Consider the following 57671-nt stretch of genomic DNA (forward strand, 5'->3'; position numbering starts at 1 on the left):
GTGTGTCCGAGCATCCGGGTCTCGCCGACTCCGGTGAGGCCCTCGTCGGTGTGGACCTGGACGTAGGTCAGGTTCCGCCAGGGTGTTCCGACGACGTGTGTGGTGATTCCCGTGATCCGCACGGTGGTTGCTCCCGGTGTCGCTCGTATCGATCGGTTCGTGGAGGGTTGTTCGGAGTTGCGGGCGTTCGATATTTCGTCATGCGTTCGAAATGTTGGCGTGACCGTAATCAGCCACCCGGTGGGTGTCAATGGTTCGAGCGGGAGCATTGCCCGGTGAACGAGGTGGCGGCTAGCCTGTGTTCGTCATACCGGCCAGTGGCCGGAATATCGAACAGTGAGGGTGGGTGGACGGCCATGGGGCGCCTCGTACCGGCGGTGACCAGAGCATTCGACATTCTGGAGCTCTTCCTTCACGGCGACGCAACGCTCTCCGCCCCCGAGATCACCCGCAAGCTCCAACTGCCCCGGACGACCACCCACGAGCTGCTCACCACCCTGACGGCCCGCGCCTACCTGGCGACGGTCCCGGACCAGCCGGGCCGCTACCGCCTCGGTGTCCGCACGTACCAGCTCGGCAGCCGCTACGCCGAACAGCTCGACCTCGCCGCCGAGGGGCAGGCGGTGGCCCGCGAGGTCGCCGAGACCTGCGACGAGACCGTCCATGTCGCGATCCTGGAGGACATGGACGTCATCTACATCGCCAAGGTCGACTCCACCCACGCCGTACGCATGGTCTCGGCCGCCGGCCGCCGGCTCCCCGCGCACTGCACCTCCGTCGGCAAGATGCTCCTCGCCGCGCTCCCCGAGGCCGAGCTCGACGCCCGCCTCGCGGGCCGCGAGCTGGTCTCCATGACGCCCAACAGCATCACCGATCCCGAGGCCCTGCGCACCGCCCTCGCGGAGATCCGGGCGCGCGGCACCGCCACCGAGCACCGCGAGTCCAACCCGGACGTCAGCTGTGTCGCCGCGCCCGTACGGGACACCTCCGGCCGGGTCGTGGCGGCCCTGTCCGTCTCGGTCCCCGTCATCCGCTGGAGCGAGGAGCGCGAAGCGGAACTGGCCGAACTCGCCGCCAAGGGCGCCGCCGACCTCTCCCTCCGCCTCGGCCACCGCGGCGCGCGATGAAGGCCGGCGAGCGCGCGTCCGCGTCCGGTCCGGACCGGGGGCCCGCGATCGAGGTGGCGGTGCGCGAGTACGCCGAACTCGGCGAAGGACCCACCTGGGACCCGGCCGGCGCCCGGCTGATCTGGGTGGACATCCTCGGCTCGCGCCTGCACACGTACGAGCCGGACAGCGGCCGCCGCTCCGTCACCGGCGTCGGCGAGCACATCGGCGCCGCCAAGCCCCGGGCCGGTGGCGGACTCGTGGCCAACCTCAGGGACGGCATCGGTCTGTACGACGCCGACGGCGCCTTCTCCTGGCTGCACCACGACCCCGTCCCGGACCGGCGCGGCAACGACGCGGCCGTCGCACCCGACGGAAGCCTGTGGGCGGGCACCATGCGCTACGACGAGGCCCCCGGCGGCGGCCACCTGATCCGGGTCGGACCCGACGGCACGGTCACCCCGCTGATCGACGAGGTGGCCGTGAGCAACGGCATCGGCTGGAGCCCGGACGGCGAGGTCACGTACTACGTCGACAGTCCCACCCGGCGGGTGGACATCCTCCGCGTCGAGGACGGACACCTCGTCGAGCGCCGCGAGTTCGTCACCATCGACGCGGACGCCGGGTTCCCCGACGGGCTGACCGTGGACGCGGAGGGCTGCGTGTGGGTGGCGCTGTGGGACGGCGGACAGCTCCGCCGCTACACCCCGCGGGGCGAACTCGACCGGACCGTCCGGCTCCCCGTGCGCCGGCCGACCGCCTGCGCCTTCGGCGGCCCGCAGCTGCGCGACCTGTACGTCACGACCGCCCGCACGGGTCTCGCGGCCCCCGATCCGCTCGCCGGCGCACTGCTCGTCCTGCCGGACATCGGCCAGGGCCTGCCCTGCCCGGCCTTCGCGGGCTGAACCGCCCGCGGCGCCTCCCCGGCGCCGCGGGCCGGCCGCCTGGACAGCTCACTGAGCCGCCGCTTAGGGTCGGGCCCCAAGGAACGGGCATCCGCCCGGGAAGCCGGGACCTGCCGCGGAGAACTGAGTGGTCACCCTCGCCGATGTCGCCCGTCACGCCGGAGTGTCGGCCAGCACGGTCAGCTACGTCCTGAGCGGAAAGCGGTCCATCTCCGCCTCCACCCGCGAACGGGTCCAGCGCAGCATCGACGAGCTCGGCTACCGCCCGCACGCCGGCGCCCGAGCCCTCGCCAGCAGCCGGACCGGCATCCTGGCGCTGATGATGCCCCTGCGCACCGACCTCTATCTCCCGGTGATGCTGGAGATCGCCATGGCCGTCACCACCACGGCCCGCGCCCACGGCTACGACGTGCTCCTCCTCACCGGAGAGGAGGGCCCCGAAGCCGTACGCCGTGTCGAGGGCAGCGCCATCGCCGACGCGATGATCGTGATGGACGTCGGCCTCGACGATCCGAGGCTGCCCCAGCTGAAGCGGGCCGAGCGGCCGGCCGTACTCATCGGGATGCCGGGCGACACCACCGGACTCGACTGTGTCGACCTGGACTTCGAAGCCGCCGGCGCGCGGTGCGTCGACCACCTCGCGGACCTCGGCCACACCCAGATCGCGGTGCTCGGCGAGCCGCCCGCGGTCTACGCGCGGGGCACCGGCTTCGCGGAGCGCACCGTCACCGGACTGCGCGCCGCCGCGATGGAGCGGGAGACGGGCCTGCTGCACCGACCCGTCGAGGGGACCTACGCCGCCGTCTCCGCCACCCTCGGCCGGATCTTCGAGGAACGCCCCGCCACCAGCGCCCTCGTCGTCCAGAACGAGGCCGCCGTCGAACCCCTGCTCGCCGTACTGCGCCAGCGGGGACGCGCCGTGCCCGAGGACGTCTCCGTCGTCGCGATCTGCCCCGACCAGGTGGCCCGCCACGCCTCCGTCCCGCTGACCGCAGTCGGCGTCCCCGCCCAGGAGATGGGGCGACTCGCGGTCGAACGGCTCGTCGCCCGCCTCGGCGGACAGGCGCCCTCCGGGCCGCTGCTCATCGCCCCCGAACTGACCGTCCGTGAGAGCTCAGGGAGCCGGCGTGGTCACGGCGGCCGATGATCCCGCGACCGAGTTCCAGGCCTTCTTCGAGCGCCACTACGCCGAACTCGCCCGCCTCGCCCATCTGCTGACCGGTGACCGGGAGGGCGCCGACGACCTCGCGGCGGACGCCATGGTCGCCCTCTGGCACCGCTGGGACCGGGTCCGCGACGCGGACCACCCGGCCGCCTACGCCCGCGGTGTCGTCGCCAACCTCGTCCGCAGCCGGATCCGCGGCACCGTACGGGAACGCCGCCGCGTCGCCCTGTTCTGGGACCGGCGCTCCGAGTGGACGCGCGAGCCCGACGTCACCGTCGTCGTCGACGTCCAGTCCGCCCTGCGGGCGCTGCCGTTCCGCAAACGCGCCTGCGTGGTCCTGCGCCACGCCTTCGACCTCTCCGAGCGCGACACCGCCCTCGCCCTGGGCATCTCGGTCGGCACGGTCAAGAGCCAGACCTCCAAGGGCATGGCGGAGCTCCAACGTCTGCTCGGCACCGGCGCCGCCACCGAACTCGTCGGAGGAAAGAGCTGATGGACGAAGCCCAGGTGCGCCGGCGGCTGCGCGAAGCGGCCGACTCCCACCAGCCCGACCGCGCCCGCATCCACGCCCGTGTGGAGCGCGGTCTCATGACGCCGCCCCCGCGACGGACGATGCGCGGACCACGGCGCCCGCGGACGCTGTGGATGTCGGCGATCGCCGTCGCGGCGGCCGTCGCCGGCGTCCTCTCGCTCGGCGGCCTGGCCGCGACCACCCTGCACCGGGACCCCGCCCGGGTCGCCACGGCGCCGGCCGCGCACCCGCCCCTGCGGGCCGAGGGTTCGATCGACCCCGGCAGCAACCGCTGGTGGGCGCAGAACAACGTCGCCCTGACCGCGCACACCCCGCTGACCGCGCTCACCGTCGAACTGCGGATCGCCCGCACCCCCGGCGTCGCGAACACCGGCCACTGGCGCACCCGGCCCGCCGAGGACTTCACCGTCACCGTCCACGAGGAGGCGGCGCACCTCGTCTACAGGTGGGTGCTCAAGCCCGGCCGCACCGTCCCGCCGGGCCGCCATGTCTTCGCCGGCCAGTACAACCACGCGGAGGGCGCCCGCGACACCGGAACCGACACGTACACCATCACCGCCGTCGACACCTTCCGCGAACAGCGGACCGTACGGGGCGACTTCCGGCCCTCCCCCGGCTAGGGGGCGTCTTTCCGATCAGGCCGACGCACGAGCCGGCTCAGGTCTCCGCACCCGGCCTTGACCGAGGGGACCGCGGCAACGTAATTTCGAACGCACCGGCTCGCGAACTGTTGGAAGGAGGCGAAGTCGGATGTCGACCTTCTCCGACCTGCATCGCCTCGCCCACCAGGCCGCCTGGGTTCCGGGTCGTGTAGCACACGGCTGCTGAGCAGCCCCCCTTTTTCCGGAGTGCCCTCTTCACGCGGCCCCGGTCTCTTTTGATTTCTGTCACCGTCTGCGGCACGCCCTCGCGTGCTGGTTCGCGCAGTCGGGTTCTCGAGCTGCGCCAACGACAAGAGAAGGCTCCTGAAATGGCGATGAAGGCCATCAGATCGACCACGCACCGGCATGGGAATGTGCCATGGTAGCGGCGCGGATCACGGTCAACGGCAAAGAAGCACCGATCTCACCGGCCGCGCCCCACACCACGGCGCTGGACTTCCTGCGCGAGCGCGGCCTCACCGGCACCAAGGAGGGCTGCGCCGAGGGTGAATGCGGCGCCTGTTCGGTCCTCGTGGCACGCCCCGGGACGGACAAGCCCACCGACTGGGTGGCGGTCAACGCCTGCCTGGTCCCGGTCGCGGCGCTCGACGGTCAGGAGATCGTCACCTCCGAGGGGCTCGCCACCGCCGGCGAACCCGGCACACCTCCCACCCTGCACCCGGTGCAGGAGGAGATGGCCCTCCGCGGCGGCTCCCAATGCGGTTACTGCACACCGGGGTTCGTGTGCAGCATGGCCGCTGAGTACTACCGGCCCGACCGCTGTGCGCACGCGGGGGAGGGCGACGGCGCCGACCCCGAGCACGGCCCGAACGGTTTCGATCTGCACGCGCTGAGCGGAAACCTCTGCCGCTGCACCGGCTACCGCCCCATCCGCGACGCCGCGTTCGCCGTCGGCGCGCCCACCGAGGACGACCCCCTGGCGCGGCGTCGCGAGCAGTCCCCGCCCGAACCGGTCGCGACCGCCTACACCCAGGGAGACAGCGCGTTCCTGCGGCCCGGCACCCTCGTCGAAGCGCTGCGGCTGCTGCGCGAGAGGCCCGACGCGGTGGTGGTCGCCGGCAGCACCGACTGGGGCGTGGAGGTGAACATCCGCTCCCGCCGGGCGAGTTGTGTGGTCGCCGTCGACCGGCTGCCCGAACTGCGGGAGCTGCGTGCCGCATCCGACCACATCGAGATCGGCGCGGCGCTGACGCTCACCGAGATCGAACGCCGCCTCGACGGCAGCGTCCCGCTCCTTGCCGAGCTGTTCCCGCAGTTCGCCTCCCGCCTCATCCGCAACAGTGCCACCCTCGGCGGCAACCTGGGGACCGGCTCCCCCATCGGTGACAGCCCGCCGGTGCTGCTCGCGCTGGAGGCGTCGGTGGTGCTCGCCGACGCCGACGGCGAGCGCGAGATCCCGCTGGCGGACTACTTCACCGGCTACCGGCAGAGCGTGCGCCGCCCCGGCGAGCTGATCCGCTCGGTGCGCGTCCCGCTGCCGCTGTCACCGGTCGCGGCCTTCCACAAGATCGCCAAGCGGCGTTTCGACGACATCTCCAGCGTCGCGGTCGCCTTCGCGATCGACATCGAGGACGGGATCGTCCGCAAGGCACGCGTCGGCCTGGGCGGCGTGGCCGCCACCCCGATCCGCGCCCTCGCCGTCGAGGCGGCCCTGGAGGGCGCGCCGTGGGCGGCGCAGACCGTCGAGGCCGCGGCCCGGGTGCTGCGCGCCCAGGGCACGCCGATGAACGACCACCGCGCCAGCGCCGGCTATCGCTCCGCGATGCTCGGCCAGAGCCTGCGGAAGCTGTACGCGCGAACCACCGAGGCGGTGTCGTCATGAGCCAGTTGTCCCAGCGTCCCGAGAAGCCCGTCGTCGGCGTCTCCATGCCGCACGAGAGCGCCCACCTGCACGTCACCGGGGCCGCGCTCTACACCGACGACCTGGTCCAGCGCACCAAGGACGTCCTGCACGCCTACCCCGTCCAGGTCATGAAGGCCCACGGAAGGATCACCGCGCTGCGCGCCGAGCCCGCGCTCGCCGTGCCCGGTGTGGTCCGCGTGCTGACCGGTGCCGACGTGCCCGGCGTCAACGACGCCGGCATGAAGCACGACGAACCGCTCTTCCCCGACGAGGTCATGTTCCACGGCCACGCGGTGGCCTGGGTCCTCGGCGAGAGCCTGGAGGCGGCACGGCTCGGAGCGGCGGCCGTCGAGGTCGAACTCGAGGAACTGCCCTCCGTCATCACGCTGCGGGACGCGATCGCGGCCGGAAGCTTCCACGGCGCCCGGCCCGTGCTGCTGACCGGCGACGTGGACGCCGGCTTCGCCGACTCCGCGCACGTGTTCACCGGCGAGTTCCAGTTCTCCGACCAGGAGCACTTCTACCTCGAGACACACGCGGCGCTGGCCCATGTCGACGAGGCCGAGCAGGTGTTCGTCCAGAGCAGCACCCAGCATCCTTCGGAGACCCAGGAGATCGTCGCGCACGTCCTCGGCCTGCACAGCCACGAGGTGACGGTGCAGTGCCTGAGGATGGGCGGCGGCTTCGGCGGCAAGGAGATGCAGCCGCACGGGTTCGCGGCCGTCGCCGCGCTCGGCGCCAAGCTCACCGGACGGCCGGTTCGGGTGCGGCTCAACCGCACCCAGGATCTGACGATGTCCGGTAAACGGCACGGCTTCCACGCCACCTGGAAGATCGGCTTCGACGCCGACGGCCGTATCCAGGCCCTGGACGCCACCCTGACCGCGGACGGCGGCTGGAGCCTGGACCTGTCCGAGCCGGTGGTGGCCCGCGCCCTGTGCCACATCGACAACACCTACTGGATCCCCCACGCCCGCGTCGCCGGGCGCATCGCCAAGACCAACAAGGTCTCCAACACCGCCTTCCGCGGCTTCGGAGGACCGCAGGGCATGCTGGTGATCGAGGACATCATGGGCCGGTGCGCGCCGCTGCTCGGCCTCGACCCGGTGGAGCTGCGGGAGCGCAACTTCTACCGGCGGGGCCACTCCACGCCGTACGGCCAGCCCGTCCGTCAGCCCGAACGGATCGCCGCCGTCTGGCAGCGGGTGAAGGAGAACGCCGGCCTCGCCGACCGCGAGCGCGAGATCGCGGCCTTCAACGCCGCGCACCCGCACACCAAGCGGGCGCTCGCGCTCACCGGCATCAAGTTCGGCATCTCGTTCAACCTCACCGCCTTCAACCAGGGCGGCGCGCTGGTGCTGATCTACAAGGACGGCTCGGTCCTGATCAACCACGGCGGCACCGAGATGGGCCAGGGCCTGCACACCAAGATGCTCCAGGTGGCCGCGACCACGCTCGGCATCCCGCCGCACAAGGTACGGCTCGCCCCGACCCGTACCGACAAGGTGCCCAACACCTCGGCCACCGCCGCCAGCGCCGGAGCGGATCTCAACGGTGCGGCGGTGAAGAACGCCTGCGAGCAGCTGCGCGAGCGCCTCCTCCAGGTGGCGGCCACGCAGCTGGGCGCGAACGCCTCGGACGTGCGCATCGTCGAGGGCGTCGCGCGCGTGCTCGGCGCCGACAAGGAGCTGGCCTGGGACGACCTGGTGCGCACCGCGTACTTCCAGCGGGTGCAGCTGTCGGCGGCCGGCTTCTACCGGACCGAGGGGCTGCACTGGGACGCCAAGACGTTCCGGGGCTCGCCGTTCAAGTACTTCTCCCACGGCGCCGCCGCGGCCGAGGTGGAGGTGGACGGCTTCACCGGCGCCTACCGCATCCGGCGGGTCGACATCGTGCACGACGTGGGCGACAGCCTGTCCCCGATGATCGACATCGGTCAGGTCGAGGGCGGTTTCGTGCAGGGCGCGGGCTGGCTGACGCTCGAGGACATGCGCTGGGACGACGGAGACGGGCCGAACCGCGGCCGGCTGATGACCCAGGCGGCGAGCACCTACAAGCTGCCGAGCTTCTCGGAGATGCCCGAGGAGTTCCACGTCACTCTGCTGGAGAACGCCACCGAAGAGGGCGCGGTCTACGGATCGAAGGCGGTGGGGGAGCCTCCGCTGATGCTGGCGTTCTCGGTGCGGGAGGCGCTGCGGCAGGCCGCCGCGGCGTTCGGGCCCGCCGGAGTCAGCGTCGAACTCGCCTCCCCCGCGACACCCGAGGCGGTGTACTGGGCGATCGAAGCGGCCCGCGGCGGCGACGCGCGGGGGGACGGCGGCGCGATCACCACCCCCGCGAGCGCGCTGAGCCATGCCTGAGATGACCTGGGTCGCCGCGGTCGCGCGGTTGCGGGCCCGCCGGGAGACCGGTGTGCTCGTGACCGTCGCGACCGTGCGCGGCCACGCACCCCGCAAGGCCGGCGCCAAACTCGTCGTCGGGCGGACCGGGACCTGGGGCTCGATCGGCGGCGGCAACATCGAGGCCGTCGCGATCGACCGGGCCCGCGAGCTGATCGGCACGGCGGAGCCGGAGCCGGAGCTCATGGAGTTCGCCCTCAACGACAAGGTCACCGGCCGGCACGGCGTGCAGTGCTGCGGCGGAGCCGTCACCGTCCTGCTCGAACCGCTGCCCGTGGTCCCGGCGGTGGCCGTCTTCGGCGTCGGGCACGTCGGGCTGGAGCTGGCACGGATCCTGGCCCGCCACGACCTCGATCTGCACCTGGTCGACACCCGCCCCGACATGCTCACCGACGAACGGCTCGCCGTGCTCGCGGACGCGATGGCGCAGCTCCATGTGCACCACACACCGCTGCTTCCGGAGGAGGTGCTCGAGGACCTGGCGCCCGGCACCCACGTCCTGATCATGACTCATGACCACGCCGAGGACGCCGCGCTGTGCGACGCGGCCCTGCGCACCCCCGGTCTCGGCTCCATCGGACTGATCGGCTCGCCCGCGAAATGGGCGCGCTTCCGCACCCGCCTCGCCACCGAGGGCGGCCACGACGACGCCACGATCGACCGGATCAAGACCCCGATCGGCATCACCGGGATCACCGGCAAGGAACCCGCCGTGATCGCGGTGAGCGTCGCGGCGGACCTGCTCCGGACCTTCGAGCGGGACCGCCCCTGAGCAGCGCCGAAGGCGGTCGCCGCGGTCCGCGCACCCTCCGTTCAGCGGCGGGGGCTCCAGTCGCCGAGGTAGGTGGCCCTCGTCGCCGACCCCGCCTCGGCGGCGGTCAGCTGCGGCCGGTTCGCCGGGACCGTGGTCTCGGCCCCGGGACCGGTGTTGCGGTACTCGGCGAAGCGCTGGGCCTGCCACGGATGGGCGTCGCGCATGGTGGCGTACGGTGCCACGGCGTCGATCCCGGGGCCGAGCACACTGTCCCGTACCACCAGGGACGGCCACGCCGTCGGGTCCGAACTGGGCACCCAGGGCCGGGCCAGCTTGTAGTAGCCGTCCGGCGCCTCGCTCGTCACCCGGCAGTGCGACGCCAGGAAGCCGTACGGCTGCGCGCCCGCGGTCGACGGGGCGAAGACGAAGCCGTGCGGCGCGGACGCGAGGTCGGTGCGCAGCAGCGTCCGGAAGTGGCAGTGCTCGAAGACCGCGCGGGCCCGGCCGAAGACGAAGTCGACGTCACCCTCGACATGGCAGTGCGCGAAGTACTGGCGGGCGAGGGAGCCGAGGGACCGGGAGTCGGCGTAGAGCGTGTCCTGGTGGCCGAGGAACCGGCAGTGGAAGAAGGCGGACCGGTCGCCCTGGACCTTGAGCGCGACGGCCTGGGTGTCCTTGATCCCCGGGTGGTCGGCGCGCAGGAAGTCATTGGCGAAGGTGATCCACCGCGCCGTGAAGCCGTCCGCCTGGACGGTGGTGGTCGCCGAACCGCTGGTGCCGTACGTGCCGCCGCCGGGCTTGGGCGTGCCGCTGGCGTTGTCGTACACGACGACGACGTCACGCGGGTTCTCACTCGCCCCGATCCAGGTCATGCCGGTGCCCGCCACGCCGACGGCGACGGTTTCGCGGTACGTCCCGGGGGCGATGACCAGCGTCCGGCCGGCGCCGCTCGCGGCGGTCACCGCGGCCTGGACGGTGGTGTGGTCGCCGAGGCCGCCGGGGTGGACGTACAGGGTGCGGTCCGTGAGCCGTGCGGCGGGCGAACCGAACCTGCCGAACGGGCCGCGCGACCCGGAGGCGGCGGCCGCCGGGAAGGCGAGCGGGCCGGCGGCGAGCGCCGCGCCGGCGGCGGCGGTGAGCAGGCCACGGCGACTGAGTGGGGTCATGTCACAGCTCCTTCGTGGGAGGAGAGGGGGCAGAGGGGCGGGCCAGGACGCCGGGGGCGGCGGGCCGCCCCCGGCCTCCGGGTGAGGGTCAGCGCAGCCGGCCCGCCCCCGCCCCGTGGCCGACCAGAGCCGGCACGGCCCGGGGGACGTCGACCCGGTCGCGGAGCACCGGCGTCCAGCCGGCGTCGGCGCGCAGGATCTCGCCGGGGAACTCCGCGTTGTGGACGGCGAGCAGGTCGACCTGCCTGCCGTTGACGTGGTTGCCCGCCGTGGTGACCGGGGCGTCCTTCCACTTCTTCAGGATCTTCCCCGCGCCGACGCCCGCCGGAAGCGTGAACGCGTTCTTCTCGGCGACGAGCTGGGACTCCTGCCCGATGCCGAAGCTGTACGCGTACCCGGAGGCCGGCACCACGAAATGGTTGTTGTACGCGTCGACCTTGCCGAAGCGGACCCGCGGCGCGCGCTCCACCACGTTCTTGAAGAGGTTGTGGTGCAGGGTGACACGCAGCCTGCCGCGGTCGGTCGCCCCCGCGCTGTCGCTGTTGCCGATCATCAGGGTCTTGTCGTGGTCGGCGAAGACGTTCCAGGACGCGGTCACGAGGTCCGCGCCGCGCACGATGTCCAGTTCACCGTCGTGCTGCTGGTACAGCTCGCCGTAGTACCTCGGCAGCGAACTGTCCGGGTGCGCGCCGTCCGTGAACGTGTTGTGGTCGATCCAGACATGCGTCGAGCCGTACACGACCATGCTGTCGTACTCGGAGTTCCAGGCACCGGTCGCACCGTCCGTCGGGTCCCACTGCGGGAAGCAGTCGAGCGGGCTCTCCAGGGTCAGGTTGCGGATCACGACGTTGTCGACGCCCTGGATCCGCAGGCTGCCGCCGGTGATCCCGGCGTTCCGGCCGACGCCGATGATCGTGGTGTTGGCGGGGACGTACGCCTTGATGGCCTTGCCCTGCGCCGACGCGGAGGCCGCCCGCAGGTCCTCCTGAGGGCCGCTCACCTCCGTGTCGAGCCCCCAGACCGCGGGGTCGTAGTCCGCGAGGTACCGCGCGAAGTCGTAACCGGCGGCCTCGAAGGCCGAGCAGCCCGCGGCGGTCGCGTTCAGCGTCCCCTCGACCTTGACGATCCTCGGTCCGGTGCCCGGGACGGCGAGCGCCGTCCGGAACTCCTCCCAGGTGGTGACGGTGAAGACCCGGGAAGGAACCGCAGCCGCGCCGCCCGTCGTCCCGGTGCCCTCCGACGCCCAGCCGTCCCCGGCGGGCAGCGTTCGGCGGGCGGGATCGGGCGCGGCCCCGGCCGTGGCGGCCGGACCCGTGACGGTCAGGACCAGGGCGGTGGCGGTGGTGGCGCCCACCGCCCACAGATGGGTCTGTCGCATGGGTCAGCTCTCCTCGGAATCGGGCCAGGTGATCCACTCGGCGGGGATCTCCGCGTCCAGGCGGCGGGTGTCGCCCGGTGTGAGGACGCGCGTGTGGAGGAGTTCGCCGACGACCAGCCGGGCCACGGCGATCGCGCCGGGCGGGTTGAAGTGGGTGTTGTCCTGCTCGGTCGGCGTCCAGTTGAAGTACGTCTTCGTCGTCTCCGGGCCGAGCTTCTGCCACAGCGCCAGCGACAGCTCCTGCACGTCGAGCAGCGGGACGTCCTCCTCCACGGCCACCTCGCGCATCGCCGCCGGGTAGTCGCCCAGCGTCCGCAGCGCCGTGCCGGCCGCGTCGAACTTCCGCCGCTCGACGGAGGTGGCGAGCACCGGGAGCGCGCCGCGCTCCCGCGCGCCCCGGACATAACGGCGCAGGTTGTGCTGGTAGGAGCCCCAGGGCTCGGTGTACCGGCTGGGATCGGTGACCTTCTGGTCGTTGTGCCCGAACTGGACGAGCAGGACGTCGCCGGGCCGGATCGCCGCCAGGATCGTGGTCAGCCGGCCCTCGTCGATGAAGCTCTTCGTGCTGCGGCCGTTGATCGCGTGGTTGGCGACCGTGACGTTCTTGTGGAGGAAGAAGGGGAGCGCCATGCCCCACCCCGTCTCGGGCGCCGCGTCCGCGTACTTCTGGGCGGCGGTGGAGTCCCCGGCGATGTACAGCGTGCGCATACGGTGGTGTCCTCGGGAAAGGGCCGCGGCGGGCGCCGCGGCCAGGGCGAGCGCGAGGCCCGCCCCGGCCGCGACCACCTGGCGGCGGCTCGCGGCGGTCGTCACTTGTTCTGCGCCTTCCACTCCGCCTGGGCGGTGTTCAGCTGCTCGGCCAGGTCGTCCAGGAACTGCTTGGCCGTCGCCTTGCCGAGCAGGACCTTCTGGAAGGCGGGTTCGTTGTCGGCCTTGGAGATGGTGTTCCAGTCCGGCAGGTAGTACGGCAGCTGCACGATGGTCGCCTTGCCGCTGAAGAGGATCTCGGCGGCCAGCTTCGTCGGCTCGGCCTTCTGGATCCAGGCGTCCTTGGCCGCCTCGGTGTTGGCGGGGATCGCCCCCGCCGACTCGTTCCACCTGCTGTTGGAGGCGTGCGAGGCGGCGAACTCGATGAACTTCCACGCCGCGGCCTTGTTCTTGCTCGACGAGAACAGCCCGAGGCCGTCGACCGGGTTGGAGACCTGGACCCGGGTCCCGTCGTCCGTCGTCGGGTTCGGGATGCCCCGGAACTTCTCGGTGCCGAGGGCCTTCACATGGTCCTTGTACGACCCGAGGTTGTGGTTGAGCATGCCGATCTCGCCGCTGTCCCACTGGGCGACCATCTTGGTGAAGTCGTTGTTGACGTCGGCGGCGGGGGTGTTCTTCTTGAAAAGACCCACGTACTTCTCCAGCGCGGCCACGTTCTTCGGGTCGTTGACCGTGGTCCTGTCGCCGTTCCAGAAGCTCGTGATGCCGCTCTGGCCGTACATGGCGTCCAGCGCCTGGGCGATGGAGCCCGAGCCCCCGCGGATGGTGTAGCCGAACCTGTTCTTGCCCTTGTCCGTCAGTCTGTCGGCCGCCGTGTAGAACTTCGACCAGGTGGTGGGCTCCTCCAGACCGGCCGCCGCGAAGAGGTCGGTGCGGTAGTAGAGGACACCGTTGCTGGCGGAGGTCGGGACGGTGAACAGCTTGCCCTGGCCGCCCGCGGACTTCACGCTCTCGACCATTCCGGTGTTCAGCTTGCCCTTGAGCGAGCTGCTCTCCAGCCGTGCGTCGAGCGGTTCCAGGGCGTTCTGGGCGGCGATCCCGGCGAGCATCGCCGCTCCCACACCGCCGACGTCCGGCAGGCCGCCGCCCTGGATGGCCGTGTCGTACTTGGACTGCACCTCGGTGGAGGCGATCCCGACGTAGTTGACCTCGATGTCGGGATGCTGCTTCTCGAAGTCCTTGATGATCTCCTTCCAGACGTCGGTGCGGACACCGCCGTTGTTGTCCCAGAAGGTGATCTCTCCCTTGCCCGAGCCCTCGTCGCCCTTGTCGCCGGCCGCGCCGGAGCCGTCGTCTCCACAGGCGGTGGCGGTCAGGGCGAGCACGGTGGTCAGCGCGAGGGCACAGACGGCTCTGCGCCGCCCGCCACGGAAGATGGTCATCGTCGGCTCTCTTCTCTCGGGGTCCTACAGGGACGTACGGGGTGGTTCGGGGTCTTTCGCAGGGCCTTCGTGGGGGGAGATCAGGGGGTGACGCGGAACGAGGTGAACACGGCCGTCCCGGCCGGCCCCGTTCCCGTCGGGGCGGCGGCGAACAGGCCGAGCAGCGCTCCGACCCACCGCCAGGGCGTGGCGGCGAAGACCTCGCCGACCGGCGTGAAGCCGTCACCCGTGTCGTACGAGAACCGGCAGCGCGCGTCCCGCGTGAGCGCGATCCGCAGCCGGGCCCGGCCCTCGGGCGCGGGCCGGGAGTGCGCGGCGTCCCGCTCCAGGTCGGCGCTGACGGGGGCGAACCGGTGCACCAGCCGGACCTCGCCGTCCGCGCCGCGCAGCAGCCCGATCCAGCTGTACGCGTCGCCGAGCACCACGAGCCCCGCCCGGGCGCCCGGCACCTCGCTGTCGAGCCGCAGCTCGACCTCGACCGTGCCGGCCCGGCCGGGCAGCCGCTGGGTGAGCAGCTGGGGAAGCGCCCGCAGGTCGTCGATCCGTTCGGTGCGCCCGCAGTTGAGCCACAGCCCGTCGCCGGAGTGCTGGGTGGTCCAGCCCTCGCCGGGGTTGGCGGTCCACTGCCACTGGCGGCCGAAGCGCCCTCCGGGGAACGCGTCGTCGGCGGCCGGAGCGGACGGCGGCTGCGCGGGCAGATCCGGCTTGGCGTGCACGGTGACGGGGGTGCCCGCGTCACCGAGCACCGGCCACCCGTCGTCGCCCCAGCCCATCGGCTGGAGATGGACCAGCCGCCCGTGCGCGCCGCGCTGCTGGAAGTGGAAGAACCAGTCCTCGCCGTTCTGGGTACGGACCCAGCCGCCCTGATGCGGGCCGTTGACGTCCGTGTCGCCCTGCTGCAGGACGACCCGCTCCTCGTACGGGCCGAAGAAGGACCGGGACCGGAAGGCGCCCTGCCAGCCGGTGGCGACGCCACCGGCCGGGGCGAGGATCCAGAACCAGCCGTCGTGCCGGTACAGCTTCGGCCCCTCCAGGGTGAACCAGCCGGGGATGCGGTCGGCGTCGACGATCGTGGTGCCCTCGTCGAGGACCTTGCCGCCGTCCGGGCTCATCCGGTGGCCGGTGAGCCGGTTGTTGACGCCCGCGCGGGACTTGGCCCAGGCGTGCACGAGATACGCCTCGCCCGTCTCCTCGTCCCACATCGGGCACGGGTCGATGAGCCCCCGGCCCGCCTTCACCAGGTGCGGGGTGCTCCACGGTCCGCGCGCCGACGGAGAGTTGACCTGCCAGATGCCGTGGTCCGGGTCGCCCCAGAAGATCCAGAACCGGCCGTCGTGATGGCGCAGCGAGGGCGCCCAGACGCCGCCGTCGTGCCGCGGTGACGCGTAGGCCGCCTCCGGCAGCAGCCGGTCCAGGGCGTGGCCGACGATCGTCCAGTTCACCAGGTCGCGGGAGTGCAGCAGCGGAAGCCCCGGCGCGCGGCCGAAGCTGGAGGCGGTGAGGTAGTAGTCCTCGCCGACCCGCAGCACGTCGGGGTCGGACCAGTCGGCGGCCAGGACGGGATTGCGGTACGTCCCGTTCCCCAGGTCGCCGGTGGGCTCGCCCGGCCCCCGGGTGCTGGCGCGGCGGCTCATGCGCCGACCGCCTTGCGCACCAGCGCCGCGGCCTCGGCCCGGTCCGGGCGGCCGTCGGCGACGACGGTGACCACCCGTCGCACGACGGTCCCTCCGGCCTCGACGGGCAGCCGGCGGTCGTGGGCCAGGGACGAGCCGACCCCCGGGTACTCGGCGGCGCGGACGAACCACGGGTCGCGCCGGGTCGGATCGGTGGCGCCGGCGAACACCAGCGTCCAGCCCTCACCGGCCAGCGCCACCCAGTCCGCCCTGGCGCCGTGCACGCCCTCCTCGCCGTCCGCGTCCGCGCTGAAGACGGCCGGAGCGGCCCGCTCCTTGGGGGCCCGCCAGAAGAACCCGCCGTAGGCCGCGCCCGGCCGCCCGTTGGTGGCCGGACTTCCGATCGACAGTTCCTCCCCCGAGACGTTGGTGAGCGAGAAGGTGAAGTCCAGCGCCCAGGCCGCGTCCGTCAGCGCCGCCACCGCCACGGTCCGGTGCTCCCGCAGGAGCACCCGGTCCGCCGCCGTCCAGCTCAGCTCCTCGACGAAGCCGTCCGGGTCGCGCAGTTTGAAGCCGTCGTGCCGCTGCTCGCCGTGGTTGTCGAGGTCGGTCGGTCCCCGGTCGCGGACGAAGGTGCGCCCGCCCCAGAAGTTGTGGCCCGCCACGTCGGGCACGGCCACGCCCACGCCGAGGTGGTGCGGATGGTCCTCGGGCAGCAGCTCGGTGACCCGCACCCCGGCCAGGGTGGTGACGGGATGGAGGTACGGCCGGGGTGAGTGGTCGCGCGCCAGCTCCGGCCGGGTGAGGTACCGGGCCACCGGGCGGCCGGCGCAGCGCAGGACGATCGCGGGGTTCATCGGATCTCCGCCTTGGTCGGGAGCGCCCAGGGGGCGTCGAGTTCGGAGTAGAGGCTGAGCGTGTCGGCGCTGCGGTCGACGAGCCCGTCGATTCCGGCGACGACCCGGCGCGGCGCGCTCTCGCCGGCCTCGGTGTGCCAGTACGTCCGGGCCAGCGGCACCGGGTCGGGCGCCAGCCGGACCGCCTCCACGACCCGCATGAAGGCGCCGGTCTCCTCGGGCGGTACGCACAGGGGCGCGCCGCCGGTCACATGCGCGACCAGGTTCTCCAGGAGGTCGGTGCGGCCGTGGACGGTCTCCTCCGGGCCGTGGCCGCCGCGCTGGAGCAGCACCCGGTCCTGCTTGTACCAGAGGGTGATACGGCCCCGGGTGCCGTGGACGACCACGTACGGCTCCGACGAGGTCTCGGCGCACAGCGTGGCCGCCACGGTCACCTGGGTGCCCCGGGCCGTCACCACCCGGACGCAGGAGGTGTCGTCGGACTCGATCGCGTGGGCGCGCAGAAGCTCGGTCTCGATGTACTCGACGTCCTCCGCCCGGACGCTTCCGGCCAGCGAGAGCGCCGTGGCGACGGCGTGCGCCAGCGGGTTGGTGAGCGCCCCGTCGACGACGTCGACGCCGTCGAGCCGCCGGCGCCCCGACCACGGGGCGCGCCGGAAGTACGCCTCGTCACGGACCCACGCCCCGGCCGCGCCGACACCGAGGAGCTCGCCGATCGCGCCCTCCTCGACCAGGCGGCGGATCGCGGGAACGGCGTGCGAACCGAGCGACTGGAAGCCGATCTGGCAGGCGACGCCCGACGCCGCCACCCCGTCCGCCATCCGGCGGAACTCCGCGTACGACGGCGCCGGCGGCTTCTCCAGCAGGATGTGCGCCCCGTGGCGTGCGGCCGCCAGGGCCAGGTCGGTGTGGGTCTGGATCGGCGTGCAGATCACCGCGATCCGCGCCCCCGTGGAGGCCAGGAGCGCCTCGAAGTCCGAGGACTGCTCCGGCGTACCGATCCCTTCCAGCTCCGCCGCGTCGAGAGGTCGCAGCTCGCAGACGCCGGCCAGGCGGACCAGGCCGAGACGTTCCAACCGGCGGATGTTGAGCAGATGCCAGCGGCCGTGGCCGCGCGCGCCCGCCAGGACCACGGGCAGAGGGGTGTGGACCGCGCTCATCCCTTCACCGCCCCGGAGCTGAACCCGGTGACCAGCCACTTCTGGATGAAGGCGAAGACGACCACCACGGGTACGGCCGCGATGACACCGCCCGCGGCGAGCGCGCCGAGGTCGACGCTGTCCGCGCCCATCAGCGTGTTGAGGCCGACCGGGATCGTCTGCTTCTCCTGGCTGCTGAGGAACATCAGGGCGAAGAGGAAGTGGTTCCAGGAGTGGACGAAGGCGAAGGAGCCGACGGCGACAAGACCGGGGCGCAGCAGCGGCAGCACGACGATCCGGAACGCGGCGAACCGGCCGCAGCCGTCGACCCAGGCGGCCTCCTCCAGGGAGTAGGGCACGTTCCGGATGAAGCCGCTGATGAGGATCATGGAGAGCGGGAGCTGGAAGACCGTCTCCGCGATGATGACGCTGCCCAGCGAGTTGATCATGCTGAGACCGGCGAAGATCTGGAACAGCGGCACCAGCAGCAGCGCGCCCGGCACGAACTGGGAGCACAGGAGGGCCAGCATGAAGCCCTTCTTGAACCGGAAGTCGAAGCGGGCCAGGGCGTAGCCGCCGGCCAGGGCGACCACGGTGGTCATCACCAGGGTGGCCAGGCCGATGAGCAGGCTGTTCTGGAAGAAGGTGGCGAAGCTGCGCTCGGTCCACACCTTCTCGAAGTGCTCGGTCGTCATCGGCCAGGGCAGCAGCGAGGTCGAGCCGGCCGGCCGCACGGCGAAGAGCAGGATCCAATAGAAGGGGATCAGGGTGAACAGGAGGTAGATGCCCAGCGGGAGGTAGATCTGCCAGCGCGGGGCCTCGTCCCAGGCGCGGCGCCGCCGGCGGGGGGCGGGCACGGGCGGCGGGGGCGGCGGCGGACCGCCGGACGCGGCGCCGGCGGAGGGCACGGACGGTGCGGTCAGGGTGTGTTCCTGGGCTATCACTTGCTCTCGCCTCCGAACTTGCTCAGGCGCAGATAGACCATCGAGCAGAAGAGAAGGATCACGAACGCCACCGTGGTGAGCGCGGAGGCGTAACCGAAGTTGTGGGCGTCGACGCTGGTGTTGGCGATGTACAGCGGAAGGGTCGTCGTCTCGCCCGCCGGCCCGCCGCCGGTCAGCGTGTACAGCAGGTCCACGTTGTTGAACTCCCACACCGCGCGCAGCAGGGTGGAGAGGATGATCGCGTCCCTGAGGTGCGGCAGGGTGATGTGGAGGAACTGCCGCACAGGGCCGGCTCCGTCCACCTCGGCCGCCTCGTAGAGGTCCTTCGGGATCGACTGGAGATCGGCCAGGATGAGGATCGCGAAGAACGGCACTCCGCGCCACAGGTCGGCGATGACGACCGCGGGGAAGACCGTGGCCGTGTCGGAAAGCCAGGACGTGCCGTACTCGCCAAGACCCAGGTCCGCGAGGTAGCGGGTGATCCCCGTCTGGGAGTTGTAGAGCAGCACCCAGATGGCGGAGGTCAGGACGCCGGAGACGGCCCACGGCGAGAAGACCAGGGCGCGGCCCAGCGCACGGCCGACGAACGTCTGGTTGACGATCAGCGCGAGCGCGAGGCCGAACAGCAGTTGCAGCGTCACCTCGACGGCGACCCACTTCAGGCTGAAGCTCAGCGTGCCCCAGAAGTGCGGGTCGTCCGTGAAGATGCGTGTGAAGTTGTCGAAACCGGCGAAGCCGTTGCGCCAGGGCTTGGTCGGGTTGTAGTGCTGAAGGCTGTAGTAGAAGACGCTGATGACCGGATAGGCGATGAAGCCCAGCAGCAGCAGTCCGGCGGGGGCGATGAGCAGGTACGGCAGTCGGCGGGGCGCCGCGCCGGTGCGGCGGCGGGGTGCCTTGGGTGCCTTGGGCGGCTGGGTCACGGCTGTGGCCATGACGGCGGCTCCGTTCTCGGGCGCGAAGCGCTTCGCGGACGGTGTTCGACATCACGAACAAGAGGAACTGGGGATCGGGCGGCGCGGAGGGGGTGTCCGCGTGGGGTGCTCGGGCGTTGACCGCGGCCGGATCAGCCCGCGTACGGGTCCGGTGTCGTACCCGGCCTCGCCAGGAACTCGAAGTCGCAACCCGAGTCCGCCTGGGTGATCTGCTCGCTGTACAGCGCTCCGTAGCCCCGTTCGTAGCGGACCGGCGGCGGTGTCCACTCCTCCCTCCGGCGCGCCGACTCCTCCTCGGACACATGCAGATGAAGGGAGCGGGCGGCCACATCGAGAGTGATCGTGTCCCCGGTGCGGACCAGGGCCAGCGGTCCGCCGACGTACGACTCGGGAGCGACGTGCAGGACGCAGGCGCCGTAACTCGTCCCGCTCATCCGCGCGTCGGAGATCCGGACCATGTCCCGTACGCCCTGCTCCAGGAGGTACCGGGGGATCGGCAGCATCCCGTACTCCGGCATTCCCGGCCCTCCCTTGGGGCCCGCGTTCCGCAGCACCAGCACATGGTCCGCCGTGATCCCGAGCGCGGGATCGTCGATGGTCCGCTGCATGGTGCGGTAGTCGTCGAAGACCACCGCGGGGCCGGTGTGCTTCAACAGGTGGGGCTCGGCGGCGATGTGCTTGATCACCGCGCCGTCGGGGCAGAGGTTGCCCCGCAGCACCGCCACGCCGCCCTCGGCGGCGAGCGGCCGTTCGCGCGGCCGGATCACCTGGTCGTCGTGGACCAGCGCCCCGGCCAGCTGCTCGCGCAGCGTGGTGTGGGAGACCGTCGGCCGGTCGAGGTGCAGCAGATCGGTGAGGCGCGAGAGGAAACCGGGAAGACCGCCCGCGAAGTGGAAGTCCTCCATCAGATACCGCCCACCGGGGCGGAGGTCCGCGAGCACGGGAACGGTCCGGGCGATGCGGTCGAAATCGTCCAGGGTCAGCCGCACCCCCGAACGGCCGGCCATGGCGATCAGATGGATCACCGCGTTCGTCGAGCCGCCGAGCGCGAGGACGGCGGCGACCGCGTCCTCGTACGCCTCACGGGTCAGGATCCGTGACAGCCGCAGATCCTGTCGCACCAGCTCGACGATCCGCATCCCGGAGGCCGCGGCCATCCGGTCGTGGCCTGAGTCCACCGCCGGGATCGACGAGGCGCCCGGCACCGTCACCCCCAGCGTCTCGGCGGCCGCGGTCAGCGTGGAGGCCGTCCCCATCGTCATGCAGTGGCCCGGGGACCGGGCGAGACCGTTCTCCAGCTCGGCCATCTCGCAGTCACCGATCAGACCGGCCCGCTTGTCGTCCCAGTACTTCCACATGTCCGTACCGGACCCGAGGGTCTCGCCCCGCCAGTGACCCGGCAGCATCGGACCGGCCGGCACGAAGACCGTCGGCAGATCCACCGAGGCGGCGCCCATCAGCAGCGCCGGGGTCGACTTGTCGCAGCCGCCGAGCAGCACCGCCCCGTCGACCGGGTAGGAGCGCAGCAGCTCCTCGGTCTCCATGGCGAGCAGATTGCGGTAGAGCATCGGCGTCGGCTTCTGGAACGTCTCCGAGAGGGTGGAGACCGGGAACTCCAGCGGGAAGCCGCCCGCCTGCCACACACCGCGCTTCACGGCCTGCGCGCGGTCGCGCAGATGGACATGGCAGGGGTTGATGTCGGACCAGGTGTTGAGGATCGCGACGACCGGCTTGCCGAGATGCTCCTCGGGAAGGTATCCGAGCTGGCGCGTACGGGCACGGTGGCTGAAGGAGCGCAGACCGTCCGTGCCGTACCACTGGTGGCTGCGCAGCTCCTCGGGACGCCGGCTCATACCGGCCACCCGGCGGCTATCGCGGCGACCTCGGCGCGGGCGGACTCGGGCAGTTCACGGCTCGGCGGCCGGATGTCGCGGCGGCACAGCCCGAGCGAGGCGAGGGCCTCCTTGACGACCGTGACGTTGTCGGCGCTGCCGTTGGCGGCCCGCAGCTCCTCGAAGCGGCGGATCTGCTCCCACACCTTCATGGCGGCCGGGTAGTCACCCGCCCGCAGCGCGTCGCGCATCTCCAGCGAGACGGTGGGGGAGACGTTGACGAGACCGGAGGTGAAGCCCGTGGCGCCGCTCGCGAAGTACGAGGGGGCGTAGGGCTCGGCGAGCCCCGCCACCCAGACGAAGCGCTCGAGCCCGGCGTCCCGCGCGAAGCCGGCGAACCGGGCCGCGTCGGGGACGGCGTACTTCACACCGATGACGTTGGGACAGGCGTCGGCCAGCTCCGCGAGCCTGGCGCCGCTCAGCAGGGGGTTGCGGATATAGGGGACGACCCCGAGCCCGGGCACGGCCTCGGCGATGGCCCGGTGGTAGTCGACCCAGCCGGCCTCGGAGACGTACGGATGGACCGGCTGGTGCACCATCAGCATCTGCGCGCCCGCGTCGCGGGCGTGCCGGGCGGCCTCGACCGCCGTGGGCACGTCGTGGCCGACGCCGACCAGGACCGTGGCCCGGTCGCCGGCCTCCTCGATGGTCAACTCCGTGACCAGGCGTCGCTCCTGCGGGGTGAGGGCGTAGAACTCGCCGGTGTTGCCGTTCGGCGTCAGGGTGCGCACGCCCCCGTCGAGCAGCCGGCGCAGCAGCGCGCGGTGCGCGGCGGTGTCGAGCGCGCCCTGTGCGGTGAACGGCGTGACGGGGATGGCCACGACATCGGCGAGCGCCGCCTTCAGCGGCTCGAACGTCAGGGTGTCGAACGTCATGGTCACTGGCTGTCCTGGGGGAAGGCGCGCTCGACGAAGGAGGCGATGTGGTCGTGTACGGCCCGGCCCGCCCCGGTGACGTCACCGGCGGCGGCCAGACGCAGGATCTCCTCGTGCTCGGCGGCCTCGCGCTCCCAGGAGGGCACGGCGGCCCAGGCGACGGTGGAGACCAGAGCCGCCTGGTCGCGGACCTCGTCGAGCATCCGGCCGAGCAGCGGATTGCCGCAGGGCAGGTAGAGCGCGCGGTGGAAGTCCCGGTTGGCCAGGGAGCGTTCGGCCGGGTCCTGGGCGGTGGCGGCCCGGTGCAGCGCGTCCTGGGCCGCGTCGAGCGGAGCGCGCGCGGCGACCGTGCGGCGCACCGCCTCGGGCTCGAGGAGCAGCCGTACGTCGTAGACCTCGCGGGCCATGTCGGCGTCGACCATCCGGACGGTGGCGCCCTTGTACTGGCTCATCACCACGAGGCCGCTGCCGGCGAGCGTCTTGAGCGCCTCGCGCACCGGGGTCTTCGACACCCCGAAGCGGGCGGCGAGTTCGGTCTCCACCAAGGCCTGGCCGGGTCTGAGCCCGCCGGTCAGGATGTCGTGTTTGACCGCCTCCAGGACGAACTGGGTACGGGACGGGATCGGGCTGGGGGCGAAGGCCATGACGCACTCTCAGATCTCATGTATCGCGTCTCATATATGACGTACGAAGTGCAATGCGATGAAGCTAGGGGGGCGTTCATGTTTCGTCAATGCTTCGCGCAGAGTTTTAGAAAGCGCTTGCTGCGGCGGCGGTCCCGGGCGAGCCTGGGTGCGTGCCGAGCCGGGGCGCCGCCGCGCGGTGAAATGTCACGTCCGGGGCTGGTCACCAGATTTGTTTTCTGTCATAACTAATAGCGCGCGCGACTCGCCCGAGACCCCAAGGACCACGATGAAGTTCACCGACGGCTTCTGGCTGATGCGCGAGGGTGTCCACGCCTCGTACGCGACCGAAGTCCGCGACCTGCACCTGAGCGCCGACCACTTCACGGCCTACGCCTCCGTCAAACGGGTCCGCTCCCGGGGTGACACCCTGAACTCGGCCCTCATCACCGTCGAATGCTTCTCGCCCGCCGAGGGCGTGATCGGCGTCCGGGTCACCCACCACGCCGGCAAGGCACACCACGGCCCGGACTTCACGCTGCCGGGCGACGGCCCGGCAGCGGCGGCCGTGCACAGCGACGGGCCCGTCGTCGAGCTGACCACGGGCCCGCTGCGGCTGCGCCTGGACCGCTCGCGGCCCTGGGCCCTGGAGTTCGCCGACACCGACGGCCGCCCGCTGACCTCGTCCGGCGGCAAGGGCACGGCCTTCGTCACCACCGGCGACGGGGCCCATCACATGGCCGTCCAGCTCGCGCTCGGCGTCGGCGAGAACGTCTACGGCCTCGGCGAGCGGTTCACCCCGTTCGTCAAGAACGGCCAGAGCGTGGACATCTGGCAGGCGGACGGCGGCACCAGCAGCGAGCAGGCGTACAAGAACATCCCGTTCTACCTCTCCTCGCGCGGCTACGGCGTCTTCGTCAACCACCCCGGCAAGGTCTCCTTCGAGATCGGCTCGGAGTCGGTCGGGCAGGTGCAGTTCAGCGTCGAGGACCAGAGCCTGGAGTACTACGTCGTCGCCGGCCCCACGCCGAAGGACGTCCTCACCCGCTACACCGCGCTGACCGGCCGCCCGGCCCTGCCACCGCCCTGGTCGTTCGGCCTGTGGCTGACCACCTCCTTCACCACCGCCTACGACGAGGCGACCGTCGCCTCCTTCGTCGACGGCATGGCCGAACGGGACATCCCGCTCTCGGTCTTCCACTTCGACTGCTTCTGGATGCGCGCCTACCAGTGGTCGGACTTCCAGTGGGACCCCGAAACCTTCCCCGACCCCGCCGGGATGCTCGCCCGCCTCAAGGAACGCGGGCTGCGGATCGGCATGTGGATCAACCCGTACATCGCCCAGAAGTCCACCCTCTTCGCCGAAGGCATGGCCGGCGACTACCTGGTCAAACGCCCGAACGGCGACATCTGGCAGTGGGACCTGTGGCAGCCGGGCATGGCGCTGGTCGACTTCACCAACCCCGCCGCCCGCACCTGGTTCCAGGACCGGCTCAGGCCGCTGCTCGACCAGGGCGTCGACTGCTTCAAGACCGACTTCGGGGAGCGCGTGCCGACCGACGTCGTCTGGCACGACGGCTCCGACCCGGAGCGCATGCACAACTACTACGCCCAGCTGTACAACCAGACCGTCTTCGAACTCCTGGAGAAGGAGCGCGGGCCCGGCGAGGCCGTCCTGTTCGCCCGCTCGGCGACCGCCGGCGGGCAGCGGTTCCCCGTCCACTGGGGCGGTGACTGCTGGGCGTCCTTCGAGGCCATGGCCGAGTCGCTGCGCGGCGGACTCTCCCTGTCCCTCAGCGGCTTCGGCTTCTGGAGCCATGACATCGGCGGATTCGAGGGGACCCCGACACCGGAGGTCTTCACCCGCTGGCTCGCCTTCGGCCTGCTCTCCTCGCACAGCAGGCTGCACGGCAGCGACTCCTACCGCGTGCCGTGGGAGTTCGGCGAGGAGGCCGTCGAGGTGGCGCGGCGGTTCACCCGGCTCAAGCACCGGCTCATGCCGTACCTCTACGGAGCGGCGGTCGAGGCCAGGACCACGGGGGTGCCCGTGATGCGGCCGATGCTGCTCGAGTTCCCGGACGATCCGGCCTGCCGGACCCTGGACCGGCAGTACATGCTCGGCCCGGACCTGCTGGTCGCCCCCGTCTTCTCCGCCGGGGGCGAGGTCGAGGTGTATCTGCCGGCGGGGGAGTGGACCCACCTCCTCACCGGCGAGACCGTGACCGGGCCCGGCTGGCGCCGGGAGACCCACGGCTACGACAGCCTGCCGCTGTACGTCCGGCCCGGCACCGTCCTGCCGATGAGCGCCGAGGAGGAACGGCCCGACGGGGACTGGCTCGACGGACTCACCCTCCTGGTGACCCCCGGTCCGGTGGACCGCACGGTCACCGTCCCCGACCACCGGGGCGAGCCGGCGGCGGCGTTCCACGTGACGCGCGCCGGTGACGTGGTACGTGCGACGGCGAGCGGCACCGACCGGCCCTACGACGTACGGGTGGTGGGCGGCGGAGCGGCCGGCGGCGCCGGGGAGGTCACCGTCCGCCCGTGACGGCCCCGCCCGTCGACGACGGAGCCCGGCACCGGAATGGCATCGGTGCCGGGCCCTGCTCGTGGTGCGCGGTTCTCCGCCCATGGGCCGGGCTCGCGGTGCGTGTGCTCAGCCCATGGGCCGGGCCGCGGGGCCTGAGCTGTCACGGACCGTCAGCACGGGCGTGAGGAGTTCCACCCCGTCGTCACCGGCGCCGTCCAACTGGGCGACCAGGCGCTCCACGGCCCGCCGTCCCAGCTCCTGCGCGGGGATCGCCACGGAGGTGAGACGGACCGACGCCTGGGCCGCGAGCTGTTCGGGGCAGACCGCGACCACCGACACGTCCTCGGGCACGGCCCGGCCGGTCCGGCGGAGCAGTGTGAGCAGCGGTTCGACGGCGGACTCGTTCTGGACCACGAAGCCGGTGGTGCCGGGCCGCTCGTCGAAGATGCGGGCGAGGGTGCCGGAGAGGGTGTCGTAGCCCCCTTCGCTGGGCCGGTGGAGCAGGTCGAGTCCACGGGCGGCGGCCCCGGCGCGCAGCCCGTGCAGGGTCCGCTCGGCGAAGCCCGTGTGCCGGGCGTAGACGCCGGGGGACTCGCCGATGACGGCCAGCTCGCGATGCCCCAGGTCGGCCAGGTGGTCCACACAGAGCGCACCGGCCGCCGCGAAGTCCAGATCGACGCAGCTCAACCCCGAGGGGTCGGCCGGCAGCCCGAGGAGCACCGAGGGACGGCCGCCCGTCCGCAGCAGCGGCAGGCGCTCGTCGTCGAGCTGGACGTCCATCAGGATCGTCGCCTCGGCGAGCCCGCTGCCCATCACCCGGCGCATGGCGGACGGGCCCTCCTCGCCGGTCAGCAGGAGCACGTCGTACCCGTGCGTCCGCGCGGTGGTGGCGACGGCTACCGCGATCTCCATCATCACGGGGACGTACATGTCGGTCCGCAGCGGCACCATGAGGGCGATGACGCGGGACCGGCTGCTGGCGAGCGCGCGGGCACCGGCGTGGGGCTGGTAGCCCAGTCGCTCGATGCTGTCCCGGACCCGCTGCCGGGTGGCGGCCGAGATGGACCGCTTGCCGCTCAGGACGTAGCTCACCGTGCTGGCGGACACTCCGGCGTGCCGGGCGACCTCGGCAAGGGTGACCATCCGTACTCCCGGCAGCCGGTGAAAGGTGGTGAATCGCTTCGACTCCGGCTGCTGTGATCCTCGCAGCGCAGACCAGGGAGACGGTAACCCGCCAGGTACAGCGTGTCCAGGGAGGGGGAGTAGCGGAGTCGAAGCGCTTCGATGGAGAGTGGAATGCGAGGCTCGGGTCAGCGCGCCCGGTGCGGAGCCCAGCCGTCGGTACCGGCCAGATAGGCGGTGACGGTGTGCGCGGCGGCTTCCCGCGCACTCATCTGCGGCCGGTCGGGGGTGACCGCGGCTCCCGGCCCGGTGTTGCGGTACTCGGCGAACCGGGCGTCCCTCCAGGAGAAGCCGCTCATGTCCGTCCACGGTGACGCCTTGATCGCGGCGGGCAGTTCCGTGTCGCGGATCAGCACCTGCCCGACGGCGTTCGGCTCGCCCCCCGGGTGCCAGGGGCGGCCGAGGTGGAAGGAGCCGGCGGGCGCGTCGCTGACGATCTTCGAGTCGGTGATCAGAAACCCGTACGGGTTGCCGTTCCAGGTCGAAGCGGCCGTGATGTAGCCGTTGTTGGTGGCCGAACCACGGCTCAGCGCCTTGATCACCGAGCGCTCCACGACGGCGGTGGCGCGTCCGTAGAGGAAGTCGACATCGCCTTCGAGGTAGGAGTCCCTGATGTAGACGCGGCTGCGCTCGGTGAGCCGGGGGGTGTCGACCATGAGGGTGTCCTGGTTCCCCAGGAACGCGGTGTCCTCGAAGACCAGCCTGTCGCCGGTGGTCTTCACCGCCAGAGCCTGCTCGCCGTTGATCTCGACGGCGGCCTCGTCGAAGTCGTTGGCGAAGGTGAGGTGGCGGGCGCTGAAGTCGTCGCCCTCGATCACGACGGTGGCGCTGCCCCAGGAGCCCTGGGTGCCGCCGCCGGGCTTCGGCTCGCCCGCCGGGGTGTCGAAGACGACGACCGTGTCCGAGCGCGTCCGGCCGGTGCCGACGAAGGACACCTGGTCACGGTCGCGGCCCACCCGCACCTTCTCGCGGTACGTCCCCGGTGCGAGGCGTACGGTGATCCGTCCGTCGTTGCCCGCCGGCACCGCGTCGACCGCCGACTGGACCGTCGGGTACGTTCCGGGCACGTCGAGCACGGTGTTCACGCCGAGGGTCTTCTGCGGTCCGGAGAACTTCCGTACCAGCGCGGGCACGGCGGCGGCCGGATCGAGACGGTAGGGGTAGAAGTCCCGGGGCTCGAAGGCGGCCCCCCAGGCGTCGTGGCGGCCGCGGGTGTTCTTCAGGACGGAGCCGCGCTGGACGAGTTCGGCGGTGGCGTCGGCCTGGTGGGGGTGCTGGACGTTCTCGTAGTAGCTGTTCTCGATGACCATCCGGGTCCTGCCACGGGCGTAGTTCCCGTACGACCAGACCGGGTCGCCGTCGTCCACCAGTGCCGACAGGTAGTTGTTGTAGAGGTGCGCGTAGGCGCAGTTGTCGGCGGACGGGTTGCGCTGCTTGGTGCCGGAGAACCAGTTGTGATCGATGGTGACCTGCGTCGTGAGGTTGCCGGTCCAGCCGATGCCGAACGCCTTGTTGTGGTTCTCGAAACGGTTGTACGAGACGGTGATGTACCGGCTGTCCTTGCGCAGATCGATCAGGCCGTCGCCCATGTGGGTGAGGCGGTTGTGGTCGATCCAGACGTGGTCGACGCTGTCCATCTGGATCGCGTCGAAGTCGTTCGTCTTGCCGTCCCAGTCGCCCGCCACGAAGGAGTCGCGGATGGTGAGGTTGCGGATGATGACGTTGCTGGTGCCGGCGGCGAGATGCAGTTCGCCGTGGACGATCTCACCCGTCGTACCGACCCCGATGATCGTCTTGTTCGAGGTCACGTCGATGTCGGAGCCGAACGGAGCGACGGGTACGGCTCCCTCGACCCGGATGACGTACGGCTCGGGGGCGCTCGCGTACCGCTTGAGCGACGCCTGGTCGGTGACGGTGACGACCTTTCCTCCGGCGCCGCCCGTCGTCCCTCCGGCGAGGGACGCGAAGCCGTGGGCGGTGTCGGCCCACGGCGTGCCGGCGGCCGGGCCGGCTTCCTCGGCGGCGGCCGGGCCGGCTTCCTCGGCGGCGGCCGTCCGGACTTCCTCGGCGGCGGCCGTGGCTCCGGCGGTGGCCGAGGTGTCCCTGGTGCCGGTCTCTTCGGCGACGGCCGGAGTCGCGGCGGTGAGACCGCCGATCAGGAGACTCGCGGCCACCAGGGCCCGGACGCCGCCGCGGCGGCCGCTTCTGACGTACAGCATCACAGTGCTCTCCACAGGTCCGCAGGTCGCTTTCTGTCCGAGGGGTGCCCTGCTCACAGGGGCTTACCGGCGCCCGCGCCGCGTGCCACGGCACGATCGGCCTCACGGGCGCTGTCGACCGGTCCGTGCAGCGTCGGGACCCAGCCGACGTCCGGCGTGAGGTCGCGTTCGCTGCCGGAGTTGTAGCTGTTGTTGAGGGCGAGCAGGTCGACGGGGAAACCGTTGAAGAGGGTGCCCGTCGCGTGCAGCGCGGTGCCGTTCCAGCTCTTGACCAGGTCGGCGGCCTCCACATGACCCGGCGTCGTGAACGCGTTGTTCTGCGCGTACACGGCGGACTCGGTGGAGACGCCGAGGGAGTAGCGGTAGTCGTGCGCGTCGGGCGGCACGACGTAGCGGTTGTTGTAGAGGTGGACCTGCCCGAAGCGGACGCGCGGGGCACGCTGCACGATCGAGCGGAACTCGTTGTGGTGGAGCGTGACGCGCAGCTTCCCGCGGTCCGAGACGGCCGTGTCGCCGTTGCCGATGAGCATCGCCTTGTCGTGGTCGGTGAACCGGCTCCAGGACACGGTGACGAGGTCGGAACCGTTGGTGATGTCCAGGAGCCCGTCGTGCCGCAGATAATTCCGGCCGAAGTAGGCCGGCTCGTCCGCGTCGGGGTGGCCGGCGTCGGACGCGGTGACATGGTCGATCCACACATGGCGCGCCCCACGCAGCCATATGTTGTCGTACGCCGCCTTCCAGTCCCCGAGCCCGCCGCTGTTGGGCTGCCAGACCGGGAAGCAGTCGTAGGCGTCGCGCAGTTCGAGATTGCGGATGATGACGTTCTGCGCCTGGTCCACCTTCAGGGCGGCACCCTTCAGCACAGCCCGCGCACCGACGCCGACGAGCGTGGTGTTCGACCCCACCGACAGCTCGACGCGCTCTGCCTGCCGCCGTGCCGACGCCTGACGGGCCGTCTCCTGCGGGCCGGAGGGCTTGGCGGCGCCCCACGTGCGGGGGTCGTAGGCGGTCAGGTACGTCTTCAGGTCGTAGCCGCCGGTGGCGTAGTCGTCGCAGTCCAGGCGGCGGCCCCGGTCGTCGGTGTCGGCGTCGATCGTGCCGACGACCCGGATGATCTTCGGGGTGTCGCTGCCGCCGTCCAGCGCGCGGGCGAGCCCGGCGCGGTCGCGGACGGTGAAGACATGGGCGTCGTCCGCGGCGGCTCCTCCCGTGGTACCGCCGTCGGCGGCCGCCCAGCCGTCGCCGGCCGGAAGGGTGTCACGGCTGATGTCCCGGCCGATGCCCTCGTCCGGGTGCCGGGCGGAACCATGTCCCTGGGCGGTGGCGGGCACGCTCAAGGCCGCGAGCAGGCCGAGCGCGACGGTGAGGCGTGAGGCGCGGCGTAGCTGGCTCATGCGTCCCTCTCAGTCCACCGGACAGACTCTGTTCAACACGCTGAACGTACGAGCGGGAGAGGTGATTAGTCAACGCCTCTTACAAAACCGGTTGTTCGTGGATCCAGCAGATGAAGCAGTGTTAGTTGGATGGTGTGTTCCGTCCGTCGGTTGATCAGGGATCACGTACGTGTCCAGCCCTGGATGGGTCGGCCGCCCGGGACCACCGCCGTCCGGCCGAGCGGTCAGACGAGGCGCGCGGCTTTGATCCGCCGTACCGCCTCCGTCAGGCGCTCGGTGTCCGCGCACACCGTGAGACGGACGTACCCCTCCCCGCCCGGCCCGAAGGCGGTACCGGGAACGGACGACACCCCCGCCTTGTGGCGGAGGGCGTCGGAGAACCGCTCGCTCGTCGTGCCGGCGGGGGTGCGGACGAGGGCGTGGAAGGTCGCGCGCGGTCGCAGCACCTCGAGGCCGGCCTCCTCCAGGCCGTCGCAGAGCAGCTTCACACGTGCGCGAAAGGTGGCCCGGAGCCGGTCCGGGTATCCCGTGGTGTCGGTCAACGCCGTCATCGCGGCGTGCTGGATCGCGCCGAACGTACCGGGGTCCGTATGCGTCTTGACCGCTCGCAGAGCGCCGACGGCCCGCGGATCGCCGGCCGCGAAACCGACCCCCGGCTCCGGCATGTTGTACGCCTTGGACAGCGAGTGGAACTCGATCCCGCACGCCATCGCCCCGGGGGACTCCAGAAAGGACGGCGGAGGCGTGGTGTCGTAGTAGATCTCGCTGTAGGCCGCGTCGGACGCGACCAGGATGTCGTGGCGCAGCGCGAACCGGACCAGCTCGTCGTAGAACCCGCGCGGCGCCACCGCGCCGGTGGGGTCGTGGGGATAGCAGATCCAGAACAGCTTGGCCCGGCGGGCCACGTCGGCCGGGATGGAGTCCAGATCCGGCAGGAAACCGTTCTCCTCGCGCAACGGGACCCGCACCACCTCCGCCCCGCAGAACCTCGCCCAGGTCGCGTACGACGGAGGGGCCGGATCCGGGACGAGCACCACGTCGTCCCAGTCCAGCCGGGCGAGCGCCAGATGGGCCATGGCCTCCCGGCCGCCCGGCGTCACCAGCACCTCGGTCTCCGGGTCGGCCGCGACCCCGAAGCGGCCGGCCAGGAACCCGCTCGCCGCCTCCCGCAGGAGGGAGGCGCCCTGATGGCGTGGATGACGGTGCAGGGCGGGCTCTCTCGCGGCCCTGCGCATCGCCTCGACGATGTGCGGGGGAGTCGGCAGATCGCAGTCGTCGGCATCGAGCGGGACCGGCGGACGCCCGGCCCGCTCGGCCGGGCCCCGCTCACGGTCGAGGAACGAGAACGCGGGGTGGTCCGTGGAGACCGGACAACGGGCGGGCTCGGGCGGCACGTCCATACTCCTCAAGATCGGGAACGCCGGGGCTCGAACGTACCGAGTCCACCGGAGCGGGACGGCGACTCCCTGGAAGCGATGGCGAGTTCTCGCCATCAGCGTGACGGCGCCGGGGGGACGACCGCCACCGGGCAGTGCGCGTGGTGCAGAACGGCGTGGGCGACGGAACCCATCAGGAGGGACTCCATCCGGTGCCTGCGGTGACGCCCCACGACGAGGAGACCCGCGCTCCGGGACCCTTCGACGAGCCGCCCCGCCGCGTCCGCCGGGACGACGAAGGGCATGACCTCGACGTCCGGAAACCTTGCGGTGAACGGCCGCAGCCGCTCCTCCTGCCGGAGGGCCGTCTCGCGCACGAGCTCGGGGACGTCGTCCACGGGCAGCGGGGGCGGCACCTGCAGGGCGGGGGCCGGCGGGCCGATCAGCAGCACGGGCGACGGGGGCAACCGGTAGGCGGTCACCACTTCGAGTGCCACCCCCCGCTGCCGGGCCGCCTCGAAGGCGAAGTCGAGCACCTCGTCGGGTGTCTCGTCGGGATGCAGCCCCACCAGGACCCGCCCCGCCTCCGCGCCGCTCTCCAGGGAGACGGTGCGGGCCTCGTGCGGGACGACCACGACCGGGCAGGGTGCCGTCGAGGCCAGCGCGCGGCCGGTGGAACCGAGCAGCAGGCTCGCGAAGCCGCCGCGCCCGCGCGAACCGACCACCAGGAGCCGGGCGGACCGGGCGAGGTCGAGGAGCGCGTCGGTCACGGCGCCGTCCAGGGACTCGTACCGTACGGAAACGCCCCCGCCTTCGTCCCCGCCCTCCATCCGCTCCTCGCCCGGCCCCTTCGTCCGCTCCTCGATCCAGGCGCGGCTGCCGTCGAGGACGGGGTCGGAGAGTTCGGGCGCCTCCCCGATCGACTCGATGCGGGCGGCCCCGAGCTGGAGCGCCTCGGAACGCACATGGGCGACCACCAGAGGGGCGCCGACGCTCCGGGCGGCGCTCAGGGCCCATGCCAGCGCCCTCAGACCGTGCTCGGAACCGTCCACACCGACGATGACAGACTTCTCACTCATATCGGGATCATTTCCCCGTCGCGAGAACCGCGCCCCACCGCCACGCCGACAGGGCGGCGGATCTCCCGCTCAAGACCTCTCCACCCGCTCGGCGTTGAGCGCGTCCACGGCGGACCGGGCGTCCCCGATGGTCACATAGTCGACGGCCACGAAGGTGACCGGTCTGCCGCGCGCGCGTTCACAGGCGCGCGCCCGGTCGACGATGCCGGCGCGTGCGTTCACCCGCGCCGCGTCCAGCCGGCTCCCCCCGTCGATCGTGACGAAGTGGTTGAGCAGGAACAGCCGTTTGTCCCCGCCGCCGCGATGCGGCAGGCATGACATCTCCGCGGGGCTGCGGAAGGCGTAGGGCGTCTCCATGGCGTACGCGTAGAAATTGCGGTACCACGGCGCGGGCCCGTCGGCCGTCTCGGCGAAGACGACGAGACGGCGCCCGGACTCCGTCATCTCGCCGAGCGTGGGCCAGGGACGGGACGGATCCCGGTGCGGGGTGTACAGCAGGTCCTCCAGCCCCGCCGCGCGGAAGGCCGCCTCGGTGTCCGCGCCACCGACGGCGTCCTGGACGATCAGGGTGAGGACCTCGGTGGGATGGCCGCGCAGCCACTCCCCGATCTGCCGCAGCGTCGGCACCAGCTCCACCGCCCCCGCCCGGCAGACGGAGTGACACAGCCACAGGCCGGGTCGCGGCGGATTGAACCGGGCGACGGCGTCGGTGATCCGCCGCCGGGTCTCCGGCGGGAAGTCGGACTCCTGGAGCCGGGCGGTCACTTCCTCCGGCCTCTCCCAGCGGTACGTGTCGATCTGCAGCGCCCGCACGCCCGCGTTGAGCTGCCCGACGATGTCCGGGTCCTGGAGCGGGCCGATGAACCGGTCCGCGGTCGTCGACATGGCGTTGTGCGAGGTGAGCTGGGCGACCTCGTCGTACCGCATCTCGCACAGCCGCTCGCTGCCCTGGCAGACCCGCGCACCGCCTCCGGCGAACACGAGCGGGACGAGGGCCACCCCGCTGAGCGCCACGCCCGTCACCCCGGCCGCCGACCAGACCGACGCGCGGCGCGCCACTTCGAGCACCGGGCGCCGCTGGGCGGCCACACCCAGCCCGAGGGCGACCGCACCGGCCGCCAGCGCGACGAGCGCCGCCGTCAGCGCCCCGCCGAGGACACGGTCCAGGGCGGTGCTCTGCACGTCGTCGACCAGGCGGACGAGCGAGTCCGGCCAGGACGCCGGGGGAGTGACGACCCGGCCGCCGGTGACCAGGGCCGCGACCGCCACGCAGAGCGCGGTCAGGACGCCGCCCGCCGCCAGGGTCCAGCCCAGCCGGCGCAGCCGGCGCGGCAGCGACCCGGGCCCGGTGAACCACAGCGCGGCGAGTGCCGCGGCGCCCAGCACCGCGGCCAGCGGCTCCACCACACCGAGGGTGAGGTGCGTCGCGCCCCGGATCCGGTGGACCGTGTCCAGAGAACCGTCACCGCGTTCGAGATCGGCGGTGATGTTCCAGCTGCCCCCGTCGGCGGCGGCACGCACCCGCTCGACGGCCTCCCGGGTCCGGTCGGAGAAGACCGCGGGCCCCACGGCGGCGAGGGCCGTGGCCACGTCACCGTCCCGCAGGGCGACGTCGACCTCCGGGCGCAGCGCGGCCCGCTGCCCTTCGGGGACCAGCCGCAGCAGGGCGTCGGCGGCCAGGGCGGCCTGATCAGGGGTCAGGGACAGTTTCGGCAGCCCACGCGGCGGTTCGCCGGCGGCCACCCGTTGGAGCGAGACGTCGAGTTCGCGGAGGAAGGCCGGGAAGTCCGGCGAGGGCCGCTCCTGGAGGGAGGCGACCAGATCACCGAAGTACGTCTGGGTGAGGCGCTCCAGGTTCTCCACGACGGGCCGCAGGTCCGCCGAGAGCGTCAGGGCGTCGCGGTCCCCGCGCAGGTACGCGATCAGATGGCTGATCTGCTCGTCGGTGAGCGCGCGCAGGGTCTCGGGCGGCAGCACCGTCTTGAGATTGGACGTCAGCAGCGCCTCGTCGACGGGGAGCCGCCCCAGCAGGTCGCGGGTGACGGGGGTGAGCTCGGGGTCGACGAGCACCTCGTCGTACAGCCGCTCGTACGCCCGCTCCCTGGCGAGGACGTCCCGGTGGAAACCGGCGTTCAGTACGGTGCAGCGGGCCGTCGCCGTGGCGGCGACGACCACCACGCACAGCACGGCGCAGACGTAGGCCACGCCGCGTAGGACCGGCATCCACGGAGGCGCACGCATCCCCACATCCTGACCCATCCGGGTCACGGACGCGAGTTCTCGCGGGCGGGCGGGGGGATCTCAGTAGCGCAGCACGCTCGCGATCCGCGCCTCCGCGGTGAGGGTGCCGTCCGGCACGAACCGCACCCGGGCACCGGAGCTCAGGGCTCGCTCCACGATCTCGTCCACGATGTCCTCGCGCGCGTCCGTGTCGCCCGCCGCGGCCGGCTCCAGATGGTCGTCCCGGTCGCGCACGGCCGGCTGGAAGGTGTCCTCCACGGCCAGCAGCGCCACGCGCCCCTCCGACACACCGCGCCACACCTCGTCGAGCCCGCCCGCGAACGTCTTCTGGCTGCGCGCCCGGTCCAGCTGCCCCAGGAGGGCCTCCACCTCGTGCCGCGCCTGCTCCTCGACGGCCGGCGCGACGGCCTCGCGCACGGCGGCGGCCGGTCCCGCCGCGAGGCCGCCGTGGGTGACGGTGGTCAGAGCGTGCTTCGCGACGGTCCCCACGTCGGCGAGGAGGGAGAGGGCGGGGGAGTCCCCGACGACGTAGAGGGGCCGCGGGTCGGCGTCGAGGGCGAGCACCGTCGCCGCGTCGGCCTCGCGGAGGAACTGCCGCGTCCGCTCGTCCTGGTACGTGCTCGGAAGGTCGCCGACGCGCTCCTCGCGCTCCACGTCCGGGTCCTCCAGGCTTCGCGTCACCGGGAAGGTGTCGTCGCGCCTCTCCGTCAGCCGCTCGCCGGCGCCGCTCCACAGGGACACCCGGTCGGCCGCCACGACCAGGACCCAGTAGGGCCGGTCGAGCGTTCTCGCCGCGACGAGATTGCGGGTCAGGAACGTGTCCGAGAGGACGACGCGCTCCGGTACGGCGCGGCCGAGGGACCATACGTGGTGCTCGCCGGGCGCGGCGTAGAGGACCAGGCCGTCCCCGGCATGCGTCAGGTCGATCTCGGCGAGGGCGGCGTCCAGCTGCCCGATGACGTCGAGACGGCGTTCGCGGGTGACGGCCGGGTCCGCCTGGAGGCGTTCCCTGGCCTCGGCGACGAGATTGCGCAGGCGTACGGCGTCCTGGGCCTTGTCCGGTTCCCGACGGTGCGTGGGCATGACGACCGACAATGCCGGGTACGGACGCGGCTCGCGCAGCTGTGCGAGGACGGCGGTACTGATCTCGGGATGCATCGGGTCCCTTCCGACGTGGGGTGGTCGGCCGCCACGAGGTGCTCACTGGGGCGGCGGCACGTCAACGAAAAGCACCCTATGTCCGATTCTGTCGTGGGGCAGAACTTCGCGGCGCCCGCGAGGCGCCCCTACCGCCGCGCATCGCGTGCCGACGGACGCCATACTGGGCGACGGCGGGAGCAGAGAGGCGGAGGTTTGTCATGCGTCAGTACGCGTACGACGTCCTCGTGGTCGGCGGCAGCGGTGTGGACACCGTCGTCCGCGTCGACTCCTTGCCGGTCCCGCTCGCCGACTCGGTCCACGTCGGCCCGATCGAGGAGTGGGCCGGCCACACCGGCGGCAACGTCGCCCTCGGGGCGCGGGCCCTCGGCTTGCGGGTGGCCCTGCTCGACTGCGTCGGCGACGACTGGATCGGCACGCTGGTGCGGGAGCGACTGGCCAAGGGCGATGTGGAGTTCGTCCCGGTGATCTCGCCCGCGGGGACCCGCCGCGCGGTCAACCTGGTCGACGCGACAGGCCGCCGGATGTCCTTCTACGACTCACGCGACCCGGCCGACCTGCGGATGCCCAGAGAGCTCTACCTTCCCCGGCTGAGCCGCAGCCGGCATGTCCATCTGTCCATCATGGATTTCACGCGGTTCCTCTTCGACGACATCGAGGACCTCGGCGTCCCCGTCTCCACCGACCTGCACGACTGGGACGGGCTGGCCGACCACCACCGGGAATTCGCCCTCCGCTCCGACCTCGTGTTCCTCAGCGCGGCGGGAGCCGGGGACGGCGTCGCGGCCCTGATGCGGGAGATCCTGCGCGAGGGCCGCGCCCGGACGGTGGTCGCCACGGCCGGCGCGGACGGCTCCTACGTCCTCACCCGGGACGGCGGCCCCACACCACGTCACATCCCGGCGACCGTCCCGCCCGCCCCCGTGGTGGACTCCAACGGCGCGGGCGACGCGTTCGTCTCCGGCTTCCTGTACGGCCGGCTCGCCGGCCGGGACGTGTTCGACTGCGCCCGCCTGGGCGCGGTCGCGGGCGCCCACGCCTGCACCGCCCCCGGGTCGACCGCACTCATCGGCGAGGACGCCCTCCTGGCGGCGGAACGGGCGTCGGCCGGAGCTTCGTAGCGGTCTGCGACGACGGGCCCGGAGATCACGGCGCAGGCGACGACGGCCTCGCGCCATCCGGATCGCCGGGCCCGTGTCGTGAGGGTCAGCGCCCGACCGTCGACCGGCCGTACGACCGGTCGGGTCCGATCAGCCCGTCGACAAGCGGGAGGGCGCGCGGGGTGCGCGGCGTGAGGCGCTGCGCCGACGCGGCGGGAGCGCCGGAGCGGTCCAGGGCACCGTCCACGTACTGGTACAGGGCGTCGGATATCGGGTCGGGCAGGGGACGGCCCTGATCGTCGAAGCGCTGGTACTTCATCAGGTTGTAGCCGATGGCGACCTGCCGGCGTCCGTCCTCCGTGGACAGCGCCCACGTCCCGGCGCCGAAGACACCTCCGTCATGGCCCCAGTACCAGCCGCCGTTCGGCATCTGCAGGGTGTAGATGCCGAGGCCGTAACGCATCCGCGCCTCCTGGCCCGGCTCCGGCTCGTAGGTGGGCACGGTCGTCTTCATGGCGCGCAGTTCGGCGGCGCCGAGCAGCTTGCCGCCGAGCAGCTCGCGGTAGAAGTCGTTGAGGTCGCTCATTGTCGACACCATCGCCCCGGCGGTGCCGGCCCAGGACATGTCGTACACGCTGTAGTCGCGCGGCGGATCGATCAGGCCGAACATCGACTCGTACATCTTGGCGTGCGGCCCCCGGAGGTACGCCGAGCGGGGGAAGTAGGTGTGGCGCAGGCCGGCTTTGCGGATGACGTTGCGGGTGATGTACGCCTCGGGCTCCTGGCCCGTCACCCGCTTCAGGAGCAGTCCGGCCAGGATGTAGTTGGTGTTCGAGTAGGCGTAGGTGCCGCGTTCCACGACGGGCGGCGCCGCGAGTCCCAGCCGGACCAGTTCCTCCGGGGCCGGCCGCCGGTGCCGGTTCTCGTCGAGGACCTTGCCGGGGTTCTCCAGGAGGCCCGGGAAGGCGGGCAGGGCGTAGTCGGCGATCCCGCTGGTGTGGTTCAGCAGCATCCGCACGGTGACCTGCTGTCCGCGCTCGCCGGGAACGAGGTCGGGCAGGTAGCGGCCGATGGGGGCGTCCAGCTCGACGCGGCCGGCGCCGACCTGCTGGAGGACGGCGACGGAGGTGAAGGTCTTGGTGATGCTGCCGATGCGGTGCTCGAAGCCGGGGCGCGTCGGCCGCTCGGTGTCGACGTCGGCGAACCCGGTGGCGCCGTTCCACCGGGCGGACCCGTCGCGGACCGCCGAATAGGCGCCGTACATCCCGGCCTCGTGGAAGGCGTCCAGCGACGCGCGCAGGGCCTCGCGGTCCAGGGCCGGAGCGGCGGACGACGTGAGCGCCGACGTGGTGCCGGCGGTGGCACGGGCGTCCACCGGGGCGGCCCGGGCGGGCAACGCAGACAAGGAGAGGGCCAGCACGGCGACCGGTGCGACGGCGGCCCAGCGGGCACCTGAACGACGCGGTAAGGGGCGGGGCTTGGGGTGGGCCGAGGGCATGAACGCATCCCGTCTCGTCAGGGGGCGCACGGGGTGTGCGCCGATCACCATCCTCACGTCCGTCGCCGACACCCGGCCTCCTCCCTCGGCACGATCTCGCGCAGGGGGAGTCCATGACATTTGTCAGGCGGTTCGGGCGTGGGACTTGTCAGTACCATTTCACATTACTATTTTACTGACCGTCCCGCGTGGCTCCTCTTCTCCAACTCGCCTGATGAACTGGCGAGTTGATGAGCCGTGCCACCACGCGGTACGTCCTCTGACAGGCACCGCTCCCCACCTCCCCACAGGAGTCGCAGGTGTTGAAGCTCAGAACCATGTGCACATCACTGCTGTCCGCCGCCCTCGCCGCGATGACGCTCGGCTCCGCCGCCCCGAGCGCCCTCGCACAGGCGCCGGCCCCACGGGCGCCCCTCGCCGCGGCCGCGACGGCACGACAGCCGAGCCCGCACGACGAGGTCGAACGGCTCGCCCGGGCCCCTCGCCCGGTCCCCCGGCCCGCCATCGGACCCGGAGAGTCGACGGAGCCCCGCGTCCCCGGCGTGCGGACCCCTCGGCGCACCCCGGCGGAACGCACCCCGCTCCGTGGTGCCGTCCCCTGCGACCTGGACCGGGTCGGCACCCTCGGCCCCGAGCAGTTCGCCGACTTCCTCGCCGACCCGGCCGTCACCGCCGACGGCTGCCTGCGCGACCTCATCTGGACCTGGGACGCCCGGCTCACTCCGGTCATGTCCGACGCCCACGTCCAGGCCGTCGGCCGCCGCATATCCACGGCCGCCGCCGCCCACGACGGCCGCAACGGCAGCCACCTCCTGGAGATGTTCACCTACCTCCACTCCGTCGCGTACCACGACTTCTCCCGCGACGAGATCGACATCACGGACGCCCCCACCGTCGAGGTGCTGCGCCGCGCCATCGCCGACTTCGGCGCGGCCCCCCGGACCTTCGACGTCACCGGCACCAACGCCGCCACCCTGCGCGAGGCGCTCCACACCGGCAGCGCCCCCGGCCTGCGCCCCCACCAACTCGGCCTGATCGTGCGGGTCCTGGCCACCATGGACTCGTCCCACCCGACCCAGAACCGCGACCCCGCCTGGGGCAGCGCCGCCCTCGCCGCCCTCTCCGTCAACTACCTGGGCGTGTACCCCGGCAACCGTGACGTCGCCTTCCACCGCGCGGCGGCACAGGACTCCGCGTACCGCGAGGCCTTCAAGCGGTTCGCAGGCCACGTCCACCTCAAGGAGACCCCGAACGCGTGGGTGGTCCGCGACGCCCTGGCCGAGTACGGCCGCTTCGGCCAGATCGAGGGGCTCAGGGACGTCATCGTCCCCGACCTCGGGGCGCTCCTCGACCCGGTCGCACGCGACTTCGGACGGGGCAGCGCGCCCTGGGCAGGACTGGTCGGCTGGCTCAACTTCTACGAGGCGTGCCGGCCGTACGGCGTGTGCAGGGCCGACATCGAGCGGCAGCTCTTCCCGCACACGTACAGCTACGACAACGGAGCCATCAAGGTGCGCACCGGCCTGGACCGGGCCACCGTCGACCAGCTCTACTACGCCTCCAAGCAGGTCAAGGCGCAGTTCCACCGTGTCCTGGGCACCGAGGTCCCGCTGAGCGGCGACCCCAACAGCAGCCTGAACATCGTGCTGTACGCCTCGCGCGCGGACTACGAGAACTACCACCCCGTCCTCACCGGCATGGACACCGACAACGGCGGCATCTACATCGAGCGCGGTGCCACCTTCTACACCTACCAGCGGCGCGTCCCTCAGGACTCCCGGCTCACGCTCGAGGAGCTCTTCCGCCACGAGTACGTGCACTACCTCAACGGCCGCTTCGCCGTACCCGGCTTCTTCGGAGAGGGCCGCTGGTACGAGGACGACCGCACCACCGCGATGGACGAGGGCACCGCCGAGTTCTTCGACGGCGCCACCCGCGACGACGGAATCGCCGTCCGCAGGTCCCTGGTCCAGAGCGTCATCGCCGACACCGCGCGGGGCGGTCCCCGGATGACGGTCGACCAGCTCCTGCACGCCACCTACGCCGGCGACGGATTCCGCTTCTACGCCTACGCCGGAACGTTCTTCGAGTTCCTCTGGATCCAACGGCCCGCGACCCTGCGGGATATGTACGGGCACCTGCGCGCCGACGACCCGGCGGCCTTCGACTCCTGGCGTCAGAGGCTGGGGCGCGACGCCGCGCTCCAGCGCGCCTACGACACGTTCCTCGACGCGCAGATCGCCAAGGTCGACGAGCTGTTCGTACCGAACACCACCTATACGCCCAACGACCGGCTGCGCGACACCACCGCCGCCGCGGTGCGCACCTCGTTCGCCGAGGCCACGTACAGCACGCCGCGGTGCGTGGAGAACGGCGATCCGGCCATGCGGCGCTTCATCTGCACGGGCCGGATCACCGCCAACCTCAGCGACGCCGCGAGCCCGGACCAGGTCTTCCGGGACATGTCCGAGACGGTCGACTACTTCCTGCTCGACCGGGCCGGTACCGCCTCCACCAACCTCGCCGACATGAACTGCTCCTTCGGCGCCGTCGAGATCTGGCGGAACGGCCGGGCCGGTACCTCCCCGTACACCTGCGAAGGACCGCTCCGCAGCTGAACCGGCCGCGAGCGAAGGCCCGGCACCTCTGAGAGGGAGGCGGACCCGTCCGCCTCCCTCCGCCGCTCGGTTCGATGGCACACTGGCCGCCGATCGTTTCGAGGAGAGTCCACCGTGCCGCTCATCCGCAACCTCCGGCGCACCGTCCGACGTGCCTACCGCCGGACCGTCGACCTCAGCCACCCCGCGCGCTCGCCGCTGGGCAGCTCGGTGGTCAACTGCGTCCTGTACGAGGACGGCGCGCGGCAGCAAGGTGCCTGCCCGGCGCCCGAGGCGGTGCGGCGGGTCCGCAAGTCGGGCGACGGGTTCGTCTGGATCGGACTGCACGAGCCGTCCGTGGAGGAGTTCGCCGAACTCGCGGAGCTGTTCGGTCTGCACCCCCTGGCCGTCGAGGACGCCGTGCACGCCCATCAGCGGCCCAAGCTCGAACGGTACGACGAGACGCTGTTCGCCGTGTTCAAGACGGTGCGCTACGTCGAGCACGAGGAGCTGACCGCCACCAGCGAGGTCGTGGACACCGGTGAGCTGATGGTCTTCACCGGCGCCGACTTCGTCATCACGGTCCGGCACGGCCGCCATGGCTCGCTCGGCCCCCTGAGGGAGGCCCTGGAGTCCGACCCCGAGCAGCTCGCCAAGGGGCCCGCGGCGGTTCTGCACGCCATAGCCGACCATGTGGTGGACGACTATCTGGCCGTGGTCGACGCCGTGCAGAACGACATCGACGCCGTCGAGACCGCCGTCTTCAGCGAGCAGGCCTCACGCGGCGACGCCGGCCGCGTCTACCAGCTCAAGCGGGAACTCCTCGAACTGAAGCGGGCCGTGACCCCGCTGGACCGCCCGCTGCAGACGCTGGCCGCCCGCCCGCTGCCCCTGATCAGCCCCGACATCCAGCCCTACTTCCGCGATGTCGGCGACCACCTGTCGCGGGTCACCGAGCAGATCACGTCGTTCGACAGCCTCCTGGACTCCATCCTCCAGGCCCACCTCGCGCAGGTGACGGTCGCCCAGAACGAGGACATGCGCAAGATCACGGCCTGGGCGGCGATCATCGCCGTACCCACGATGGTGTGCGGTGTGTACGGCATGAACTTCGAACACATGCCGGAACTGCGCTGGACCTACGGCTACCCGCTCGTCGTGGCGGTGACGGCCGTGGCGTGTCTCCTCCTCCACCGCAGCTTCCGGCGCAACGGCTGGCTCTGAACGACGCCGGTCACGCGCGCCCACGGAGCGGCGCGGCGAAATCGGCGGGACTGCCCGGTTCCCCACGTCGCGGCGCCGGACACCCCGCAGCCGCTACGGTGGTCGGAAGATCGTTCGGAAGGAAGCCACCGGATCATGGGACTCTTCGACGCACCCCGCCCGGCAAAGCGCTCACGATGACGGCGACCGACGAGCCGCACGTGCTGCTGCGTACCGAAGGGCGTGCCGGTTTCATCACCCTGAACCGGCCGCGGGCCATCAACGCGCTCACCCACCCCATGGTGCTGCGCATCGACGAGGCGCTGACCGCGTGGGAACGCGACCCCGCCGTCCAGACCGTCGTCATCGACGGTGCCGGCGAGCGGGGACTGTGCGCGGGCGGCGACATCAGGGCCATCCACGACGACGCCCGCGCCGGCGGCTCCGCCTCGCCCGGCTTCTGGCGTGACGAGTACCGCCTGAACGCCCGGATCGCCCGCTTCCGCAAGCCGTACGTGGCCTTCATGGACGGGATCGTGATGGGCGGCGGGGTCGGCGTCTCGGCCCATGGATCCGTCCGGATCGTCACCGAGCGCTCGCGGGTGGCCATGCCGGAGACCGGCATCGGCTTCGTGCCCGACGTCGGCGGAACGTATCTGCTGAGCCGGGCGCCGGGCGAGCTCGGTACCCACCTCGCCCTCACCGGCACCCCCGTCGGTGCGGCGGACGCGCTGCTGACCGGCCTGGCGGACCACGTCGTACGGTCGGAGGATCTGCCCCGGCTCGCGGCGGAACTCACCCGCGCGCCCGCGCACGAGGTCGTGCCGGGCTTCGCCCGGACGCCGGAGACCTCCGGCGAGCTGGCCGCTCAGCGGGAGTGGATCGACGCCTGCTACGCGGCGCACACGGTCGAGACCGTGATCGAGCGGCTCCTCGACTGCGGAGCACCGGAGGCGAAGGAGGCCGCCGCCACGCTGCTTGGCAGGTCGCCGACCGCGCTCAAGGTCACCCTCGCCGCCCTCCGCCGCGCCCGGCGGCTGGACTCCCTGGAGTCCGTTCTCGACATGGAGTTCCGGCTCTCCTGCGCCGCCCTCTCCTCCCACGACCTCGTCGAGGGCATCCGCGCGCAAGTGGTGGACAAGGACCGCGATCCCCGCTGGTCCCCGTCCGACCTCTCCGCGGTGACCGACGAGGCCGTCGCCCGCTGCTTCGCCCCGCCGAGCACCGGAGACCTGGGCCTGGCGGCCCGCACACCGGCCTCCTAGTCCGGGGGTTCCGGCACCGGCCTGTCACCGGGGCCGGGGCCGGGGTCGGGGCCCGGGTCCGATTCCGGGGTCGTGGTCGGGGGTGTCTCCGACGGTTCGGCGGGTCGCGGGTCGCGGGGGACCGGGTCGGGTCGGGACGGCGTGGGGCCGGGGGTCTCGGGTTCCTGGTCCGTGCTCCGGTCGGTCATGGCGTCGCCTCGCTTCATGCTGTTACTCCATCCTGGTACTCGTCGTCGTGCGTCTCCAGCGGTCTGGTCGCCGGTCCCTGGAGCACGCTTCCGTCTGCCGCGAAACGGGAGCCGTGGCAGGGGCACTCCCAGGTCTGCTCCGCGTCGTTGAAACCGAGCTCGCACCCCATGTGCGTACACCGCCGGTGGGAGCGGCCGGCGACATAGTGCCGGGCCACCGATGCCTGGGTCCTGGCGACACCGGGCACCTCCCTCAGCGGAAGGTGGCGGCGGGGGTCGAAGAGGTCGGTCCAGGCGGGCCGGGGTCCGCCGCGGATGTGCGCGGCCAGCAGACGCCCCGCCATCACGCCGTTGCTCATGCCCCAGCCGCCGAAACCGGTGGCCACGTAGAGATGCTGGGTGTCCGGGTGTTCGTGCCCCACGTACGGAAGGTGGTCACCGGAGCGCACGTCCTGCGCCGCCCACCGGTATCCGGTCTCCGCGTCGGCGAACCCGGGCAGGTGCTCACACGCCCACGACACCAGCCGGCCGTACCGCTCCTCGACCCGGCCGGCGCCCGGCTCGAACGCCTCGCCGGTGACGATGAGCAACCGGCGCCCCTCGCCGTAGGGGGCGGTGCGCACCGAACGCGTATGGTCCTCCGGGGTGAGGTACATGCCCGACGGCGCCTTCGCGGCCTCGACCGGCGCCGCCACCACCAGCTCCCGGAGGACCGAGAGCCTGGCCATGACCGACGCGTGGAGCGTCACCGGATAGTTCGTGGCGACGACCACGTCGCGGGCGTGGATCGTGGCACCCGTGTCGGTGGTGAGCCGGCAGTCGGTCAGCTCCCGGACGCGCGTCACCCGGGTGTGCTCGTGGATCGCACCGCCCCGCGCGAGGATGTCCTCGGCGATACCGAGGAGGAACTTGCGGGGGTGGAAGAGGAACTGATCCTCCACGCGGACGGCGCCGACGACGGGGAAGGGGAGATCGGTCTCGGTGACGTACGAGGCGTCGAGCCCGGCCTCCCGCGCGGCGGCCGCCTCCGCCCTGACCTCCTCCGCGCGCCGGGCGTCGGTGACGTAGGTGAACGCCGGCGCGGGTTCGAGCTCGGCGTCGATGCCCAACTGGGCGCTGCGGTCGGCGACCTGACGGAGCGCCTCCTGCTGGGAGAGCGCGTACAGTTCCGCGGCGTCCTTGCCGTGGGTGTCGCGGAGCCGGGCGTAGGTGAGGCCGTGCAGCGCGGTGAGCTTGCCCGTCGTACTGCCCGTGACCCCCTGGGCGATGCGATCGGCTTCGAGGAGCACGACGGTGCGGCCGGCGCGGACGAGTTCATCGGCGGTGCACAGGCCGGCGATGCCGCCGCCGATGACGACCACGTCGGTGGTGAGGTCGTCCTGGAGTGCGGGACGGCGGCCCTCGGCGGGAGCGCTGAGGGTCCAGTAGGACCGGTCGGTCATCGTCCTCGGCATGGTGGGAAGCCCCTGTCGCGCGGTGAGTCCTTCGACGTCGGCCGTGGCGTGACGTGTCCGTGGCTCGGTGTCTCGCCTCCGGCGCCTTCCCGCGCCGCCCGGGACTATGCGCGAGCGGCGGAGGGCGCCCTTCACCGGGCGCGCACCGCCGTGCACGGCGTGGTCCTTCCGCGATCCGCCGAGAACCCCGGCGGGGGCGGGGATACGCTCCGGGGTTCGGGGCATCCGCGTTCCGTGGAGACACGACCCGACGCCGGCCCCCCGGCCGCACCCGACCTGGACGCCTTCACGGCGCTGCTCGACTACCCGATGTACGTGGTGACGGCGGCGGGCGAGGAGGACGGCGAGCTCGATGGCTGCCTCGTCGGCTTCGCCTCGCAGTGCTCGATCGGGCCCGCACGGTTCGTGGTCTGGCTGTCGCGGGAGAACCGTACGTACCGGGCCGCCTGCCGCGCCTCCCACCTGGCGGTCCACGTCCTGAGCCGTGCCCGGAGCGACCTGGCGCGGTGGTTCGGTGAGCGGACGGGGGACGACACCGACAAGTTCGCCGAGGTCGACTGGCTGCCGGGGCCCGGCGGGGCGCCCGTGCTGCGCGGAGCGCGCGCGTGGTTCGTCGGCAGGGTGCTGGACCGGTTCGAGGGCGGGGACCACGTCGGTTTCCTGCTCGCACCGGTCACCGAAGGATCCGCCGACGCCGACGCCGACGCCGACGCCGACGCCGACGCCGACGCCGACCGCGCCGACTCCGACGCTGCCGCACGCCCCGGGCTCCTCCGTCTGAGCGACGTCGAGCACTTCTCACCCGGGCACCCGGCCTGAGACCGGCCCCTACCGGCCGCCACCCGCGCGCGGGGCCTCCGGGCGATCGCGCGGGTGCGACCCCGCACCACTCCTTCGTCAGTGGCTCGTCAGCTCCCCGCTGAGCCTGCCGTGCAGCTGCGCGCTGCGGTCGTCCAGGCCGGTGATCTCGACCGTCTTCCCGAGCCGGCCGTACTTCGTCTCGATGGCATCGAGCGCCGCGACGGAAGAGGCGTCCCAGACCCGGGCGGCGCTCAGGTCGATGACGACCTTGTCGGGGTCGTTCACGTAGTCGAACTGCCCGACCAGGTCGTTGGAGGAGGCGAAGAAGAGCTGTCCGGTGACCCGGTACACCGCGGTGGTGCCGTCCGGATCGGTGACGGAGTCGACCTCGGCGAGATGGGCGACCCGCTTGGCGAAGATGACCATGGCGGTGACCGAGCCGACGACGACGCCGATGGCGAGGTTGTGGGTGGCGACCACGACCGCGACGGTCGCGAGCATGACGACGATCTCGCCGGCCGGCATCCGCTTCAGCGTCTTCGGGGCGACGGAGTGCCAGTCGAAGGTGGCGACCGACACCATGATCATCACGGCGACGAGCGCGGCCATGGGGATGTCGGACACGATCGGGCCGAAGACGATGCACAGGACCATCAGGAACGCGCCGGCGAGGAAGGTGGAGAGCCGGGTGCGGGCACCGGAGACCTTCACATTGATCATGGTCTGGCCGATCATCGCGCAGCCGCCCATGCCGCCGAAGAAGCCGGTCACGATATTGGCGACGCCCTGCCCGACGGACTCCCGGGTCTTGCTGGAGTGGGAGTCGGTGATCTCGTCGACCAGTTTCGCCGTCATCAGCGACTCCATCAGCCCGACCAGTGCCATCGCGAAGGCGTACGGCGCGATCGTCGTCAGCGTGTCCAGGGTGAACGGCACGTCCGGCAGCCCCGGCATCGGCAGGGACGACGGCAGGGCGCCCTTGTCGCCGACCGTCGGCACCGCGATTCCGGCCGCGACGGTGATCACGGTCAGGATGACGATGGAGACCAGCGGCGCGGGGACCACGGTGCTGATCTTCGGGAAGAACACCATGAGCGCCAGACCGGCGGTGATCAGCGGGTACACCGCCCAGGGGACGTCCCGCATCTCGGGGATCTGCGCCATGAAGATCAGGATCGCGAGGGAGTTGACGAACCCGACCATCACCGAACGGGGGATGAACCGCATCAGCTTCGCCACCCCGAGCGCGCCCAGGACGATCTGGAAGACACCGGCGAGGATGACGGCCGCGACGAGGTACCCCAGGCCGTGCTCGCGGTTCAGCGGCGCGATGACGAGGGCGACGGCACCGGTGGCGGCGGAGATCATGGCCCGCCGTCCGCCGACGACGGAGATCACGACGGCCATGGTGAAGGAGGCGAAGAGCCCGATCGCCGGGTCGACGCCGGCGATGATCGAGAACGAGATCGCCTCGGGGATCAGCGCGAGGGCGACCACCAGGCCGGCCAGTACCTCGGTACGCCAGACCTTCGGATCGTTCAGCCAGGCGGGGCCCAGGCCACGCAGGCGGCCGACGGGAGAGGCGGGGGACGCGGGGGACGCGGGGGACGCGGAGGCAGCGGAGGATGACAAAGGAGCGAAGACCTGTCGTGCTCGGGCGCGCCCCGCTCCGGGCAGGCCGGGGCGCACGGGAAGACGCGGAAGGCCGGGACGGCACCCCGCGAACGGCCCGACGACGGGCCGGAGGTCAAACGAGACGGAGCGCGGCGGCGGCGTGGGCCGGCACCGGGCTCATGTCCGGGGGCGCGAGGTCACGGCGGACAGGCGGCGGCGCGGGGCCGCGTCGGCTCGCGCACGCTCTCTCCCGGGAAGAATCGGATCCTGACCGGGAGCATCTTCGGACCCGGCGATCGACTGGGGCGGGCAGCGGTGAGCCGCGCCACGCCCTCACCACTGTACCGTGCCGCCACGCGCCCCCCGGTGGCGCCTCCCGGGCCTCGCGTGGGCGCAGGCTCACGCCCCGCCGGCCCCCTCACTCTCCGGTGGGGGCCGCCGTGGCAGTCGGAGGAACCCGAGGATTCGGGCGGTCCGCGACGGGCAGGCGTCCGGTGTCAGCTGATACACCCCTCTCGGGAAAGGTGTGGCGATGGAGCACCGTGACGCAGTACCGAATCCGGCCGAGCGCTACCCGCGGCCGGAATTCCCCGCCCAGGACCAGGACTATCCCGGATGGACCGGGCCGATGGACCCGCCGCCCGACCACGGCGAGACGAGTTACCACGGCCATGCCCTGCTCTACGACCGCAAGGCGCTCATCACCGGCGCCGACTCCGGGATCGGCCGGGCCGTGGCCCTCGCCTTCGCGCGGGAAGGCGCCGACATCGTCTTCACCCATCTCCCGGAGGAGCGGTCGGAGGCGGAGGAGACCCGGCGGCTCGTCGAGGACGCCGGCCGCAAGGCGGTGGCCGTGCAGTGCGACATCCGCGAGGAGGGCCAGTGCGCGGAACTGGTCACGCGGGCCGTCGAGGAGTTGGGCCGCATCGACATCCTCGTCAACAACGCGGCCTACCAGATGGCCCAGCCCGACGGCATCCAGGCCATCACGACCGAACAGTTCGACCGCGTCCTGCGGACCAATCTCTACGGCATGTTCTGGCTGACGAAGATGTCCCTGCCCCACATGCCCAAGGGCGGCGTCGTCATCAACTCCACCTCGGTCCAGGCCTACCAGCCCAGCCCGCACCTGCTCGACTACGCGATGACCAAGGGTGCCATCGTGACGTTCACCCAGGGGCTCGCCCAGATGCTCGCCCCCGACGGCATCCGGGTCAACGCCGTGGCCCCCGGGCCCGTGTGGACCCCCCTGATCCCGGCGACCCTCCCCGACACCGTCGAGTTCGGCAAGCAGTCGCCCCTCGGCCGTCCGGCCCAGCCCGTGGAGATGGCTCCCGCCTACGTCTTCCTCGCCTCCCCGCAGGCGAGCTACATCACCGGCGAGATCGTCAACGCGACCGGCGGCACCCCGCTGCCCTGACGGGAAACATCCGGGTGTGAAGTGCCGATTCGGGGGAAGGCGACCGACGTCCCCCCACGGGATGGCCGTAAGGCCCCCCCCGGGAGCGGCCCCACCGATCCCCTTCCGGTGGGGCCGCCCCCTGGGGCGTCACACGAGCGTGTCCCCGCGCGCCAGGAGCAGCGCCAGATCCACCGCGGCCACACACACCGCCGCCGCGAACGCCGCCTTGCGCCAGTACCGGCCCAGGAGCGGTCCGGCCACCCCGACGAGGGCCACCCCGACGAGGATCGCCATCCGCGGACCGTCGAACGCCGCGCCCCCGGGGCCCAGCAGCAGCACCGCCGACGCCGCCGTCAGCGGGACCGGCAGCGCCAGCCGGGTGCCCGCGACGCCCAGCCGGTGCGGCAGTCCGCGGACACCGGCCGCCTCGTCGTCCGCGATGTCCGGGAGCGCGTCCGCCAGATGGGCCGCGACGCCCAGCAGGGCTCCGGCGGTCATGGCCCACCAGGCGGGCCAGGGGTGGCCGGGCAGGCTCAGGGTGACGACCGCCGGCAGACCACCGAAGCCGATCACGTACGGCAGCCAGGACAGCGCGGTCGCTTTCAGCCGTACGTTGTACAGCCAGGCTCCGGCGACCGCGGCCAGATGCACCGTACCGGCGAGAGCGCCGCACGCCAGGGACAGCGGCACGCACAGGGCGAGCGCGGTGAACGCCGCACCCCCTACTTCGCGCGGGGTCACCGCACCGCCGGCCGCCGGCTTGCCCCGGCGGCCGGCCTCGGCGTCGCGGCGGGCGTCGAGGGCGTCGTTGCACCAGCCGACCGAGAGCTGTCCGGTCAGCACCGCGCACCCGACGAGGAAGCAGCGCGCGGGACCCAGCCCCGCACCGACGCAGAGCGCGACGGTCATCGCGGAGACCGCCGCCACCGGCCCGGGGTGGCACGACAGCACCAGACCCGCCACCCGGCCGAGCGGCCGGGCGGACCCGCCGCGCCTTCTGGGCCGCTCCATGGTGTCCATCGGCCGATCGTAGGGGGCCAGACACGCAGAAACCCCCCGAACACGGCTGATCATGGGCGAACACGACAGACGCGCGGGCGATATGCGCCCTTCGTCCTGCCTCCGGGGGCAGGATGGCGCCCATGACGCCTCCCTCCCAGGTGTCGGGATGACCCGGATCGCAGCCGTGCACGGCGTCCTCCCGCCCCACCGCCACCCGCAGCGCGACGTGACCGAGATGGTGGCGCGCGCCTGTCTTCCTCCCGGCGCCGACCGGCGGGTCCTGGACCGGCTCCACCGCAACGCGCGGGTGGACACACGGCACATGGTGCTGCCGCTGGAGCGTTACGGCGCACTGGCCGGTTTCGGAGCGGCCAACGACGTGTTCATCGACGCGGCCGTCGACCTCGGGGCGCGGGCGCTGCGCGGCGGGCTGCGGGACGCGGGTCTGCGGCCCGCCGATGTCGACCTGCTGATGTTCACCTCCGTCACCGGAGTGGCCGCGCCCTCCGTCGACGCCCGGCTCGTCGGACGCCTCGGCCTGCGCCCCGACGTGAAACGCCTCCCCGTCTTCGGCCTGGGCTGTGTCGCGGGCGCCGCCGGCGTGGCCCGGCTGCACGACTACCTGCGGGGCTGGCCCGACCACGTGGCCGTACTCCTGTCGGTCGAGCTCTGCTCCCTCACCTTCCAGAGCGAGGACGCGTCGCCCGCCAACCTGGTGGCGACCGCGCTCTTCGGCGACGGCGCCGCGGCCGTCGTCGCCACCGGCGGCCGCCGCGCCGCGCCGAGCCCGGCCGCCGGACCTCAGATCGTGGCCACGCGCAGCAGGATGTACCCGGACACCGAGGGCGTGATGGGCTGGGAGATCCGTGACTCGGGCTTCAAGGTCGTCCTCGACCCGGGCGTGCCCGATGTCGTACGCCGCTATCTCGCCGACGATGTCGGGGAGTTCCTCGGAGAGCACGGCCTCAAGCCGAAGGACATCGCGCACTGGGTCTGCCACCCGGGCGGCCCCAAGGTCCTGGACACCGTCACCGAGGTGCTCGAACTGCCCGAAGGCGCCCTCGACCTCACCTGGCGCTCACTCGCCGAGGTGGGCAACCTCTCCTCCTCGTCGGTGCTGCACGTCCTCAGGGACACGCTGGAACAGCGGCGGCCCGAGCCGGGAACCCCCGGACTCCTGATGGCCATGGGCCCGGGCTTCTGCTGCGAACTGGTGCTGCTGCGCTGGTAGGACGGAGGACACGTGATCTGGTACACCGGCCTCGTACTGGCCGTCGCGACGGAACGCCTCGCCGAACTCGCCGTCGCACGGCGCAACACCCGCTGGAGCATGGCCAGGGGCGGCACCGAGTGCGGCCGCGCCCACTACCCGGCGATGGTCGCCCTGCACACCGGACTGCTGGCGGGCTGCCTCGCCGAAGTCGCCCTGACCGGCCGCCCCTTCACACCGTGGCTCGGATGGACCATGGTGGCCGTCGTCCTCGCGGCGCAGGCGCTGCGCTGGTGGTGCGTGCGTACGCTCGGACACCGCTGGAACACCCGCGTCATCGTCGTTCCCGGGCTGCCCCTCGTCACCGGCGGACCGTACCGCTGGTCGCGCCACCCCAACTACGTCGCGGTCGCCGCCGAAGGACTGGCTCTGCCGCTGGTCCACGGCGCGTGGGTCACGGCGGCGGCCTTCACCCTGCTCAACACCGTGCTCATGGCGGTCCGCATCCGGTGCGAGGACGAAGCGCTGGCCCGCGCCGGGCACCCCACCGTCGCCGCCCGCCCGGCCGGCGCGGCCGACGGAGAGGACGTACGGGCGTGATCGACGTGCTCGTGGCGGGCGGCGGCCCCGCCGGCCTGGCGGCCGCGATCCAGGCCGCCCGGGCGGGCATGGAGGCCGTCGTCGTCGAACCACGGGCCTTCCCCGTCGACAAGGCCTGCGGCGAGGGGATCATGCCCAGCGGCGTGGCGGCGCTCGACGAGCTGGGCGTGACCCGCCCGCCCGGCCGCGAGCTGCGCGGAATCCGGTACACCGACGGCACGCACGCCGCGGAGGCCGCCTTCCGCGACTGCCACGGGCTCGGGGTGCGAAGGATCGCGCTGCACACGGCCCTGCACCGACGGGCCGTGGAGCTCGGGGTCCGGCTCCTGCCCGGAAGGGTGGGCGAGGTCCTCCTGGGCCACGACACGGTCGGCGCCGCCGGGATGACGGCCCGCTGGCTGATCGCCGCCGACGGCCTGCACTCACCCGTGCGGCGGTCCCTGGGCCTCGACCTCGCCGGGAGCGCGCCCCGGCGCTACGGCCTGCGCCGCCACTACCGGATCGCGCCGTGGACGGACTTCGTGGAGGTGCACTGGTCCGGCCACGCCGAGGCGTACGTGACGCCGGTCGGGGACCACCTGGTGGGGGTCGCCGTGCTCAGCCACGACCGCCGCCCGTACGACGAGCACCTGGCCGCCTTTCCCGTCCTCGCCGCCGCGCTGCGAGGACGGGAGGCCGGCCCCGTGCGCGGAGCCGGACCGCTGCGCACAGCGGCGCGTAGCCGGCGGGCCGGACGCGTCCTGCTGATCGGTGACGCGGCCGGCTACGTCGACGCGCTGACCGGAGAGGGCATCGCGCTGGCGACCGCCACGGCCACCGCGGCCGTCGCCTGCCTCGCCGCCGGCCGGCCCGAGGACTACCCCGCCCAGTGGGCACGCCTGACGCGCCGCCACCGGCTGCTCACCGAGGCCCTCCTGCGCGCGACCCGGCACGCCGCCGCCTCCCGGCTGATCGTCCCCACGGCCCGCCGCCTGCCGGCGCTGTTCCGGGCGGCCGTGCACGCCCTGCAGTAACCGGCATCGGCACCGGTGATCGAGGAGGACGACCTTCTCTCGGCCGGGCCGGAAGGCTCCGAATGACCGGTTTCTCGGGCGGGCTGCCGCAAAGTCTCCTGGCACGTGCGCGGTTCCGTGTCCCGCATCGGTATAAAGGGGCGCATGGGAAGCGTCGAACGATACGAGCTGACATTTCCGGTCTCGGGCGACTCCATCGTGGTCACCCGCACCGAACGCACGGGCGCGGGCGGACACCCCGTGTACGCCGACGAGACCGGCATCGTCCAGGCCGAGATCAACGACGAGGGCCAGGTCCGGATGGTGGCCAGCGGCGGACACCAGAGCCACGACGTCCCCGCACGCGCGACCCCCTTGCCCTGAGCCCGATCGTCCCTCACGGCCACCCGCCCGACGCGCGCGTCCGGGACACGCCCGTCAGGCGGCCGGTGCGACCGCCTCGCCCAGGTGTTCGGCGGCGGTCCGCCAGGCCGCCGTCACCGCCGCGTGGGCGTGCGCGGTCCGCTCGGTGCCGTCGCCCGTCAGCACGACGGGAGCCCCGATGTGCACATGGAGACCGGGGCGGCGCAGCGGGGCGGTCAGCAGACCCGCGAGCTGCTTCGTCCGGCCACCGGAGGTGATGCGGCGGGCGCCTGCCTGCCCGAGAGGGACGACCGGTGCTCCCGTGTGCTGAACGAGCCGCGCGAGTCCGCTGCGGAAGGGCTCGGGGGCCGCTTCCCCCGCGTCCGGGCGCCGCGGGATCCGGCCCTCGCCGTAGATGAGGACGATCCGGCCCCGGGCGAGGGCCCTGGCCGCGCCGGTCAGGGAGTCGGCGGCCCGACGGTCCCCGCGGTGGACGGGAACGTGCCCCTCCCGGGCCAGCGCCCGCCCGAACAGCGGGATGCGCCACAGACCGGCGGTCGCCAGGACGACCGGCTCGACGCCGAGGCGGCGCAGGGCCGCCAGGACGACGGCCGGATCGGCGAGCGAGGTGTGGTTGGCGGCGATGACGCTGCCGGGAGCGAACACGGCACCGGCGTCGGCGGTGACGGTCAGACGGCCCACGGCGGGCACCAGGACGTCGGCGATGCGGCTGAGCATGGGCGGATCTCCTGGACTCGGCGGTGGAGGGCTCCATCGTCGGTCCGGGATGGCCGGCGGACGTGAGTACCGGTACTCAACCGGCCCGCCCGACGTACCCAGCGGGCCGTCGGGCGGGGCGCGGCGGGGCGCCTACTCGAAGGGCGTGGTGTCGCCCGCCCCTCTGCGTACGATCTCCACCCCGTCGCCGGAGAAGTCGATGACGGTGGTCGGCTCCGTCCCGCAGTCGCCGGAGTCGAGGACGGCGTCGACGACGTGGTCGAGCCGTTCCTTGATCTCCCAGCCCTGGGTCAGCGGCTCGGTCTCGTCGGGCAGCAGCAGGGTGCTGGAGAGCAGCGGCTCGCCGAGTTCCGCGAGGAGCGCCTGGGCGACGCCGTGGTCGGGGATGCGGACGCCGACGGTCTTCTTCTTCGGATGCAGCAGCTGGCGCGGCACCTCCTTCGTCGCGGGCAGGATGAAGGTGTAACTGCCGGGCGTGGACGCCTTGATCGCGCGGAAGACGTTGTTGTCGATGTGCACGTACTGACCCAGCTGCGCGAAGCTCTCGCAGACCAGGGTGAAGTGGTGACGGTCGTCGAGGTTCCGGATGGACCTGATGCGGCTGATGCCGTCGCGACTGCCCACACGGCACCCCAGTGCGTAGCAGGAGTCCGTCGGATAGGCGACGAGCGCGCCGGAGCGGATGCTGTCGGCCACGGTGCCGATCGTGCGCGGCTGAGGATTGTCGGGGTGGACGTCGAAGTACTTCGCCATCCGCCGAGTCTAGGGTCTCCCGGCGGACGGGGTGTCCCGCCGGGTCGCCCCGTCGACGTGGGACGCCGGTGCGCGGCGTGGCCGCGGAAGCGGGGCGGGGGGCGATGCCGTCCCCCGCCCCGTCCGTCAGCGGTGGTTCAGCCAGCCCGCGGCCGGCAGCAGCCTGCTGTCGTAGTCGAAGAGGGCCTGGTTCTCCCAGCCGTTGCCGGAGGAGGGATCGGCCGGGTCCCAGCCGTTGCCCGTGACGGCGGTCCAGGTGGGCTCCCAGTACACGACACCCAGGCCCCGGCCGTTCGGCACGGCCTCGACCACGTTCATCACGTCCCGCAGCCAGGCCGCCTGACCCGCGGGGCTCGCCGGGTAGCCGGGAACCAGTTCCGCGGTGGTGTCGATGATGTTCTCGTGGCCGTCCTCGCTGTCCAGCCGGAAGGGGTATGCGGTCTCGACGACCAGCACCCGCTTGCCGTAACGGGCCGAGATGTCGTCGAGGTTGGCCTGCAGCGCGGAGAGCGGCCCGTGCCAGTAGCCGTAGAAGGACAGGGCGATCACGTCGTACGCGACGCCCTGCGCCTTCGCGTTGTCGAACCACCAGCGGTACAGGGCGTTGTCACCGCCGTGGGCCAGGTGGAGGGCGATCTGCGTGGTGGAGGAGACCGCCTTGGCGGCGGAGGCGCCGGACTTCAGCAGACCGGCGAGCTGGGACCAGTTGTCCGTGGAGCCCTCCGGCCAGAGCATGCCGGTGTTGATCTCGTTGCCGATCTGCACCATGTCGGCGGTGGTGCCCTGGGCCTTGAGGGCGTTGAGGACGTCGTACGTGTGCTGGTACACGTCCGTGGTGAGCTGGCTGTAGGAGTGGCCCGCCCACGCGGCCGGCTTGGTCTGGGCGCCCGGGTCGGCCCAGATGTCGGAATAGTGGAAGTCGACCAGGAGCTTCATGCCCTGGGCCTTGAGGCGCTTGGCGGTCGACAGCACCCGGGCCTTGTCGTTGTAGCCGTCGGCCGGGTTCACCCACACCTTCAGCCGTCCGTAGTTGGCGCCCGCCGACTTCAGGATGGACACGGCGTCACCGGTGGTGCCGCCGCTCGTACGGTAGGTGCCACCGAGATCCTCGCTCTTCTTCAGCGTGGAGACGTCGACGCCCTTCACCGCGAGCCCGGTCGTACCGGAGGTGAAGGAGAGGTCGTCGACGTTGAGCCAGTTCCCCGCCCTGGCATCGGAGTTGACGCTGATCGTGCACTGGCCGCCGGTCACCGCGACCGAGGCCACCAGGCGTATCCAGGCACCGTTGGGGGTGGGCGGAAGATCCGTGCGCTGTTCGGCCGAGCCGCAGTTGCGCAGGGCGAGGTACGCGGAGTTCTGTCCGCCGCTCGACCGCACCCAGGCGCTGAGCGTGTAGTGGCCGTTGGCCAGCCCGGACAGGAACTGGTACGTCTCCACCTTGTACGCGGACGACGACCAGTGGGTCAGGCGGTGACCGCCGCCGCGTCCGCCGGACTCGGTGAACGAGGCGGCGTTCTGGCCCGCCGCCGAGTAGGTGGACCAGCCCGACGGAGTCGCGGTGCCGACGCCGTCGCTCTCGAATCCGGCGTTGGTGAGCGTGGCGGCGGCCCGCGCCTGCGGGGCCGGCAGCGCGGCGAGGAGCAGGGTGGCGAGCGAGGCGGCGGCCGCCGCCCTCAGCAGGCGGATGCCATGCCCGGTTCTGCGTGTACCTGCCCCGCGGGTGCGCGGGGTGCGTGGTGCGACGTACATCGTCGATGTCCCTTCGACGGTGGAGGGAAAGGAAGGTGGTGCGCTGCACCCGGGGGCGGCCGCGTGGCACGGCCGCGCCCGGGGAGTCCGGTGGGGTCAGGCGTCGAGCCGTACGACGCGGACCGCGCCCGCCGGGACGGCCAGATGCCCGTCGGCGCGTTCGCCGCCGAGGAGTTCGGTGCCGGGGGTGTCCAGCGGCACCTTGGCGTCGTCGGCGGTGTGGTTGAGCACGAACAGGTAGTCGCCGCTCTCGCCGGAGCGGCGCACCACCTCGACGTCGCGGGGGAGGGTGTCACGGGAGTCGATGCCGGCGTCCTCGCAGGCGGCGCGGAGGACGGTGTCCAGCGAGGCGGCGTCGAGCCGGGTGGAGACGTACCAGGCGGTGCCCCGGCCGAGGCGGTGGCGGGTGACGGCGGGGCCCCCGGCCGCCGGGCCGTCCGCGTAGCTCCAGACGGTCTCGGCTCCGCGGGGCACGACGAACTCGGTCCACACGTCGGCGGGCAGCGAATCCCCGGCCGGGCCGGTGATCCGTACGCTCTCGCCCGCGCCGAGCGGCGACCACTCCTCGACGGTCAGACCGAGGACGTCACGCAGCGCGCCCGGGTAGGCGCCGGGGTGCACGGCGTCGTGCTCGTCGACGATCCCGGAGAAGTACGAGACCACGAGGGTGCCGCCGTCCTCGACGTACGACCGCAGATTGAGCCCGGCGGCCTCGGTGGCGAGGTAGAGCGCCGGGACGACGACCAGCGGGTAGGCCGACAGGTCGGCCTCCGGGTGGGCGAAGTCGACGGTCAGGTGCCGGTCGTAGAGGCTCTCGTAGAAGCTGTCGGCACGCTCCCGCGCGTCGTGGTCCTCGCTCGGACGCCACTCCAGGCCCTGCGCCCACCAGGACTGCCAGTCCCAGACCATGGCGGCGTCGGGGACGGTCCGCGTACCGCGTACCTCGGCCAGCGCGTCGAGGTCGGCGCCGAGCGCCACCACCTCGCGCCAGATCCGCGAGTCGGTGCCCGCGTGCGGCACCATCGAGG

At 72.2% G+C, this 57671-nt stretch carries 46 protein-coding genes and 1 pseudogene (1 of these 47 running past the window's edge); 19 read left to right on the plus strand and 28 right to left on the minus strand.

The annotated features are described in order from the left end of the window. A pseudogene (locus tag ACWDX6_RS22850) lies at window positions 1-122 on the minus strand (mandelate racemase/muconate lactonizing enzyme family protein); the annotation flags it as partial. Between the two features lie 234 nt (window positions 123-356). Between ACWDX6_RS22850 and ACWDX6_RS22855 the strand changes: the two are divergent. The 8 genes from ACWDX6_RS22855 to xdhC all read left to right on the plus strand — a co-directional run bounded on the left by ACWDX6_RS22855 (window position 357) and on the right by xdhC (window position 9384). Continuing rightward, on the plus strand, window positions 357-1127 hold the full coding sequence (locus tag ACWDX6_RS22855) for an IclR family transcriptional regulator (protein ID WP_451486733.1): 771 nt from the start codon (window positions 357-359) through the stop codon (window positions 1125-1127). After that, window positions 1124-2011, plus strand: coding sequence for an SMP-30/gluconolactonase/LRE family protein (locus ACWDX6_RS22860; protein ID WP_451486734.1), 888 nt, complete (start codon window positions 1124-1126; stop codon window positions 2009-2011). Before ACWDX6_RS22855 ends, ACWDX6_RS22860 begins: the two co-directional genes overlap by 4 nt. Window positions 2012-2138: 127 nt before the next feature. Continuing rightward, a complete protein-coding gene (locus ACWDX6_RS22865; protein ID WP_451486735.1) occupies window positions 2139-3158 on the plus strand; it encodes a LacI family DNA-binding transcriptional regulator in 1020 nt (339 codons plus the stop codon). After that, window positions 3139-3669 carry a SigE family RNA polymerase sigma factor gene (locus ACWDX6_RS22870; RefSeq protein ID WP_451486736.1) on the plus strand — a complete coding sequence of 177 codons (531 nt, stop codon included), beginning with the start codon at window positions 3139-3141 and terminating at the stop codon, window positions 3667-3669. Before ACWDX6_RS22865 ends, ACWDX6_RS22870 begins: the two co-directional genes overlap by 20 nt. Then, window positions 3669-4328 (plus strand): hypothetical protein, encoded by a 660-nt coding sequence (locus tag ACWDX6_RS22875; RefSeq protein ID WP_451486737.1) that lies wholly within the window; start codon window positions 3669-3671, stop codon window positions 4326-4328. Before ACWDX6_RS22870 ends, ACWDX6_RS22875 begins: the two co-directional genes overlap by 1 nt. A 400-nt stretch (window positions 4329-4728) precedes the next feature. Next, window positions 4729-6192, plus strand: a complete 1464-nt coding sequence (locus ACWDX6_RS22880; RefSeq protein WP_451486738.1) for a xanthine dehydrogenase small subunit — start codon at window positions 4729-4731, stop codon at window positions 6190-6192. Next, the gene (xdhB, locus tag ACWDX6_RS22885) at window positions 6189-8573 is read left to right on the plus strand and encodes a xanthine dehydrogenase molybdopterin binding subunit (RefSeq protein WP_451486739.1); all 2385 of its coding nucleotides are present in this window, start codon (window positions 6189-6191) and stop codon (window positions 8571-8573) included. The genes ACWDX6_RS22880 and xdhB overlap by 4 nt, the downstream gene beginning before the upstream one ends. Window position 8574: 1 nt before the next feature. Continuing rightward, window positions 8575-9384, plus strand: coding sequence for a xanthine dehydrogenase accessory protein XdhC (gene xdhC / locus ACWDX6_RS22890; protein WP_451486787.1), 810 nt, complete (start codon window positions 8575-8577; stop codon window positions 9382-9384). Window positions 9385-9425: 41 nt separating this feature from the next. On the opposite strand, the gene ACWDX6_RS22895 is transcribed toward xdhC, so the two are convergent. From ACWDX6_RS22895 to ACWDX6_RS22950, 12 genes are all read right to left on the minus strand, one after another. Continuing rightward, window positions 9426-10532: a pectinesterase family protein gene (locus ACWDX6_RS22895; RefSeq protein ID WP_451486740.1), complete on the minus strand. Its 1107-nt coding sequence runs from the start codon at window positions 10530-10532 to the stop codon at window positions 9426-9428. Between the two features lie 88 nt (window positions 10533-10620). After that, window positions 10621-11910 (minus strand): pectate lyase family protein, encoded by a 1290-nt coding sequence (locus ACWDX6_RS22900; protein ID WP_451486741.1) that lies wholly within the window; start codon window positions 11908-11910, stop codon window positions 10621-10623. 3 nt (window positions 11911-11913) lie between these two features. Further along, window positions 11914-12723, minus strand: coding sequence for a rhamnogalacturonan acetylesterase (locus tag ACWDX6_RS22905; RefSeq protein ID WP_451486742.1), 810 nt, complete (start codon window positions 12721-12723; stop codon window positions 11914-11916). Further along, window positions 12720-14060, minus strand: a complete 1341-nt coding sequence (locus ACWDX6_RS22910) for an ABC transporter substrate-binding protein (protein WP_451486743.1) — start codon at window positions 14058-14060, stop codon at window positions 12720-12722. The genes ACWDX6_RS22905 and ACWDX6_RS22910 overlap by 4 nt, the downstream gene beginning before the upstream one ends. A gap of 80 nt (window positions 14061-14140) precedes the next feature. Continuing rightward, complete coding sequence (locus ACWDX6_RS22915; RefSeq protein WP_451486744.1) at window positions 14141-15694, minus strand: family 43 glycosylhydrolase; 1554 nt, start codon at window positions 15692-15694, stop codon at window positions 14141-14143. Beyond that, window positions 15691-16530 carry a DUF6807 domain-containing protein gene (locus ACWDX6_RS22920; RefSeq protein WP_451486745.1) on the minus strand — a complete coding sequence of 280 codons (840 nt, stop codon included), beginning with the start codon at window positions 16528-16530 and terminating at the stop codon, window positions 15691-15693. Before ACWDX6_RS22920 ends, ACWDX6_RS22915 begins: the two co-directional genes overlap by 4 nt. Further along, the gene (locus ACWDX6_RS22925; protein ID WP_451486746.1) at window positions 16527-17690 is read right to left on the minus strand and encodes a Gfo/Idh/MocA family protein; all 1164 of its coding nucleotides are present in this window, start codon (window positions 17688-17690) and stop codon (window positions 16527-16529) included. The genes ACWDX6_RS22920 and ACWDX6_RS22925 overlap by 4 nt, the downstream gene beginning before the upstream one ends. Continuing rightward, a complete protein-coding gene (locus tag ACWDX6_RS22930) occupies window positions 17687-18526 on the minus strand; it encodes a carbohydrate ABC transporter permease (protein WP_451486788.1) in 840 nt (279 codons plus the stop codon). The genes ACWDX6_RS22925 and ACWDX6_RS22930 overlap by 4 nt, the downstream gene beginning before the upstream one ends. Before the next feature lie 83 nt (window positions 18527-18609). Then, window positions 18610-19545, minus strand: coding sequence for a carbohydrate ABC transporter permease (locus ACWDX6_RS22935; RefSeq protein ID WP_451486747.1), 936 nt, complete (start codon window positions 19543-19545; stop codon window positions 18610-18612). 131 nt (window positions 19546-19676) lie between these two features. Then, window positions 19677-21398: an L-arabinonate dehydratase gene (gene araD / locus ACWDX6_RS22940; RefSeq protein WP_451486748.1), complete on the minus strand. Its 1722-nt coding sequence runs from the start codon at window positions 21396-21398 to the stop codon at window positions 19677-19679. Next, complete coding sequence (locus tag ACWDX6_RS22945) at window positions 21395-22312, minus strand: dihydrodipicolinate synthase family protein (protein ID WP_451486749.1); 918 nt, start codon at window positions 22310-22312, stop codon at window positions 21395-21397. Before ACWDX6_RS22945 ends, araD begins: the two co-directional genes overlap by 4 nt. Before the next feature lie 2 nt (window positions 22313-22314). Next, a complete protein-coding gene (locus ACWDX6_RS22950; RefSeq protein WP_451486750.1) occupies window positions 22315-22956 on the minus strand; it encodes a GntR family transcriptional regulator in 642 nt (213 codons plus the stop codon). 268 nt (window positions 22957-23224) lie between these two features. Here ACWDX6_RS22950 and yicI point away from each other — a divergent pair, with 268 nt between their 5' ends. Then, window positions 23225-25483: an alpha-xylosidase gene (gene yicI, locus ACWDX6_RS22955; protein ID WP_451486751.1), complete on the plus strand. Its 2259-nt coding sequence runs from the start codon at window positions 23225-23227 to the stop codon at window positions 25481-25483. A gap of 108 nt (window positions 25484-25591) precedes the next feature. On the opposite strand, the gene ACWDX6_RS22960 is transcribed toward yicI, so the two are convergent. The 7 genes from ACWDX6_RS22960 to ACWDX6_RS22990 all read right to left on the minus strand — a co-directional run bounded on the left by ACWDX6_RS22960 (window position 25592) and on the right by ACWDX6_RS22990 (window position 36114). Beyond that, window positions 25592-26608 carry a LacI family DNA-binding transcriptional regulator gene (locus tag ACWDX6_RS22960; RefSeq protein WP_451486752.1) on the minus strand — a complete coding sequence of 339 codons (1017 nt, stop codon included), beginning with the start codon at window positions 26606-26608 and terminating at the stop codon, window positions 25592-25594. Window positions 26609-26775: 167 nt separating this feature from the next. Next, window positions 26776-28866 carry a pectinesterase family protein gene (locus ACWDX6_RS22965; RefSeq protein WP_451486753.1) on the minus strand — a complete coding sequence of 697 codons (2091 nt, stop codon included), beginning with the start codon at window positions 28864-28866 and terminating at the stop codon, window positions 26776-26778. Window positions 28867-28919: 53 nt separating this feature from the next. Next, entirely contained in the window at window positions 28920-30260 is a 1341-nt protein-coding gene (locus ACWDX6_RS22970; RefSeq protein ID WP_451486754.1) for a pectate lyase family protein, read from the minus strand. Between the two features lie 224 nt (window positions 30261-30484). Beyond that, window positions 30485-31654 (minus strand): aminotransferase class I/II-fold pyridoxal phosphate-dependent enzyme, encoded by a 1170-nt coding sequence (locus tag ACWDX6_RS22975; RefSeq protein WP_451486755.1) that lies wholly within the window; start codon window positions 31652-31654, stop codon window positions 30485-30487. Window positions 31655-31752: 98 nt separating this feature from the next. Then, the gene (locus tag ACWDX6_RS22980) at window positions 31753-32715 is read right to left on the minus strand and encodes a universal stress protein (protein ID WP_451486756.1); all 963 of its coding nucleotides are present in this window, start codon (window positions 32713-32715) and stop codon (window positions 31753-31755) included. A 69-nt stretch (window positions 32716-32784) separates the two neighbouring features. Next, window positions 32785-34956 carry a hypothetical protein gene (locus tag ACWDX6_RS22985; RefSeq protein WP_451486757.1) on the minus strand — a complete coding sequence of 724 codons (2172 nt, stop codon included), beginning with the start codon at window positions 34954-34956 and terminating at the stop codon, window positions 32785-32787. Window positions 34957-35016: 60 nt separating this feature from the next. Continuing rightward, window positions 35017-36114 (minus strand): baeRF3 domain-containing protein, encoded by a 1098-nt coding sequence (locus tag ACWDX6_RS22990; protein ID WP_451486758.1) that lies wholly within the window; start codon window positions 36112-36114, stop codon window positions 35017-35019. A gap of 200 nt (window positions 36115-36314) precedes the next feature. Between ACWDX6_RS22990 and ACWDX6_RS22995 the strand changes: the two genes are divergently transcribed. Next, window positions 36315-37235: a carbohydrate kinase family protein gene (locus tag ACWDX6_RS22995; protein ID WP_451486759.1), complete on the plus strand. Its 921-nt coding sequence runs from the start codon at window positions 36315-36317 to the stop codon at window positions 37233-37235. 85 nt (window positions 37236-37320) lie between these two features. On the opposite strand, the gene ACWDX6_RS23000 is transcribed toward ACWDX6_RS22995, so the two are convergent. Next, window positions 37321-38712, minus strand: coding sequence for a serine hydrolase domain-containing protein (locus ACWDX6_RS23000; RefSeq protein WP_451486760.1), 1392 nt, complete (start codon window positions 38710-38712; stop codon window positions 37321-37323). A gap of 317 nt (window positions 38713-39029) precedes the next feature. Between ACWDX6_RS23000 and ACWDX6_RS23005 the strand changes: the two genes are divergently transcribed. The 3 genes from ACWDX6_RS23005 (at window position 39030) to ACWDX6_RS23015 (ending at window position 43777) form a co-directional block, all read left to right on the plus strand. Continuing rightward, window positions 39030-41330 (plus strand): collagenase, encoded by a 2301-nt coding sequence (locus ACWDX6_RS23005; RefSeq protein ID WP_451486761.1) that lies wholly within the window; start codon window positions 39030-39032, stop codon window positions 41328-41330. A 114-nt stretch (window positions 41331-41444) separates the two neighbouring features. Then, window positions 41445-42533: a magnesium and cobalt transport protein CorA gene (locus ACWDX6_RS23010; protein ID WP_451486762.1), complete on the plus strand. Its 1089-nt coding sequence runs from the start codon at window positions 41445-41447 to the stop codon at window positions 42531-42533. Window positions 42534-42709: 176 nt separating this feature from the next. After that, complete coding sequence (locus ACWDX6_RS23015) at window positions 42710-43777, plus strand: enoyl-CoA hydratase/isomerase family protein (RefSeq protein WP_451486763.1); 1068 nt, start codon at window positions 42710-42712, stop codon at window positions 43775-43777. Between the two features lie 202 nt (window positions 43778-43979). On the opposite strand, the gene ACWDX6_RS23020 is transcribed toward ACWDX6_RS23015, so the two are convergent. Next, complete coding sequence (locus tag ACWDX6_RS23020; protein ID WP_451486764.1) at window positions 43980-45407, minus strand: FAD-dependent oxidoreductase; 1428 nt, start codon at window positions 45405-45407, stop codon at window positions 43980-43982. A 321-nt stretch (window positions 45408-45728) separates the two neighbouring features. Between ACWDX6_RS23020 and ACWDX6_RS23025 the strand changes: the two genes are divergently transcribed. Continuing rightward, on the plus strand, window positions 45729-46238 hold the full coding sequence (locus tag ACWDX6_RS23025; RefSeq protein ID WP_451486789.1) for a flavin reductase family protein: 510 nt from the start codon (window positions 45729-45731) through the stop codon (window positions 46236-46238). 78 nt (window positions 46239-46316) lie between these two features. Here the strand turns inward: ACWDX6_RS23025 and ACWDX6_RS23030 are convergent, their stop codons facing one another. Then, entirely contained in the window at window positions 46317-47852 is a 1536-nt protein-coding gene (locus ACWDX6_RS23030) for a SulP family inorganic anion transporter (protein WP_451486765.1), read from the minus strand. Window positions 47853-48366: 514 nt separating this feature from the next. Here ACWDX6_RS23030 and ACWDX6_RS23035 point away from each other — a divergent pair. Beyond that, a complete protein-coding gene (locus tag ACWDX6_RS23035) occupies window positions 48367-49254 on the plus strand; it encodes an SDR family oxidoreductase (RefSeq protein WP_451486766.1) in 888 nt (295 codons plus the stop codon). Window positions 49255-49383: 129 nt separating this feature from the next. On the opposite strand, the gene ACWDX6_RS23040 is transcribed toward ACWDX6_RS23035, so the two are convergent. Then, window positions 49384-50256, minus strand: coding sequence for a UbiA family prenyltransferase (locus ACWDX6_RS23040; RefSeq protein WP_451486767.1), 873 nt, complete (start codon window positions 50254-50256; stop codon window positions 49384-49386). A gap of 148 nt (window positions 50257-50404) precedes the next feature. Here ACWDX6_RS23040 and ACWDX6_RS23045 point away from each other — a divergent pair, with 148 nt between their 5' ends. From ACWDX6_RS23045 to ACWDX6_RS23060, 4 genes are all read left to right on the plus strand, one after another. Next, entirely contained in the window at window positions 50405-51469 is a 1065-nt protein-coding gene (locus tag ACWDX6_RS23045; RefSeq protein WP_451486768.1) for a type III polyketide synthase, read from the plus strand. A gap of 12 nt (window positions 51470-51481) precedes the next feature. Next, window positions 51482-52048: an isoprenylcysteine carboxyl methyltransferase family protein gene (locus ACWDX6_RS23050; protein ID WP_451486769.1), complete on the plus strand. Its 567-nt coding sequence runs from the start codon at window positions 51482-51484 to the stop codon at window positions 52046-52048. Continuing rightward, window positions 52045-53061: an NAD(P)/FAD-dependent oxidoreductase gene (locus tag ACWDX6_RS23055; RefSeq protein ID WP_451486770.1), complete on the plus strand. Its 1017-nt coding sequence runs from the start codon at window positions 52045-52047 to the stop codon at window positions 53059-53061. The genes ACWDX6_RS23050 and ACWDX6_RS23055 overlap by 4 nt, the downstream gene beginning before the upstream one ends. A gap of 144 nt (window positions 53062-53205) precedes the next feature. Then, window positions 53206-53424 (plus strand): DUF6296 family protein, encoded by a 219-nt coding sequence (locus ACWDX6_RS23060; RefSeq protein ID WP_451486771.1) that lies wholly within the window; start codon window positions 53206-53208, stop codon window positions 53422-53424. A gap of 54 nt (window positions 53425-53478) precedes the next feature. On the opposite strand, the gene ACWDX6_RS23065 is transcribed toward ACWDX6_RS23060, so the two are convergent. From ACWDX6_RS23065 to ACWDX6_RS23080, 4 genes are all read right to left on the minus strand, one after another. After that, window positions 53479-54141, minus strand: coding sequence for a lysophospholipid acyltransferase family protein (locus tag ACWDX6_RS23065; RefSeq protein ID WP_451486772.1), 663 nt, complete (start codon window positions 54139-54141; stop codon window positions 53479-53481). Between the two features lie 132 nt (window positions 54142-54273). Further along, window positions 54274-54894, minus strand: coding sequence for an L-threonylcarbamoyladenylate synthase (locus ACWDX6_RS23070; protein ID WP_356893862.1), 621 nt, complete (start codon window positions 54892-54894; stop codon window positions 54274-54276). 126 nt (window positions 54895-55020) lie between these two features. Beyond that, on the minus strand, window positions 55021-56643 hold the full coding sequence (locus ACWDX6_RS23075) for a glycoside hydrolase family 53 protein (RefSeq protein WP_451486773.1): 1623 nt from the start codon (window positions 56641-56643) through the stop codon (window positions 55021-55023). Window positions 56644-56739: 96 nt separating this feature from the next. After that, window positions 56740-57671 carry the 3' portion of a beta-galactosidase gene (locus ACWDX6_RS23080; protein WP_451486774.1) on the minus strand. It continues 1090 nt past the right edge of the window, so the window shows 932 of its 2022 coding nt (coding positions 1091-2022); its start codon lies off the right edge, out of view — the gene reads right to left on this strand; it ends in the stop codon at window positions 56740-56742.

The sequence above is a fragment of the Streptomyces sp. NPDC003027 genome (assembly GCF_053591435.1).

Excerpts from the sequence above, each read along its gene's own strand:
- ACWDX6_RS22855 (WP_451486733.1), top strand. The coding sequence starts at position 357 with ATGGGGCGCCTCGTACCGGCGGTGACCAGAGCATTCGACATTCTGGAG.
- ACWDX6_RS22860 (WP_451486734.1), top strand. The coding sequence starts at position 1,124 with ATGAAGGCCGGCGAGCGCGCGTCCGCGTCCGGTCCGGACCGGGGGCCC.
- ACWDX6_RS22875 (WP_451486737.1), top strand. The coding sequence starts at position 3,669 with ATGGACGAAGCCCAGGTGCGCCGGCGGCTGCGCGAAGCGGCCGACTCC.
- ACWDX6_RS22880 (WP_451486738.1), top strand. The coding sequence starts at position 4,729 with ATGGTAGCGGCGCGGATCACGGTCAACGGCAAAGAAGCACCGATCTCA.
- xdhB (WP_451486739.1), top strand. The coding sequence starts at position 6,189 with ATGAGCCAGTTGTCCCAGCGTCCCGAGAAGCCCGTCGTCGGCGTCTCC.
- xdhC (WP_451486787.1), top strand. The coding sequence starts at position 8,575 with ATGACCTGGGTCGCCGCGGTCGCGCGGTTGCGGGCCCGCCGGGAGACC.
- ACWDX6_RS22895 (WP_451486740.1), bottom strand. The coding sequence starts at position 10,532 with ATGACCCCACTCAGTCGCCGTGGCCTGCTCACCGCCGCCGCCGGCGCG.
- ACWDX6_RS22900 (WP_451486741.1), bottom strand. The coding sequence starts at position 11,910 with ATGCGACAGACCCATCTGTGGGCGGTGGGCGCCACCACCGCCACCGCC.
- ACWDX6_RS22910 (WP_451486743.1), bottom strand. The coding sequence starts at position 14,060 with ATGACCATCTTCCGTGGCGGGCGGCGCAGAGCCGTCTGTGCCCTCGCG.
- ACWDX6_RS22915 (WP_451486744.1), bottom strand. The coding sequence starts at position 15,694 with ATGAGCCGCCGCGCCAGCACCCGGGGGCCGGGCGAGCCCACCGGCGAC.
- ACWDX6_RS22920 (WP_451486745.1), bottom strand. The coding sequence starts at position 16,530 with ATGAACCCCGCGATCGTCCTGCGCTGCGCCGGCCGCCCGGTGGCCCGG.
- ACWDX6_RS22925 (WP_451486746.1), bottom strand. The coding sequence starts at position 17,690 with ATGAGCGCGGTCCACACCCCTCTGCCCGTGGTCCTGGCGGGCGCGCGC.
- ACWDX6_RS22935 (WP_451486747.1), bottom strand. The coding sequence starts at position 19,545 with ATGGCCACAGCCGTGACCCAGCCGCCCAAGGCACCCAAGGCACCCCGC.
- araD (WP_451486748.1), bottom strand. The coding sequence starts at position 21,398 with ATGAGCCGGCGTCCCGAGGAGCTGCGCAGCCACCAGTGGTACGGCACG.
- ACWDX6_RS22945 (WP_451486749.1), bottom strand. The coding sequence starts at position 22,312 with ATGACGTTCGACACCCTGACGTTCGAGCCGCTGAAGGCGGCGCTCGCC.
- ACWDX6_RS22950 (WP_451486750.1), bottom strand. The coding sequence starts at position 22,956 with ATGGCCTTCGCCCCCAGCCCGATCCCGTCCCGTACCCAGTTCGTCCTG.
- yicI (WP_451486751.1), top strand. The coding sequence starts at position 23,225 with ATGAAGTTCACCGACGGCTTCTGGCTGATGCGCGAGGGTGTCCACGCC.
- ACWDX6_RS22960 (WP_451486752.1), bottom strand. The coding sequence starts at position 26,608 with ATGGTCACCCTTGCCGAGGTCGCCCGGCACGCCGGAGTGTCCGCCAGC.
- ACWDX6_RS22965 (WP_451486753.1), bottom strand. The coding sequence starts at position 28,866 with ATGCTGTACGTCAGAAGCGGCCGCCGCGGCGGCGTCCGGGCCCTGGTG.
- ACWDX6_RS22970 (WP_451486754.1), bottom strand. The coding sequence starts at position 30,260 with ATGAGCCAGCTACGCCGCGCCTCACGCCTCACCGTCGCGCTCGGCCTG.
- ACWDX6_RS22980 (WP_451486756.1), bottom strand. The coding sequence starts at position 32,715 with ATGAGTGAGAAGTCTGTCATCGTCGGTGTGGACGGTTCCGAGCACGGT.
- ACWDX6_RS22985 (WP_451486757.1), bottom strand. The coding sequence starts at position 34,956 with ATGCGTGCGCCTCCGTGGATGCCGGTCCTACGCGGCGTGGCCTACGTC.
- ACWDX6_RS22990 (WP_451486758.1), bottom strand. The coding sequence starts at position 36,114 with ATGCATCCCGAGATCAGTACCGCCGTCCTCGCACAGCTGCGCGAGCCG.
- ACWDX6_RS22995 (WP_451486759.1), top strand. The coding sequence starts at position 36,315 with ATGCGTCAGTACGCGTACGACGTCCTCGTGGTCGGCGGCAGCGGTGTG.
- ACWDX6_RS23000 (WP_451486760.1), bottom strand. The coding sequence starts at position 38,712 with ATGCCCTCGGCCCACCCCAAGCCCCGCCCCTTACCGCGTCGTTCAGGT.
- ACWDX6_RS23005 (WP_451486761.1), top strand. The coding sequence starts at position 39,030 with ATGTGCACATCACTGCTGTCCGCCGCCCTCGCCGCGATGACGCTCGGC.
- ACWDX6_RS23015 (WP_451486763.1), top strand. The coding sequence starts at position 42,710 with ATGACGGCGACCGACGAGCCGCACGTGCTGCTGCGTACCGAAGGGCGT.
- ACWDX6_RS23020 (WP_451486764.1), bottom strand. The coding sequence starts at position 45,407 with ATGACCGACCGGTCCTACTGGACCCTCAGCGCTCCCGCCGAGGGCCGC.
- ACWDX6_RS23025 (WP_451486789.1), top strand. The coding sequence starts at position 45,729 with ATGTACGTGGTGACGGCGGCGGGCGAGGAGGACGGCGAGCTCGATGGC.
- ACWDX6_RS23035 (WP_451486766.1), top strand. The coding sequence starts at position 48,367 with ATGGAGCACCGTGACGCAGTACCGAATCCGGCCGAGCGCTACCCGCGG.
- ACWDX6_RS23040 (WP_451486767.1), bottom strand. The coding sequence starts at position 50,256 with ATGGACACCATGGAGCGGCCCAGAAGGCGCGGCGGGTCCGCCCGGCCG.
- ACWDX6_RS23045 (WP_451486768.1), top strand. The coding sequence starts at position 50,405 with ATGACCCGGATCGCAGCCGTGCACGGCGTCCTCCCGCCCCACCGCCAC.
- ACWDX6_RS23060 (WP_451486771.1), top strand. The coding sequence starts at position 53,206 with ATGGGAAGCGTCGAACGATACGAGCTGACATTTCCGGTCTCGGGCGAC.
- ACWDX6_RS23065 (WP_451486772.1), bottom strand. The coding sequence starts at position 54,141 with ATGCTCAGCCGCATCGCCGACGTCCTGGTGCCCGCCGTGGGCCGTCTG.
- ACWDX6_RS23070 (WP_356893862.1), bottom strand. The coding sequence starts at position 54,894 with ATGGCGAAGTACTTCGACGTCCACCCCGACAATCCTCAGCCGCGCACG.
- ACWDX6_RS23075 (WP_451486773.1), bottom strand. The coding sequence starts at position 56,643 with ATGTACGTCGCACCACGCACCCCGCGCACCCGCGGGGCAGGTACACGC.